Origin of the sequence: Phytohabitans houttuyneae (assembly GCF_011764425.1) — a bacterium.
In the GTDB taxonomy this organism is placed as follows: Bacteria; Actinomycetota; Actinomycetes; order Mycobacteriales; family Micromonosporaceae; genus Phytohabitans; species Phytohabitans houttuyneae.
Map to the genome: position 1 here is coordinate 228058 of NZ_BLPF01000004.1, position 57530 is coordinate 285587.

Annotated in this window: 56 protein-coding genes and 3 pseudogenes (2 of these 59 only partly in view); 40 read left to right on the forward strand and 19 right to left on the reverse strand. The window is 68.0% G+C overall.

Annotated features, from left to right (window positions below):
- The 14 genes from folE to Phou_RS43685 form a co-directional block, all read left to right on the forward strand.
- Nucleotides 1-309, forward strand: partial view of a GTP cyclohydrolase I gene (gene folE / locus Phou_RS43625; protein WP_173069695.1) — the 3' portion only. The gene continues 300 nt to the left of window position 1, outside the view; only the last 309 of its 609 coding nucleotides appear in the window; its start codon lies off the left edge, out of view; the stop codon is at nt 307-309.
- 5 nt (nt 310-314) lie between these two features.
- Nucleotides 315-1034 carry a 7-cyano-7-deazaguanine synthase QueC gene (gene queC, locus Phou_RS43630; protein WP_173069697.1) on the forward strand — a complete coding sequence of 240 codons (720 nt, stop codon included), beginning with the start codon at nt 315-317 and terminating at the stop codon, nt 1032-1034.
- Nucleotides 1035-1412, forward strand: a complete 378-nt coding sequence (locus Phou_RS43635; protein ID WP_173069699.1) for a 6-pyruvoyl trahydropterin synthase family protein — start codon at nt 1035-1037, stop codon at nt 1410-1412.
- A 26-nt stretch (nt 1413-1438) separates the two neighbouring features.
- On the forward strand, nt 1439-2125 hold the full coding sequence (locus Phou_RS43640; RefSeq protein WP_246274523.1) for a 7-carboxy-7-deazaguanine synthase QueE: 687 nt from the start codon (nt 1439-1441) through the stop codon (nt 2123-2125).
- Nucleotides 2126-2285: 160 nt separating this feature from the next.
- Nucleotides 2286-3074, forward strand: coding sequence for a reverse transcriptase family protein (locus tag Phou_RS43645; RefSeq protein ID WP_173069702.1), 789 nt, complete (start codon nt 2286-2288; stop codon nt 3072-3074).
- 16 nt (nt 3075-3090) lie between these two features.
- Nucleotides 3091-3663, forward strand: coding sequence for a formylglycine-generating enzyme family protein (locus Phou_RS43650; RefSeq protein ID WP_173069704.1), 573 nt, complete (start codon nt 3091-3093; stop codon nt 3661-3663).
- Nucleotides 3660-4157, forward strand: a complete 498-nt coding sequence (locus Phou_RS43655; RefSeq protein ID WP_173069706.1) for a DUF6884 domain-containing protein — start codon at nt 3660-3662, stop codon at nt 4155-4157. The genes Phou_RS43650 and Phou_RS43655 overlap by 4 nt, the downstream gene beginning before the upstream one ends.
- A gap of 3 nt (nt 4158-4160) precedes the next feature.
- Nucleotides 4161-5192, forward strand: coding sequence for a glycosyltransferase family 2 protein (locus Phou_RS43660; protein WP_173069708.1), 1032 nt, complete (start codon nt 4161-4163; stop codon nt 5190-5192).
- Between the two features lie 190 nt (nt 5193-5382).
- A complete protein-coding gene (locus Phou_RS43665; RefSeq protein ID WP_218579580.1) occupies nt 5383-6120 on the forward strand; it encodes a radical SAM protein in 738 nt (245 codons plus the stop codon).
- Entirely contained in the window at nt 6117-6692 is a 576-nt protein-coding gene (locus tag Phou_RS43670) for a phosphoribosyltransferase (protein WP_173069710.1), read from the forward strand. Before Phou_RS43665 ends, Phou_RS43670 begins: the two co-directional genes overlap by 4 nt.
- Nucleotides 6689-7099, forward strand: a complete 411-nt coding sequence (locus tag Phou_RS51755) for a hypothetical protein (RefSeq protein WP_218579581.1) — start codon at nt 6689-6691, stop codon at nt 7097-7099. Before Phou_RS43670 ends, Phou_RS51755 begins: the two co-directional genes overlap by 4 nt.
- Nucleotides 7066-7788: a glycosyltransferase gene (locus Phou_RS43675; protein ID WP_246274524.1), complete on the forward strand. Its 723-nt coding sequence runs from the start codon at nt 7066-7068 to the stop codon at nt 7786-7788. The genes Phou_RS51755 and Phou_RS43675 overlap by 34 nt, the downstream gene beginning before the upstream one ends.
- Nucleotides 7788-8660 (forward strand): 5'-3' exonuclease, encoded by an 873-nt coding sequence (locus Phou_RS43680; RefSeq protein ID WP_173069712.1) that lies wholly within the window; start codon nt 7788-7790, stop codon nt 8658-8660. Before Phou_RS43675 ends, Phou_RS43680 begins: the two co-directional genes overlap by 1 nt.
- A gap of 23 nt (nt 8661-8683) precedes the next feature.
- Nucleotides 8684-9271 carry a PIG-L deacetylase family protein gene (locus tag Phou_RS43685; protein WP_246274787.1) on the forward strand — a complete coding sequence of 196 codons (588 nt, stop codon included), beginning with the start codon at nt 8684-8686 and terminating at the stop codon, nt 9269-9271.
- A 589-nt stretch (nt 9272-9860) separates the two neighbouring features.
- Here Phou_RS43685 and Phou_RS43690 read toward each other — a convergent pair.
- From Phou_RS43690 to Phou_RS43700, 3 genes are all read right to left on the reverse strand, one after another.
- Nucleotides 9861-10196, reverse strand: a complete 336-nt coding sequence (locus Phou_RS43690; protein WP_173069716.1) for a DUF8817 family protein — start codon at nt 10194-10196, stop codon at nt 9861-9863.
- A gap of 239 nt (nt 10197-10435) precedes the next feature.
- Nucleotides 10436-10759 carry a hypothetical protein gene (locus Phou_RS43695; protein ID WP_246274526.1) on the reverse strand — a complete coding sequence of 108 codons (324 nt, stop codon included), beginning with the start codon at nt 10757-10759 and terminating at the stop codon, nt 10436-10438.
- A gap of 178 nt (nt 10760-10937) precedes the next feature.
- Complete coding sequence (locus tag Phou_RS43700; protein WP_173069718.1) at nt 10938-11825, reverse strand: ClpX C4-type zinc finger protein; 888 nt, start codon at nt 11823-11825, stop codon at nt 10938-10940.
- Nucleotides 11826-11910: 85 nt separating this feature from the next.
- On the opposite strand from Phou_RS43700, the gene Phou_RS43705 reads away from it, so the two are divergent.
- Entirely contained in the window at nt 11911-12318 is a 408-nt protein-coding gene (locus Phou_RS43705) for a hypothetical protein (protein ID WP_173069720.1), read from the forward strand.
- A 55-nt stretch (nt 12319-12373) separates the two neighbouring features.
- On the opposite strand, the gene Phou_RS43710 is transcribed toward Phou_RS43705, so the two are convergent.
- On the reverse strand, nt 12374-12928 hold the full coding sequence (locus tag Phou_RS43710) for a hypothetical protein (protein WP_173069722.1): 555 nt from the start codon (nt 12926-12928) through the stop codon (nt 12374-12376).
- Between the two features lie 753 nt (nt 12929-13681).
- Here Phou_RS43710 and Phou_RS43715 point away from each other — a divergent pair.
- Nucleotides 13682-14044, forward strand: a complete 363-nt coding sequence (locus Phou_RS43715) for a type II toxin-antitoxin system Phd/YefM family antitoxin (protein WP_173069724.1) — start codon at nt 13682-13684, stop codon at nt 14042-14044.
- On the forward strand, nt 14041-14301 hold the full coding sequence (locus Phou_RS43720) for a Txe/YoeB family addiction module toxin (RefSeq protein ID WP_173069726.1): 261 nt from the start codon (nt 14041-14043) through the stop codon (nt 14299-14301). Before Phou_RS43715 ends, Phou_RS43720 begins: the two co-directional genes overlap by 4 nt.
- A gap of 223 nt (nt 14302-14524) precedes the next feature.
- Here the strand turns inward: Phou_RS43720 and Phou_RS43725 are convergent, their stop codons facing one another.
- From Phou_RS43725 to Phou_RS43740, 4 genes are all read right to left on the reverse strand, one after another.
- Nucleotides 14525-14986, reverse strand: a complete 462-nt coding sequence (locus Phou_RS43725) for a hypothetical protein (protein ID WP_173069728.1) — start codon at nt 14984-14986, stop codon at nt 14525-14527.
- A gap of 495 nt (nt 14987-15481) precedes the next feature.
- Nucleotides 15482-16033 (reverse strand): hypothetical protein, encoded by a 552-nt coding sequence (locus Phou_RS43730; RefSeq protein ID WP_173069730.1) that lies wholly within the window; start codon nt 16031-16033, stop codon nt 15482-15484.
- A 794-nt stretch (nt 16034-16827) separates the two neighbouring features.
- Nucleotides 16828-17202 (reverse strand): hypothetical protein, encoded by a 375-nt coding sequence (locus Phou_RS43735; RefSeq protein ID WP_173069733.1) that lies wholly within the window; start codon nt 17200-17202, stop codon nt 16828-16830.
- A gap of 105 nt (nt 17203-17307) precedes the next feature.
- On the reverse strand, nt 17308-20040 hold the full coding sequence (locus tag Phou_RS43740) for a cadherin-like domain-containing protein (RefSeq protein ID WP_173069735.1): 2733 nt from the start codon (nt 20038-20040) through the stop codon (nt 17308-17310).
- 866 nt (nt 20041-20906) lie between these two features.
- On the opposite strand from Phou_RS43740, the gene Phou_RS43745 reads away from it, so the two are divergent.
- The 3 genes from Phou_RS43745 (at nt 20907) to Phou_RS43755 (ending at nt 24780) form a co-directional block, all read left to right on the forward strand.
- A complete protein-coding gene (locus Phou_RS43745) occupies nt 20907-21590 on the forward strand; it encodes a hypothetical protein (RefSeq protein ID WP_173069737.1) in 684 nt (227 codons plus the stop codon).
- Nucleotides 21591-22212: 622 nt separating this feature from the next.
- A complete protein-coding gene (locus tag Phou_RS43750; protein WP_173069739.1) occupies nt 22213-22986 on the forward strand; it encodes a hypothetical protein in 774 nt (257 codons plus the stop codon).
- Between the two features lie 1203 nt (nt 22987-24189).
- Nucleotides 24190-24780, forward strand: a complete 591-nt coding sequence (locus tag Phou_RS43755) for a hypothetical protein (protein ID WP_173069741.1) — start codon at nt 24190-24192, stop codon at nt 24778-24780.
- A 137-nt stretch (nt 24781-24917) separates the two neighbouring features.
- Here Phou_RS43755 and Phou_RS43760 read toward each other — a convergent pair whose 3' ends face one another.
- From Phou_RS43760 to Phou_RS43770, 3 genes are all read right to left on the reverse strand, one after another.
- The gene (locus Phou_RS43760) at nt 24918-26147 is read right to left on the reverse strand and encodes a reverse transcriptase family protein (RefSeq protein WP_173069743.1); all 1230 of its coding nucleotides are present in this window, start codon (nt 26145-26147) and stop codon (nt 24918-24920) included.
- Nucleotides 26148-26304: 157 nt separating this feature from the next.
- Nucleotides 26305-27525, reverse strand: a complete 1221-nt coding sequence (locus Phou_RS43765; protein WP_173069745.1) for a phosphoribosyltransferase-like protein — start codon at nt 27523-27525, stop codon at nt 26305-26307.
- Nucleotides 27526-28594: 1069 nt separating this feature from the next.
- Complete coding sequence (locus Phou_RS43770) at nt 28595-32653, reverse strand: WD40 repeat domain-containing protein (RefSeq protein ID WP_173069747.1); 4059 nt, start codon at nt 32651-32653, stop codon at nt 28595-28597.
- Between the two features lie 292 nt (nt 32654-32945).
- Here Phou_RS43770 and Phou_RS43775 point away from each other — a divergent pair, with 292 nt between their 5' ends.
- The gene (locus Phou_RS43775; protein WP_218579583.1) at nt 32946-33140 is read left to right on the forward strand and encodes a hypothetical protein; all 195 of its coding nucleotides are present in this window, start codon (nt 32946-32948) and stop codon (nt 33138-33140) included.
- 435 nt (nt 33141-33575) lie between these two features.
- The gene (locus Phou_RS43780; RefSeq protein WP_173069751.1) at nt 33576-34919 is read left to right on the forward strand and encodes a hypothetical protein; all 1344 of its coding nucleotides are present in this window, start codon (nt 33576-33578) and stop codon (nt 34917-34919) included.
- 662 nt (nt 34920-35581) lie between these two features.
- Here Phou_RS43780 and Phou_RS43785 read toward each other — a convergent pair.
- Nucleotides 35582-36784: a hypothetical protein gene (locus Phou_RS43785; RefSeq protein WP_173069753.1), complete on the reverse strand. Its 1203-nt coding sequence runs from the start codon at nt 36782-36784 to the stop codon at nt 35582-35584.
- 173 nt (nt 36785-36957) lie between these two features.
- On the opposite strand from Phou_RS43785, the gene Phou_RS43790 reads away from it, so the two are divergent.
- On the forward strand, nt 36958-37731 hold the full coding sequence (locus tag Phou_RS43790) for a hypothetical protein (protein WP_173069755.1): 774 nt from the start codon (nt 36958-36960) through the stop codon (nt 37729-37731).
- A gap of 660 nt (nt 37732-38391) precedes the next feature.
- Here Phou_RS43790 and Phou_RS53970 read toward each other — a convergent pair.
- The 6 genes and pseudogenes from Phou_RS53970 to Phou_RS43810 form a co-directional block, all read right to left on the reverse strand.
- Nucleotides 38392-38625, reverse strand: a complete 234-nt coding sequence (locus tag Phou_RS53970; RefSeq protein ID WP_246274789.1) for a tyrosine-type recombinase/integrase — start codon at nt 38623-38625, stop codon at nt 38392-38394.
- On the reverse strand, nt 38553-39377 hold the full coding sequence (locus tag Phou_RS53975; RefSeq protein WP_246274530.1) for a tyrosine-type recombinase/integrase: 825 nt from the start codon (nt 39375-39377) through the stop codon (nt 38553-38555). Before Phou_RS53975 ends, Phou_RS53970 begins: the two co-directional genes overlap by 73 nt.
- Nucleotides 39368-39868 (reverse strand): hypothetical protein, encoded by a 501-nt coding sequence (locus Phou_RS53980; protein WP_246274532.1) that lies wholly within the window; start codon nt 39866-39868, stop codon nt 39368-39370. Before Phou_RS53980 ends, Phou_RS53975 begins: the two co-directional genes overlap by 10 nt.
- A 177-nt stretch (nt 39869-40045) precedes the next feature.
- Nucleotides 40046-40258 (reverse strand): helix-turn-helix transcriptional regulator, encoded by a 213-nt coding sequence (locus Phou_RS43800; protein ID WP_173069756.1) that lies wholly within the window; start codon nt 40256-40258, stop codon nt 40046-40048.
- Nucleotides 40258-41175 (reverse strand): annotated as a pseudogene (locus tag Phou_RS43805) (TRM11 family SAM-dependent methyltransferase). The gene Phou_RS43800 and the pseudogene Phou_RS43805 overlap by 1 nt, the downstream one beginning before the upstream one ends.
- A gap of 52 nt (nt 41176-41227) precedes the next feature.
- On the reverse strand, nt 41228-41983 hold the full coding sequence (locus Phou_RS43810; RefSeq protein WP_371872279.1) for a hypothetical protein: 756 nt from the start codon (nt 41981-41983) through the stop codon (nt 41228-41230).
- A 219-nt stretch (nt 41984-42202) separates the two neighbouring features.
- Here Phou_RS43810 and Phou_RS43815 point away from each other — a divergent pair, with 219 nt between their 5' ends.
- The 9 genes from Phou_RS43815 to Phou_RS54000 all read left to right on the forward strand — a co-directional run bounded on the left by Phou_RS43815 (nt 42203) and on the right by Phou_RS54000 (nt 51720).
- Complete coding sequence (locus tag Phou_RS43815) at nt 42203-42553, forward strand: hypothetical protein (RefSeq protein ID WP_173069758.1); 351 nt, start codon at nt 42203-42205, stop codon at nt 42551-42553.
- Entirely contained in the window at nt 42550-43509 is a 960-nt protein-coding gene (locus tag Phou_RS43820) for a hypothetical protein (RefSeq protein WP_246274538.1), read from the forward strand. The genes Phou_RS43815 and Phou_RS43820 overlap by 4 nt, the downstream gene beginning before the upstream one ends.
- Nucleotides 43510-44022: 513 nt before the next feature.
- Entirely contained in the window at nt 44023-44244 is a 222-nt protein-coding gene (locus tag Phou_RS53985; RefSeq protein WP_246274539.1) for a hypothetical protein, read from the forward strand.
- Between the two features lie 365 nt (nt 44245-44609).
- Nucleotides 44610-46367, forward strand: coding sequence for a TrbL/VirB6 family protein (locus tag Phou_RS54810; RefSeq protein WP_281365180.1), 1758 nt, complete (start codon nt 44610-44612; stop codon nt 46365-46367).
- Nucleotides 46368-46373: 6 nt separating this feature from the next.
- Nucleotides 46374-47303 carry a PrgI family protein gene (locus Phou_RS43835; RefSeq protein WP_173069761.1) on the forward strand — a complete coding sequence of 310 codons (930 nt, stop codon included), beginning with the start codon at nt 46374-46376 and terminating at the stop codon, nt 47301-47303.
- The gene (locus Phou_RS43840; RefSeq protein WP_173069763.1) at nt 47300-49087 is read left to right on the forward strand and encodes a VirB4 family type IV secretion system protein; all 1788 of its coding nucleotides are present in this window, start codon (nt 47300-47302) and stop codon (nt 49085-49087) included. Before Phou_RS43835 ends, Phou_RS43840 begins: the two co-directional genes overlap by 4 nt.
- Before the next feature lie 60 nt (nt 49088-49147).
- A complete protein-coding gene (locus tag Phou_RS43845; RefSeq protein WP_173069765.1) occupies nt 49148-50032 on the forward strand; it encodes a hypothetical protein in 885 nt (294 codons plus the stop codon).
- Between the two features lie 80 nt (nt 50033-50112).
- Nucleotides 50113-50508, forward strand: a complete 396-nt coding sequence (locus Phou_RS43850; RefSeq protein WP_173069767.1) for a hypothetical protein — start codon at nt 50113-50115, stop codon at nt 50506-50508.
- Nucleotides 50509-51006: 498 nt separating this feature from the next.
- The gene (locus tag Phou_RS54000; protein WP_308785021.1) at nt 51007-51720 is read left to right on the forward strand and encodes a hypothetical protein; all 714 of its coding nucleotides are present in this window, start codon (nt 51007-51009) and stop codon (nt 51718-51720) included.
- 13 nt (nt 51721-51733) lie between these two features.
- On the opposite strand, the gene Phou_RS54005 is transcribed toward Phou_RS54000, so the two are convergent.
- Nucleotides 51734-51976: a hypothetical protein gene (locus Phou_RS54005; RefSeq protein ID WP_246274833.1), complete on the reverse strand. Its 243-nt coding sequence runs from the start codon at nt 51974-51976 to the stop codon at nt 51734-51736.
- A 39-nt stretch (nt 51977-52015) separates the two neighbouring features.
- Here Phou_RS54005 and Phou_RS54010 point away from each other — a divergent pair, with 39 nt between their 5' ends.
- The 8 genes and pseudogenes from Phou_RS54010 to Phou_RS43890 form a co-directional block, all read left to right on the forward strand.
- On the forward strand, nt 52016-52156 hold the full coding sequence (locus Phou_RS54010; RefSeq protein WP_246274547.1) for a hypothetical protein: 141 nt from the start codon (nt 52016-52018) through the stop codon (nt 52154-52156).
- Between the two features lie 52 nt (nt 52157-52208).
- Nucleotides 52209-53041: pseudogene (locus Phou_RS43860) on the forward strand (replication-relaxation family protein).
- Nucleotides 53029-54068 (forward strand): annotated as a pseudogene (locus Phou_RS43865) (M23 family metallopeptidase). Before Phou_RS43860 ends, Phou_RS43865 begins: the two co-directional pseudogenes overlap by 13 nt.
- 96 nt (nt 54069-54164) lie before the next feature.
- Entirely contained in the window at nt 54165-54569 is a 405-nt protein-coding gene (locus Phou_RS43870; RefSeq protein ID WP_173069769.1) for a hypothetical protein, read from the forward strand.
- A 403-nt stretch (nt 54570-54972) separates the two neighbouring features.
- Nucleotides 54973-56055, forward strand: a complete 1083-nt coding sequence (locus tag Phou_RS43875; protein ID WP_173069771.1) for a MarR family transcriptional regulator — start codon at nt 54973-54975, stop codon at nt 56053-56055.
- A 427-nt stretch (nt 56056-56482) separates the two neighbouring features.
- Nucleotides 56483-56689, forward strand: coding sequence for a hypothetical protein (locus Phou_RS43880; RefSeq protein ID WP_246274549.1), 207 nt, complete (start codon nt 56483-56485; stop codon nt 56687-56689).
- Complete coding sequence (locus Phou_RS54015; protein WP_246274551.1) at nt 56686-57246, forward strand: hypothetical protein; 561 nt, start codon at nt 56686-56688, stop codon at nt 57244-57246. The genes Phou_RS43880 and Phou_RS54015 overlap by 4 nt, the downstream gene beginning before the upstream one ends.
- Before the next feature lie 183 nt (nt 57247-57429).
- Nucleotides 57430-57530: the beginning of a DUF932 domain-containing protein gene (locus Phou_RS43890; RefSeq protein WP_173069775.1), read on the forward strand. Its footprint extends 886 nt past the window's final position; the window shows 101 of its 987 coding nt (coding positions 1-101); the start codon lies at nt 57430-57432; the stop codon falls past the right edge of the window.

Below are 57530 nucleotides of genomic sequence, written 5' to 3' on the forward strand. Positions count from 1 at the left end.
ACCGCGACAGTCGGCTACCGGCCCGGGACGCGGCTGCTGGGCTTGTCGAAGCTGGCCCGGGTGGTGGAGATGTTCGCGTGTCGCCTGCAGGTTCAGGAGGACATGACCCAGCAGATCGCCGGCTGGCTGGACGAAACGGTGCCCGACCACGGCGGCGCCGGTGTCGTCATCACCGCCGAGCATCTCTGTATGACCATCCGGGGCGCGGAAGCTCGCGGCGCGTCAACGGTCACCACCGCCTGGCGCGGTGAACTCGCCCGCGACGCCGCGCTGCGAGCGGAATTCCTCAGCCTGGCAACGGACCGGTGACGACGATGACGAACCTCCAGCACCTCGTGAACCCGAAGGTCACCCACGCCGTAACGATCATTTCCGGCGGTCTGGACAGCACAGTCCTAGCCCACCTCCTACACCGCGGCGGGGCCAAACTGACGCTGCTGTCCTTCGACTACGGCCAGCGACACCGCACGGAGCTGGCCTACGCCCGCCGTACCGCCGAGGCTCTGGACGCGGAGCACCATGTGGTCGACCTGACTGGGCTGCTCGCTCTGCTGACCGGCTCGGCGTTGACCGACAGCAGTGTGGACGTCCCGGATGGGCACTACACCGATGCGGCGATGCGGGTAACAGTCGTGCCGAACCGCAACGCCATCATGCTCGACGTAGCGGTGGCCCGAGCTGTCTCTGTCGGCGCCGACGCGGTGGTGTTCGGTGCGCACGCCGGTGACCATCCGATCTACCCCGACTGCCGGCCCGTGTTCCTGCGCGCGTTCGAGCAGATGGCGGTGACGGCGAACGAAGGCTTTGCCCATCCGCGGTTTCGGGTGTTGGCCCCGTTCATCGACCTGGCCAAGTCCGACATCGCCGCGATCGGTGCGCAGCTCGGGGTGCCGTTCGCGGATACCTGGTCCTGCTACAAGGGCGGCGCGGTGCATTGCGGCACCTGCGGGACGTGCGTGGAACGCCGGGAGGCGTTCGAGGTGGCTGGGGTCGCCGACCCGACCATATACAGCCCGGCTGCGGAGGTGAGGTAGATGTACCGGATCGGTAAGCGGTTCCGGTTCGAGGCCGCGCATTCGCTGCCCGGCCTGCCGGACGGCCATAAGTGCGCCCGATCGCACGGGCACAGCTACAGCGTCGAGATTACCCTCACGACGGAGGACCTGCACGGCCCGGGGTTCGTGGTCGACTTCGCCGATCTGGCCGGCCTTGGCGCGTATCTGGACGGTTCCTTCGATCACCGTGACCTGGACACGGTGCTCGACGTCCCGGCGACCAGCGAGAACCTGGCCCGGCACCTGTACTGCTGGTGCGTGGAACATCTTGACCTGCCCGCCGGCGTCCGTATCGAGACGGTGCGCGTCTCGGAGACAGCGTCCACGTTCGCCGAGTACGCGCCGGCCATGCCATGACTGCGGCGACCGCCTCGGGTCCGCCGTTGCTGGTCGCGGAGGTGTTTGGCCCAACGTTGCAGGGCGAGGGGCCGAGCTGCGGCCAGCAGGCGTTGTTTGTGCGGTTGTCGCGCTGCAACCTGTCCTGCCCCAGCTGCGACACCCCCTACACCTGGGATCGGTCGCGGTTCGACCTTCGCCAGCACACCGAGCGGCGTACGGCGGCATCGCTGATCTCCTGGGCGCTGGCCTACCCGACCCCGCTGGTGGTGATCAGCGGCGGCGAGCCCCTACTCCAGCAGGACCGCATCCTGCCAATCGTGGCCGCGTGGACGGCGGCGGGACGACGCGTCGAGATCGAAACGAACGGCACCGTCAGCCCATCGCCGGAGCTTGTGGACCAGGTCGCGGCGTTCAACGTCTCCCCGAAACTGGCGGCCTTCGCCGCCGACCGTGACGTCGACCGTCGGATCAACCCGGCCGCCCTGGCGGCGCTGGCCGCGTCCGGGAAATCGGTGTTCAAGTTCGTGGCCGGCAGCATCGGCGATCTCGACGAGATCGGCGACCTCGTCACGCGGTTCGGGCTGGCCCCGGTGTGGGTGATGCCCGAAGGCATCACCAGCGAGGTCATCGTGGCCCGGATGCGGGACCTGGCCGATGCGGTGGTGGCCCGGGGCTGGAACCTGACCACGCGCCTGCATGTGCTGCTGTGGGAGGACACCCGTGGCCGCTGACACCGGATCGCCAGGTGGGCTTGGACGGGGCCGTCGTTCCCGCCGTACCGAGCCGCGCGTGTCGGGAAGCGGCCCTACGGGCGTGATGCGTAGCGGGATCGTTCCTGCCGTCCAAGCAACCTCGACGATAGTGCATCCGCCGCCGGCCGCGCACTCCCTGATGCCGTACCTCGTGGACGTCCGGCATCTGATGGCCGCCGCGCGGCTGTGCATGCGTCGCGCGTCGGCGCCCGGCGTGGACGGGCTCACCTGGGCCGGCTACCGCCAGGGCCTACGCGACCGCCTCGCCGTCCTCGCCGGACAGCTCCGGTCAGGCGAATGGACACCGGATCCGCTGCGGGAGGTTGCCATCACTGCGTTCACCGGGAAGGTGTTCACGGCGGCGATACCCACGGTGCAGGACCGCATCGTGCACCGCGCGATGCGGCTGGCTCTTGATCCGATCCTCGAACAGCGGGTGTTGCGCGACTGGGTGTCGGCGTACCGGCCCGGCCGCAACCGGATCACCGCACTACGCCAAGCCGACGTCCACATCGGTGCCGGACGAGCGTGGCTCGCGGACATCGACGTCGCCGGAGCATCGGCCGGCGGCAACGTCGGGCAGTTCGTGGACTGGCTCGCCGCCTACGTCACGGACGGGACGTTCCTGGCGGTGTTCCGCCGTGCCCTGCTCGGGTTGCCCACACCGCTGGTGCCCGGCAGTGGACTGTGGCCGGTGCTGTTCCACCTGCGACTGTCGCAGGCCGACGCGGTCCTCGACGGCCGACCGCTGGTGCGGTTCGCCGACAACTACATCGCCTTTACCACCAGCCGAGCCGAAGCCGTCGAAGCGTTCGACGCGATCACCGCCGCGCTCGCACTTGTGGACCTGGAACCGAATGCACGCAAGAGCAGCATCCGGCCACCGCACCTGGCCAACCCGGAAGACCTCTTCCTCATCGACGGCTGAAAGGAGGCGTTGCCCCATGCCCGACTCCACGGCCGAGACGGTCCACTGGGTGTTGGTTCCCGGCGGCATCTGCCGCTACGGCGACGCCGCCAAGCCCCGCGTCGTGGCTGACCTGCTCGTCGCACGGACTCCGCTGACGGCGCGTCAAACCAGTCACGACGATCGCGCCGCCCTCCCGGTCACCGGCGTCGACCATGCCGAGGCCGTCCGTCTGGCGGCCGAGGTCGGCGGCCGGCTGCCCACGTCGGTGGAGTGGGAATGGATCGCCGCCGGGTCAGAACGCCGCCCGTACCCGTGGGGCGAGGCGCCTTGGACACCCGAGCGGGCCGTACTGACCGCTGAGGGCAGCACGCTGTACGGACCGCAACCGGTCGGCCAGCATCCCGCCGGAGCCACCCCGGACGGGGTGCTCGACCTCGCCGGCAACGTCTGGGAATGGACTGCCAGCCAGGTCATGGGAGGCGGATACATCATCCGCGGCGGCTCCTACGCCTCCAAGCCGCTGTACGCCCGGACCACGTTCCTCAACGCCGCACCCGCGCAGCGGCGCAGCCCCGGCATCTCCGTACGACCGGTGAGAACAGCATGAGCAGACAACACATCGAACCGGTCACCCCAGCGAATCCGACTCAGACCGATCCCGCCCGGCAGCTGGTCATCGTCGGCTGCTCGGCCGAGAAGACCGCCACCCGCGAACCCCTGCCGGCGCTCGAACTCTACGACGGTGGATGTGTCCCGCCGCTGCGCGCACGCCTAGGCCGCCTACCCCGGCTCCGCGCCCGCGTACGGTTCCTGTCCGCCCAACACGGCCTGATCACCGCCGACACCCCACTGCACACCTATGACCGGCCCCTCGATGCGGCCCGCGCCGCCGAGCTGCGCCCACCGGTGTGGGCTCGGCTACGGGCGCAGCTGCGGGAGACCGGCATGCCCACCGACATCCTCGTCATCGCCGAACCGCTGTACCTCGTCCTCATCGCCGATCTACTCGCGGCGCCCGAACGGCCCCGCGTGCACTGGATCCCCGACCACGCCCACGGCTGGCCACACGCAGCCGCCGTCCTCGACCGTTGGAAGTGGTAGCCCATGGCCAACACCCTGGCGCAGGCCATCGCCGCGCAAGACAACGACCACACCACCATCACCCGCGACTTCCACAAGCGCACCGGGCTGGACTGGCACGCGCCCACCCCCGCACGTCTCGCGGACGGCAGCCGGCTCAGCGTCGTCATCCCCACCCACAACAACGCCCACAGCCTGCCAGCGGTCCTCGACGCCCTCGCCGCACAGACCGCCGCCGACGTCGAGGTGATCGTCATCGACGACGCGTCCACCGACACCACACCACAGATCATCCAGGAGCACCCGGCCGTCGATCTGGCGCTCCGACTTGCCCACAATGTTGGTGGTCCAGCCGCCCGCAACGTCGGCGCGCACCTTGCCGGAGCAGACACCCTCGTTCACATGGACGCGGACATGGTCCTGCCAAACCACGTCCTGGCCGACATCGCCGCCCGAGCCCGGCCCGACGTCGTCCTGGTCGGCTTCCGACACAACCTCGCGCACCAGCTCGGCGACGACAACCGTCCGGTCATCCCCGCCGAAGAACCGGACCTGGAAGCCGACCACCGGGTGCGGTGGAACGCGCCAGCCGGCGTGCCGATGTTCTACTCAGGCCAGGTCTACGACCACGCCTTCGTCGGCCGCCCGCTCGATGACACCCAAGATTTCATCGACCTGGGCAACGGGCGCACCTACCACGACTGGGACCTGCCGCGCATGGTCGTGACCGCGCTCGTCGCCGTGCCCCACGCCGCGTTCACGGCCGTCGGTGGCTTCCACCCCGGTTTCAGCGCCGACGGGTGGGGCTGCGATGACACCTACCTTGGGGCCGCGCTCATCGGCCACGGCTGCAAAGTCGTCCCGCTCCGGCAGGCCGGAGGCTGGCACCTCGACCCGCCCGACGCTGACGCCGCGTGGAAAGCCAAGTTCGCGACCCTGCCAACCCGGGTCACGCTGTTGCGGCACCTGCTGACCCAACCCGCGCCCACAGCCGAGCAGGAAGACCTCACCCGGCGGGCCATGGCCCTGATCGAAGAGGCGGCCACGCTGACATGAGACGCACCTTCGCCTCCCACCGCTACCTGGTCCACGACCCAGCCACCGGGATGACCCACCGCGCCCCCGACCCGCAGCCCACCGGCCGCATCATCCTGGACGACACGATCGTCGCGTCCTGGCCCGTCCCGGCGGCGGCCGACCTTGACCGGCACACGCCGGCGAGTGTCTGCTGGTCGCCGATCGTGCGATGCAACCTGCACTGCCCCAGTGCCTCGATGACACCACCGTGCCCGAACTCTCCGCCATGGAACGGCACCGGATCGCCGGCGTACTCGCCGAAGTTGAGCTGCTCGGCGTCGACATTTCCGGCGGCGAGCCGCTGCTGCTACGCGACCTGACCACCCTCGCATCGACCATCCGCGACGGTGGGCGCAGCGTCGTCTCGGTGACCACCAACGGCTGGCACCTCGCCCGCCGCGCACCAGAGCTGGCCCGGTGCCTCGACGCGATCCGGATCAGTCTCGACGGCCCCGACCCGGCACGCCATGACGCCATCCGAGGCGCGGGCAGTTTCGCCCGAGCCACCGACGGTATCCGCGCCGCGGTCGCCGAGGGCATCCCCGTGCAGATCCAAACCGTGCTCATGCACCGCACCGCCGAGACCCTGCAAGACCTGGTCGACCTGGCACACGGCATCGGCGCGAATGGTTTCACCGCCCTGCAGATGCTGCCCATCGGAGCCAGCGCCGCCCTCTCCACCGAAATGCTCACCGATGAGCAAGCCAGGCGAGTGTTCGCCGCGCTGCGGGTGCCGCCCGGCCTGCGGGTCAGACTGCGCACCCGCGACGCCGCCGGCAACTTCACCGTCATCCGCGCCGACGGCCGAGTGTGGCGCAACACCATCAGCGCACTGAGCATCGGCGGCCTCCATCCACTGCGCGGCGCCACCGATCTCATCCTGACCAGCAGGGACGGCACCGCATGACCGACGCCCCCGGCATCGCATCGAGGCGGTTCCGTCACGAGCGGCTCCTGGTCATGACCCTGCCCGCCTACGAGCACGCCGTCCGCCTGCTCGCCGCTGCCGCCGAGGCCCGGTTCGCGCCGGTCAGCGCGGTCGTCGCCATCGCTAACGGCGGTCTGGTCCCGGCCGGCGGTATCAGCGGTGTTCTCGACGTCCCGAACTATCGGCTCACCGCCCAACACAACCCGACCGACGCGATCTACACCGAAGCCACCGGCCACGTCACCTGCGACCTGAGTCCCCTGGCCGCAGCGCTGGGCGGCCAGCAACTCGGCGGCACCGTGCTCCTCGTCGACGACATCTGCGGCAGCGGCGCAACCTTCACCGCCGTGCAGTCGGCGCTGCATCCCCACCTGCAACTGGAGACGGTCGTGCGCACCGTCGCGCTGTGCCGCAACGCCGGCACCAGCCTCGACCCGGACCTGTGGGTGTGGACGGTGGACGACTGGGTGTGCTTTCCCTGGGAGCCACCGTCGCGTACCGAAGCCGCGGTCGAGGAGTTGCCCATCCTCGAGCGGGTGGAACCAGCATGAGCACCGTCGCGTTCGTCCTGGTGTCCTGGCGCCCGGACGTCCCCGCCGGCATGGAGCGCGCCGTCGCCGCGCACGCCGCAGCTCTGACCAAGGCCGGGCACAAGGCCGTCATCGTGACCGCCGACCCTGCGGCGCCGCGCACCTACCGGGCCGCGACCGTCACCACGATCACCGCGCTGTGCGGCACGTTCCCCTGCGACGACACCACCCTGCGTACCGCAATCCACCACGGCACGGACGCACTGCGGCGGGAGCTGGTCACCGTCTTCGCCCGCGAACGAGTCGACGTCGCCGTCTACGTCGACGCGCTCTGGGGCTGGGCAGCATCATGCCCCACCGCCCGCAGACACGAAACGTCCTCGCGGCCCACGTCATGGGCCACGACACCGATCTCCGCGCCGCACTAGCCCTTGAACCAGCGGCGGTCATCGTTCCGTCCGCGACGGTCCTGGCGCAGGCCACCGAACGCGGCTACGACAGCTCCACCTGGAAGATCGTCCCCAACACGCTGCTCACCGAGCCCGAACCGCAGCCGCAACGCGTCCGCGACCACCTGCACCAGCACGGCCCCATCCGCGTCCTCGCCAGGCTCGGCCCGGAGAAGGGTGTGGCCGCGCTGCTCGCACCCCGCAACCGGCTCGACCGGCCCATCGAGGTCGCCCTGGCCAAGGCCCCGTTCGAGGCCACTGCCGGCAGCCAAGACGAACTGCTCCGCAAATGTCAGGCGCTTGCCGCCGACACGCCCGGCGTCGCCATCCAACCGGGCCTGAACTGGGACGACGTCCTGGCCTGGCTCGGCGGCGCGAGCCTGGTCATCGTGCCTTCCCACGCCGAGACCTTCGGCCTCGTCGCGCTGGAAGCCATGGCCGCGGGCACGCCGGTCGTCGCGCACGACGTCGGGAACCTGCCCGCCCTCATCGGCGATGGCGGGATACTCGTGCCACACCACCACGGCGCGACGGGGCTGTGGCGCGCCTCCCGAGAACTGCTCAGCGACGCGGTAACCTACCGGCGAACCTCACGGGCCGCGTACTACCGCTCGCGGGACTATTGGCCCGCCCTTGTCGCTAACCAACTGTTAAAGGTGGTGAGCTGATGGGCGGATCTGTCCTGCCCTCCGCACCCAACACACCCGCGCTGCTGCTCGTGGACGGCCACAACCTGCTCTGGGGCGCCACGTTCGGCTTTCCTGCCGAAATCCGCTCCCGGGACAAGACCCGCCTCCTGACCGGCCTGTTCGGGTTCTTCGCCCTCCTCCGCGTCGCCATCCGCGAAGACCTACCCGAACCGCCCGAAGTCATCGTGGTCTTCGACGGCCAATACGGCGGCAGCGACCGCCAAACCATCGACCCGTCCTACAAGGCCCAACGCCCCACCGACGCCGCCGCGCTCGCCCCCATCCAGTTCCTACCCGACGTCAAACGCGGCCTCACCCACTGCGGCATCACCTGGACCGAACTCGACCACGCCGAAGCCGACGACGTCATCGCCGCCCTCGTCCACACCACCCCGCCACCGCGGCCAATCCTGCTCATGTCCCGAGACCGCGACTACTACCAACTCGTCACCGACCGCGTCAGCGTCCTCAACACCAAAATGCGCTCCGGCCACCGCCACATCGGCCCCGCCGACGTCTACGCCCGCTACCAAGTCACCCCAACCCAATGGGCCGACTACCGCGCCCTGACCGGAGACCCCGCCGACAACATCCCCGGCGTACGAGGCATCGGCGCCAAAACCGCCGCCACCCTCCTCGCCGACGGACTCACCCTCGACCACCTCGACAAATCAGGCCGACTCGATACCGGCCGAGGCCAAGCCGTCCGCGAACAGTTCGAGCTCGCACTCAAATGGCGCGACATGATCCGCCTCGACCACACCATCGCCGTACCCGTAACCCCCACGGGACAAGTCAGCCCGCTGCTGCCGCGCCCAGCCGACGTCATCGAAGCCCTCGACCTATGGTGACCTCATCCATCCTGTTGACCGTGATGGCCCACCCCGACGACGCGGAACTCTGGGCCGGCGGCGCCATCGCACGCCACGTCCAAACCGGCGGGTCGGCGACAGTCGCCGTCACGAAACACGACCCGATCCGGGCCAGCGAGGCCACCAACGGCGCACAGATCCTCGGCGCTGACATTTACCTCGACGACGAACTCACGCCTGCCACCATCAGCACGCTGCTGACCGAAGTCCGACCGGACATCGTCATCACCCACTCGACCGACGACATCCACCCCGAACACCGGCAATGCGCCGAACGCGTCCTCGCCGCGCTACCCGACATCGTCATCACCACCGGACACCCAAGTCGGGTCTACCACTGCGACAGCTACAACAACCTCGACCAACACGGCAAACCGCTGCACCTGCCCACCATCATCGACATCACCGATCAATGGCCAACCAAGACCGCCGCTCTGAAAGCCCACACATCACAACCGATCGTCAACCACTTCGGGCCAATGTCCGAAACCCTGTCGCGACTCCACGGCATGCGAATCGGCACCACGCACGCCGAAGCCTTTCGCCCCCTGCCCGTCCTCGGCCGCCTGCCGGCCACCGAAAGTCTCTGACGACCCGGCGGACCCGAACCTGCCTCACCGGACGCCAGGCCGAAGCCCCACTCCTCGACGCGGGCATCGTCACCAACCGCAACGCGATGCCCGTGACTCCAACGGCGCCTGCGTCTCGCGCCAACGGGGATGCTGAGCGCCAGAAGCCTTCCGGCTACTTACTGGGAGGTGTGGCTCATGGTGCGTTGGAGAGGCCCGCTCCTGCAACGGGCGAGCGGACTGCCGACGCTGTTGAACCGGCGGCCGCATCCGACCCCAGAGGGCATTGGGGGAGGTCATGGCCGCTCGTTGCGTGGTGGTGCCAACGGATAGGTCGCTTCGATGATCAGCGTCCCCGCTGGCACTGCACAGTTCTGTGACGTGCCGCCTCAACGACTTACTTGACCTGGGTCTTTCTGGTCGTTGACCTCGACTTCCGCGCCTTCGGTACTGCGCAGGTTGGTGCCCTGGCCGGCGTGGGTTCCCGAGTTCATCAGCGGTCGCCTACGTCCTGCAGCCCCAGCGACACCACTCATTCGATCATCGCGGACGAGGAATGAAAGTCATACCGAGGTGGCGTACATGGGCTGAGGACTGGACTTCGTTTGGGTCATTCGCTGGGAATCGGGCTGCCGATCCGGACTTGATTGTCGTCCGGATCGACGAGGGTGAAGTCTCGCAGGCCGTACGCTCGGTCGGCGACGTCCCCGACGCCGGTGACGGCGTGCTCGTGTAGCCGCTTCCAGAGTGCGAGCGCGTCCACGACGAGGACAAGGCACTGACCCGCGGTCGCGGTGTCCTGCAGGGCGAAGTGGAGTTCAGCATCGCCGCTACCGAGCACGAGATAGTGCTCAGACCGTTCTTCCTCCTTGAATCCGACCGTGGCGAAAAACGCAGCGGTGCGGTCCAGGTCGGTGCTGGGCAGGATTGGGATAGTGCCGTGCACGGCCGCCTGGCCGGTTGTCCGTGGTCGGCGCAGAAGTGAGCGGAATCGGCGAAGCGCAGCGGGGATCTGCGATAGTGCTGACAAGGGGCCGGCGCGGCGGGCCGCCCAGAGGGCGCACGGCGCGCAGATGAAGACGCCGGGTGTCTGACCGAGTTCAGCGAGTCGGTCGGCTGTTCGCTGTCGGCCGCAGCATCCGCAACGGCGAAGACCGGTGTGCTGGGACGTCTCGGCGACCTGTGTCATCGCCCGGTCCTCTCCGTGAGTCTGGCGACCAGGGCGGCGAGCGTAGGCACACCGGAAAGTCCGTTTTCGGTCGGGTAGATGCGGCAGGTCAACGAGCCGGTGGATGCTGGCGGGCCGAACAAGTCCACGTCGTCGACCATGAACGTTGGTGATCCGCCGAAGCCCACCTCGGCGGCCTCCTCCGCAGTTTCGACGGCATGGAAGTGGACCGTGACATCGTCGCGTCCGATCGTATCGAGCGCCATCCGCATGCGGCGTCCAGCGTCGGCCCAGTTCGGGCAGTCGGCGAAGTACAAGACCGAGACCTGCATGGCGCTCATACTCCACCTCATCGGCGACGACGAACAGGTCGTACACGCTGACCGGTGTCGCGGCGACGGACATGCGTGGATTGGTGCCTCCGTCTGGTCATTGGTCCTTGATCGACATGCGGGTGTTGCCGTCGATCGCGTCGAGGCCAGCGATGCGACCGGTGCTGGCCAGCGGCAGTCGATCGGTTCAGAGTGCGGGTTGCCGGCTTTCGAGGATCTCGCGCGCCAACGCGACGCATGCGCCGCAGATGGCGACACCGGGGCCGTTGACGAGTTGGTCGACGTCAGAAGTGGTTCGGCCGCAGAAGGAACAACCTTGCCTCGCCGGTGGGCGGCGTTTCCACCACCGGGCCGGTCGGGTTGGGTTGACGGTGATGTGGCACTGCAACTCGCCTTTGATGGCCGCGATGTCGACGCGGAGGTCATTGAGGACGCGCCGGGCGCGGCTTCCTGGGTCGAGTGCGAGCATCGCGAGGAGGTGTTCCGTGCGCACCTCGGGTGGCGCGTTGTCGGATGCGTTGGCTGCTGCGTTGTGCGCGGCGGCATCGAGCGCGCAGGTTGCCTCGGTCGACATCGGCGGTATTTGGTCGCCCGGCGTGTCGGCGGGTGGGCCGAAGAGCCGGTGTGACGAGTCTCGGATCGCGTCGGCGTGCACGCCGAGGCGTTCGAGGATGGCTGCGGCGACGCCTTCGGCCAGTAAGCCGGCCAGCAGGTGCTGGGTGCCGATCTCTGCGGAGCCGTCGGTGCGGGCTTCGTGGCCGGCTTGGTCGAGGCAGGTCTGTAGACGGGGTGCGAGTCGGGCGGAGAAGGGCAGCACACTGGTCGGGGCGGGAGCGGCGAAACGCTGCCGGGCGGCCTGCTTGGACACGCCGAGCCGGGCGCCGATGTCGGTCCATGACATGCCGGTGCCGCGAGCGTGGGTGACGAAGTGATCCAGCAACCGGTCGGCGTCCGCAGCTTGATCGGCGCTGATCGCGGCGGCGGCGTCCAGCAGCCCGGCCGCGTCGGCGCTGGCGGTGCGGTGGTGGACCTGTGCGACTAGCTGGTCGAAGCCCATCGGCGACTCGCTGGCCATATGACAACGTTACGTTGTCTCACAGCCGGAAGACAACGTTATGTTGTCGACGCATCCTGCTCGCGCCAGCCTTAGGGTGTGCGATATGGATGGCGACACCGATGTGATGGTCCTCGACACCGAGGAGCCGCTGGCAGTCGGATCCGGAGCGGATCGGTGGCGATGGCGCAAGATCGACGAGAACGTGCGGCCACTGCCTCAAGGCGGCGCTGGGAGACATCGGGCGGGGCATGGCGGGTGGAGATCGAGAAAAGGCACCGACTCGTACCGGCTGACGCACGGCGAGAACGTCGTCTGCGCGGTGGACTTGGATCGCGGGTCCGACACCGCCTGGGCTAGGTTCATCTTCGAGTTCGCCGTCGCCCTGGCCATCATCCGATACATCCGACTGATGTGGGTCTTCGACGGCATCCTGGCGATCGCGGATAAGGATCTCAGCGACCCGGGCCGCCCAGCTCCATCGCCGCTTACGGACCGGTGGAGCAAGAACTAGGAATCAAGAAGGGGCGCTGCGGCGCCGTCGGCGCACCCCAGGCAGAGGCCCAGCGTCAGCACGACGGCGCCGCCGTGGGCAGGTCGAGGTAGAGCGCCGGGATCCACGCGGTGGCCTCGCCCAAGGCCCGGCCTGGCATCCGAACTTGGGCCCACGAGGACGCAGCAACATGCAGCGTGCTGTCGGTGTATGGCCGCCCGGCGGGCTCTATGCAGGAGACGCTCACTTGGTCGCCCTCTAGGTATCCGATGATCGGTTGGTCGCCGCGAGCGTCCGGATTGGGGTAGCCGTAGACGCCGTTGTGCCGCTGCGTTGCGGCGTCGAATGTGTTGATCACGGTGCCGTTGCCTGAGGGGGAGGTGCTGTATCGGCCTGATGGGTTCTCTCCCTGTAGGGCCGGGCCGGGCGTATCGCTGGTGATGTATACGCCAGCTGCGAGGCAGGCGGCCATCAGGGTCGTGATTGAGGTCAGTCGCGCTGCCCGCTGGACGCCGCGGGCCTCGATCTTGGCTGCTGCTACAGTCGCTTGAGCCTGGATCTGTGCCGCGCGGATTGTTGCCTCAGCGGCCAGCAGCGCATCGCCGGCGGGGGTGGTCTGATCATCGGCCACATATGAAGAGTAGACGACGGAACAGTTTTGCATCTGCCGCCGCGTAAGCGTTTGAGCCTGGAAGTAGAGGTTCCGCGATTCGTCACGCGGGAACCTCGGCTGGTCACCGAGGGCTGGCGCATACCACCTCGCACCGGGCCCGGAGTGCTCCCTGGAGGCGCGCAGGTCCGAATCCCCGCTGTTCGACTCTGCTGGGTCGCTGGAGTGCTTCAGGCTGGCGAAGAAATCCCTGGTCAGTACCCAGACGCGGGGCAGGCGCGCAGGTGTGGAGTGGAGGCGGGTCCCGTCCAACATGGGAACGCGCCGCAGCCAGCAACGATCCGAACGTTCGTGGTGCTAGACGGCACCTGGCCGCTGCCGCCACACAGTACCTGACTTGCTGTTGTCTAGTTCGCGGGCTGTCTTCCCGCCTGTCGACCAGGGTGACAGGCGGAAGACAGCGCCGTCCTCGCCCCGCCCCAGCGTCGGCTGACGCGCTCGGCAGCGATGGGAACGGGTACCCGGACATGGGTCGACAGTGCACGACCGATCTTGCTCCGTGACTGCCGTCCCCGCAGCGACACGCGTGGGTTTCTGTTGCTATTGCACGACAAAGCGGTCGATTGCACACAAGGTGGGCGTCGCCTCGATCGATGAGCGGTTTGTATCCGTTCGCCAGACTTTAAGCCTCTTTCGGACGACAGGTCATACCTGCGGGGCACTGCTGTCGATCTTGCGCTAGGAGCCGTCTTCGTTGTTCGCTAGGATGGTTTCATGGAGGGTGCGGCAACCTGGGCGCTTGCGGGGTCGACCGCGCTCCTTGCGGTCTCGCTCATCGCGATTAGTTGGCAGATCTTTTTCTCGTTCAAAACGCTTGACGGATCCCGTACGGAAACCCGGGCAGAGGTATTGCTCGCACTTAGGACGCTCGCACGCGCGCGTGTAGGGGCGACAATAACCGGCAAGGCCGACGACGGCGATTCTGGGGCAGTGCTGCTAGTCCTTGAAGAGGATTATGCCGGCTTGGAAGAAACGGCCTACTTGCTTAGCGACACAGCCAACGCCGCGCACCTGTTGCGTTCGATTGAGCAGTTGGAGCTGGGCGAGGGCAAGGTCCGGGACTTGATCGAAGAATGAGCTACATCTGGAGCGATGACGCTTGGAGCGACTATGTCGATTGGCAGAAGCTCGATGCCGCAAAGGTTGCGAAGATCAACGATCTTCTCAAGGACATCCGCCGGAACCCGCATAGTGGTATTGGCAAGCCGGAGCCCCTTAAACACAGCCTAAAAGGCTACTGGTCCCGCCGCATCGACCGCGAGCATCGATTGGTTTACAAAGTGGCGGACGGGGACATTCACATCGCATCGTGCCGGTTTCACTATAAGGACTAGTCTTGCATCGCTTGCGCGGTCCGGCAAGGAGATCCGACGGTTTCCGGCCTCGACAAGAAGTGGGGCTTCAGGGCGAGCCGGATCGGGCAACCACATGTCCGTGTCGAAGGACATCGAGGTTGGGAAGATGCGTTCACCGATTCCGACTAAGCGAGGTCCTCAACCCGGGCGGTGAGGGTTTCGGCCTCACTGCGGTCGGACAACTCCTCCAGCGCCAAGAGCATTATTGTGAGTTCTCTACAGGCATCCCGAGCCCGGAGCACGCCAAAGCGATACGGGCCAACCCGATGACGGGAGCGCCATCCTCGATTGCCACGGCGAGTGCGTAGGTCGCGGGAACGCGTCCGTCGCGAGCCGCTCGCTGCTGGATGCGACCCTGCCCGGTCGCGTAGTCGTCAAAGTGCTCCAACACGTCGCGCGCGTTTACGACGTCCGGCAACCGATGCCGAAAGTCGGCCACGGCCTGCCGCCTTGCCACCTCTTGCGGCGATCCCTGGACCGTGTTCGCAACCCAGTCGGCGGCCCGGACAAGGTTGCGCAGGCTCAGCATCAGCAGGAGAGCATCCGCGGATCGCTGAGGCCTCGTTTGGTGATCGGCAAGGAGCCGCTGGGTACACGTCAGGGCTGCCATCGACCAGGCAAGCAAACCCGAAACAGGCGACTCCAGCGGGTCCAGGATCCTCACGAAGCCCGAGCGTAGTGCGGTCATCGCGGCAGGGGAACCCGGTAACGGATGGTACAAACATCTCCGGGTCGCAGGCCCGCTGCCTGCGACCTGACGCCCATGGCTGGGGTTATCGTTGGCGGTTAGCAAATCGCGCGCCAGAACGGTACTCAGACCGGCATCCAGCGGTCCCGCAATCGGCAATCCTGACTGGCCGCCTCGAACGTGTCGCATCCCGTGCGCATGGGTACATGATCAGCGGCACCGAAACCGCAGCGACGCGCGGAGGTGCTGTGGTGAATGCGGTGCCTGGGCGTCGAAGCAAGGTCAGCCGCAGGTCGGTGGCTGCCTCCTTTGCCCGAACGTCGGCCGCCGCTACTGGCGGAACAACCGGGCAGACGGGTTGCCGTACGAGCCCGTGAAACCGCTCAACTAGCGCGGCTGACGATGCCCGGTTGGTTGCGGAGGCTGGGTGCTGCGCTCCTTTCGGAGCGCCGCGTACGAGGATGCTCTGAGTCACGGGGAGGCGTGCCGCGGTCGCTTGGTGTCGAACAGGTCCGTGTTCACCAACGTCTGGTCCCAGCCTGACCACGCTGCAAGAACAATCCGCTCGACGAGCCGGCCGCAGAAGACAGGCACGCTTACGAGCGCGACCCGATCGTGAGAGGTGTCGATGGCGAACGTGAAACGATCGTCCGTCAGGAGAACCTTTCGGTTGCCGGTGTTGCTCCCTGGCTTCGGCGGTCCGTAGCCGTGCAGCAACGAGCAGCGCAGCGCGTAGATCAGTCTTGCGTCTGCCGGGTCGATGCGGTGGCTCGTTAGGAGGCTCTCCCAGCGTTGGCCCACTAGCTCGTTGCGGTTGGTGAGCGTGTCGAGGACGGTCATTGCGATGCTGAGCCCGATCCAAGACTCGTTTCCGGGACCCGCGCCGGTGGTCTCGTCTCGGCGATTGGCGGTACGCATGTCGCGGAGCGCCAGGACCAGCGTCGGATAGACGTTCGTCTCGTTCAGGTCGCAGCGGAGCATTTCCGGCGGGTCGTTGCGCCCGTCGTCAAGGGCTGTCGTCACGGTCCGTGACCGTACACGATTTGCAGATGCTTCGAAGACACCTGGCCCGCGGCCTGCAGATCCCGCCCCTTGGCCCTCTGCGGCGGGGGGCCGGTCCAGGACGCTCGTCCGGGCCACGAGCACGATTCGTGACGTCGGTCGGCGGTCGCACGTAGCCGCCGGACCAGCGAGGACCGATGCCAGCACTGGACGCGGCCCGCTGGGGCCGCCGTTTGGATGCTGAGCCTTCATGCATGTCTGAGCCGGTCATCGTAAAAATCTTGGGCTGGTTGTAGACGCTCGTCCGCTCCAGCCCCTCTATGTATATGCACGGTCGCACGTCGCAGCCCGTCTCCATCGCACTCTCGCGAGGGGAGGCGGGCTTCTCTGCTGGTTGAAGGCTTACAACCAACAGAGAGGGAGGCCTCACCGATGCCAGACGGCAGCTTGAGCCCGAGCGCGCCACGCTCAAAGGACGGAGCTGCGCCGCCGACCTGGCGCGGCAGCACCGCAGCGACGATGATGATGATCGTGCTCTATTGGGCTACTGAGGCAGGTGTCCAGCACCGAAGGGTCGCCGTTTGCCATGCGTCGCGGCAACGCCCATTCTGAGTTCATGGAGTCGTGGCAACAACTCCACTATAGAATATTTCTACCACGGGAGCGTTGCCCCGTTTCGTTTTCGAAAAGGACTTTCTGCCGGTGTTGCATCCATCCGCTTCATCCGACATGAGCCGGCGTCATCGGCGTCCTTGCGAGCCTCACACAGGCCCTTTGAGATGTTTCGGAGCTCTGCGGCCATTGGCCGGGTGCTCTTACCCGCGGCGGAAGGCGCACACGATTGTGGTGATTAGGCCGGTTAGCGTGGCTGGCACGGACAGCATCGCCGTCCCGAACGGCAGGATGTTCGCCGGCAGCAGCAGCGCCGGGAGGATCCCGGCCACGATCGGTATGGGGATCAGTGTCACCGCCCACCACGGCGCCCGAGCCACGCCTGCTGCGGTCGCGGCGAGGGTAAGCAGGCCGGCGGCGGCGAGCAACCACAGCCCGCCCCTGGCTTCGTCAGCGATTGCTTCGTCGGTGTTCTCGATGTGAAACCGAAGAATCAGCCCGTATCCGACGGCGACCAGGCCGGCGATCCCGACCGACACCGCGACCGCGGCGCCTGTCTGCGGGACGGTCCGCGACATTCCAGGCCGGTTCTGGTGACCCATACGACTCCTATAACTCTCGGCCGGTCCCGGTGAGGGCCGGGAACCCGAGTACCCCGAGTTCCCGGCCCTCACCAGGCGGAGCTACCTCGTCTTGATCACGAATCCGAAACCGGTTCGCTTGGACCCGAATTGGCCGATCGTGACTTTGCCGTTGTCGTAGATGGTTCCCTTTCCACGGTAGGTGTGTACGTGCCGTCCGTCCTTGGCGGTGATCGTCGCGGTGTACGACCGGCCGTCCCGGACGACGTTGAAGACCAGTTCGACGTTCCGGCCGGGGCGCGCCTTCACGGTGACGGTCCCGGTTATCGACTGGACGGTGTTGCGGGCGCGGGTGACGGTCACCTTCCCTACGGTGACGTCGCCGCTGACCACGAGGCAGTCCCGGCCACCGGCGACGAACACGATCCGCTGGTTGGTCGGCTGGGGAGCGACGGTGAGGGTGACCGTCGCCGGTGCCGATGTCGCTGCGGCGCTGTCGGTGACCGTGTAGGTGAACGTGTCGGTGCCGGTGTAGCCCTTCCTCGGGGTGTATGTGAACGATCCGTCCGAGGCGAGGGTCAGCGTCCCGTTCCGGGGTGCGGTGGCGGTATTCGCGGTGAGGGTGTCGCCGGTGTCGGCGTCGGTGTCGTTGGCGAGGACACCGGGCGCGGGCACGGTCAGCGCGGTGCCGGTTTCGGTGGTGAACGCGTCCGCGACCGCGGCGGGTGTGCTGTTGGCGGTCTCGGCGACGAACACGCCCTCCTGGTCGGTGGTGGGGATCCCGGAGGTGGTGTCGCACAGGTCGCCGGTGCCGTCGGTGTCCCGGTCCTCTTGGCCTGGGTTCGCGGCGGCCGGGCAGTTGTCGACCTGGTCTTGGACACCGTCGCCGTCCTGGTCGACCAGGATCGGCGCGGTCGCGGTCGCGGTCTTCCCACTGGTCGAGGTGACGTCGACGGTGACCAGTCCCTCGTACCCGGCCGAGTACGTGTGCGTGAACTCGGGGGTGGTGGTGGTGGCGTCAGTGGTTCCGTCGCTGTCGACGTCCCATTTGTAGGTGAGGGTACCGCCGGCGGGGTCGTACGAGCCGGCGGCGGTGAACCTGACCGGCTTCCCGATCGCGGCGTTGTAGCTGTCCCCGATTGTGGCGAACGGGACCGCCAGCGAGGTTTCGACGATGTCGTCGATCGCGGCGGAGACGTCCTCACCGTCGACAGCCGCGACGACCTTACCGCCCGTGCCGGCAGCGACTTCGGCGAGCGCGGCGTCGGTGTTGCCGACGACGTTGACGACGGCCGGGTCAACGGCGAGAGCGGCGGCGACGATGTCGGCAGCTCTCAGGTTCGACACCGGCTCCGGGTTGTGGGCCGGCGCGTCGGTGAACACGATGATCTGCTTCTTGACGCCGGACCGCCACGGCTGCTTGATCGCGGTGTCGAGGCCGGAGTACGCCGATTCGGGGTAGTCGCCGCCACCGGCGGCTTCGAGGTTCCCGACGGCGGTCTTAACCGCGGCGGCGTCGCTGGTGAACGCCTGGTCGAGGCGGGACGGGTAGTCCTCTGGGTCGCCGGTGTATCCGGGCTGGTCCCGATAGGAGACGACCGCGAGCCGGTACGCGGACGTGCCGGCCGCGAGCCGGTCGACGACCGCGTTGATCCGGTTCTTGACCGCGGTGATCGTGCCTCCCATCGACCCGGTGGTGTCGATGACGAAGATCAGGTCGAGGGCCTGCGCCGTCGCGACCGGGGTTCCTGCTGCGGTACCGAATCCGTCGGCCAGGATGTTCGCGTACTGCTGGTGCCCCTGCGGGTTCGGGTGGTACCACGTGTCGGTGCTGATCGTCTGGAATGGCTCAACGAACCACGAGTCCGGGTTCGCGTGACCTGCGCGGGGGTCCGGCTGGTGGCTGTCGAACAGTCCCAGCGCCTGCGGCAGGTGGGTGACGAAGTCAGCACCTACCTCGGCCTCGGCGGCGGCGACCGCCGCGGCCTGAACCTCAGCGCCTTTCGCCCCGAGGAGGCGGACCTTGCTGGCCGCGTCGTAGGTGTCGGTGACGGTCCCGAAAAGGTTCTTGTACTTGAGGACGAACGGGACGTCGCCGACCAGCTGCGGGTAGCCGAGCAGGACGACTTTGGCGTCGGGCCGTAGTCGTTCCCGGCGTAGGTCGACGAGGATCTTCTTGAGGCGTTCCCGGACTCCGTCAGCGCCGGTGTCGTCCATCAGGGCGTTGGCATAGTTGACCCTGCTGCGGCAGTCGCCGGGGTTACGGTCGCCGACGATGAAGCATTCCTGGACGATGTTGCTGAAGCGGACATCATTTCCACCGAAGGTGAACAGGACAAGGTCGGTGCTGGCGGTCACCGAATCCCGCTGCGGCCGCAGTTTCGTGTTGCAGATGGACGTCGTCCCGTTGGTGATGACGGTCTTCACGATCTCGTCGGCGGTGGCGGTGTGGCAGCGGGCGAACTCGGGGCGGTTGCCGAGGTCGCGCTCGCTCCAGTAGTTCGCGGTGACGCCGCCGGAGCAAGCCCGGTCGGTCACGTCGGCGGATAGGCCCTGGGCTTGCAGCCAGGCGACGTACCGTTCGCTCCAGTTGCTGCTGCTGCGGTAGCAGGCCGTCGGCCCGTAGTAGTTGCCGGCACCGTTGCCTGCGGAGAAGCTGTCGCCAATCACGACGACGTTGACGTGGCTGTCCGGAGCCGCCGCAGCAGCTGCTGCTGACGCGTCCGGCTGGCCGGAGGGTGCGATGGACAGCGTGGCGGCGAGGACCGCCGTCAGGATGGAAGCGGTGAATGCCCCCAGCCGCCTGGTGCGGCCTTTCGGTGGGCGGATGAGCACAGGCGCACTCCTTCGGCGTGGATATTTGGCGTTTCTTCGTACTGTCCGCCTCATCCGGCCCCGTGGGAATGTTGAGGGCGGCATTCTGCCTGCGCGGCTGTTCGTTTCGCTAAACGGCTTAACCAATTCGGTGACCGACTGTCCGCTATTTGACTCATGCGTCAAGGCCGCTTCGGTCGCCTTTCGGGGTAACTCATACTCTTCTGGGACGCAACTCACCGAAAAAAGCATTGAGCGCATTCACCGGGCGCTCTCAGGCTTCGATCTTTGACGCCCGGGCTCGTTGACATTTATGCTTTCGCGGTCGTTCGTTCGATCTTGTCGACGTTTGTGACCCTGGTGCCAAGGCGCTCACAAACGACGAGGTCGAAAGCGTCAACATCTACTGATCGCGTGCACACACTTTCGGCAGGTCTGTGCGCGTGGCACCGGCTCGGCGCGACGTCCGGCCACCGCCGCGCTCGGGATCACTGCCAAGGCCGCGGTGAGGTTGTCGCCGTAGTCGGCAACGCAGCGGGCGGTGTGAAATCCGGGCATCGGCCCCGGCGTCCCCGTCGCAATGGCGGTGATCCCGGGCCGCACGTGGTGGGTCTGGTGGTGTGACGCCCGAGGTGCCCGACCTTACGGACAAACTCGGCGCACCGTGTGTCCGCCACCCAGCCGAGCGTGCCAGCCGATCATCCGTCGCCGCGTCAGATGATCGGTCCGTAAGATGCGCTGATCCCTTCAGAGCATCGGTCGAGGTCGGCGAAGTTTGGATATAACCCTCGACACGGCACGTCCATGATCTGACACTATTGGCCGTCCATCGCAACGTGAGAGCGGATACCGTACATCTTCGAGTTCGGACTGTCCTCGGTGCGGCGATGAAAGGGGGCGTGGTGGGAGACCTCACGGTCCCGGTAGTACTAATTATCCTAGGCGGCGTCTGCCTATTGATCGCACTTTCAGGCGGCGGCTTTGGGGGCACGATCTCTATACCGACGTTGGGTACGGCTCCGCGCGTGGTTGCTGGCGTGTTGGCCTCAGTGTTGCTCGGCGGGGGGATCCTTCTTTATGTCTGGGAGAAGCGCAAGGACGATCCGCGGCCGGACCCGACGCCCACGCAGTCGATCGCACCCTCGGTACACCCCACACCATCGAAATCCCCATCCGTTTCGGAAACGCCTAGCCACGAACCAGTAAGATACGACAAAGACTTCGTCGTCCAATACATCGACAACACCGGGCACATCGACCTTGACGAGCCACGCTCATGGAATGGCGACATGGACGAAAATCAAGGCGTGGTCGACATAGCCGTAACGCCGGGCAAGGTTGCTTCGGAAAACTTCGCCAAAATCGCCCTGTCCGAAGCGGGTGGCAAGGCGGCATGCCTGGACGCTATCAGCCAGGAAGCACCGAAAGAGATCAGTATGGGCCAGGTGCAGGATGACGAAGGGTTCTGCGCGATTTCAGATCACGGGCTCGTAGCGTACGTAAAATTCCTCGATCTCGTGGCCGGCAACGGTGACCACGCAATAAGGATTCGTGTAACGGCGTACGGCTAACGTCTGCGCGAACTGGTGCGATGGCTAGGCGCAACCATGCAAGATCAGCCGTGCGGCGGCACCCCCGATTGGGCCGAGGTCGGGCAGGCAGTCGAATCGGTGTTGAATGTCGTACGCCAAGGGGCCACCAGTGACGATCACGAGCGACGCATTGTGACTTGAACTTGACCGCTACGTTGAGGTCGGACGACAGGAGGCAGCTCGCTGGCAAATGATCAGCAACCTGTTGAGCCCAAGGGAGGAGAAGACAACGATGGTCCCTGGCACCGTGCTCCACTCGTGCGCGGGACTACGCACGGGTATCGCTTGCCGAGGTCTCCTCTTGTCGGCATTCGTGTTGATCTTCATCGCGGCATGCGGTTCGGATAAGCCGAACACCAGCCCGGCGCCGGGGAGTTCGGGCGTCGTGCAAGCGCCTAGCTCTGGCCAGAGCCCTCCACCATCCGGCGAGCCGACTGGCCCAACCCCCACGGGATCCGCTTCGACGCCACCTACTACTGCAACCCCTCCGAGCGCCGCGTTTTCTGGCGCGATCTTCTACCCCCAGGGCGGATCGTTCCGCAATCAACACCTGCGGATAAACGGTAATGTCTCCCTGCCGCTCAAGAGTGGCCAGTCTCTTGTGCTGCGCATCGAGCCCGCGAACGCCAAGGCGGTAGAGGCGAGGCTGGCACCTAACCCGGATTTGGCTTGGTCCTTCACGTACAAGGGTGGCACCGGCGGGAGACACACCGTCAAGCTGATCCTGAACAGCGGAAGCCGCCGCACGCTCGACACGACCAGCTACACGATGGCGGCGCCGCCACCCCCGCCGACGATGCGGGGAAACATCTTCTACCCCGACGGCCAGACACTGCCTAACCAGCACGTCGGCATCAACGGCAACATCACCCTGCCGCTCAAGAGTGGCCAGTCACTTCTGCTGCGCATCGAGCCCGCGAACGCCAAGGCGGTAGAGGCGAGGCTGGCACCTAACCCGGATTTGGCTTGGTCCTTCACGTACAAGGGTGGCACCGGCGGGAGACACACCGTCAAGCTGATCCTGAACAGCGGAAGCCGCCGCACGCTCGACACGACCAGCTACACGATGGCGGCGCCGCCACCCCCGCCGACGATGCGGGGAAACATCTTCTACCCCGACGGCCAGACACTGCCTAACCAGCACGTCGGCATCAACGGCAACATCACCCTGCCGCTCAAGAGTGGCCAGTCACTTCTGCTGCGCATCGAAGCAGCCACCACCACACCCATCGAAAACACAATCACCGCCGGCGCCGACCTCACCTGGTCATGGACCTACACCGGCGGCACCAGCGGGGATCACCTCATCGCCCTGATACTGGTCGAAGGCGGCAAGCGCATCACTCTAGACACGACCCACTTTACGACGGGCTAGCGGAGCATGACTAAATCTGAGGATAGCCAAGGGTCCAAGTCTTCCCGGAGACGGCTTTGGCATCCTGGCCAAAGAGCTGCCATCTGGGCAGCGATCGTCGGTGCGATTGCTGCGGTTCTGGCGCTGCCACCTGCTTTCGGACTGCCGCCGTTTCGGAAATCCGACCCACCGACAACGAGCGCGCCCACCACACCTCATTTGACGCCAGTCCCTCCAGCCACCACAGGCGCCCCCGCTGCGGCTGGGGAGATTTCGTGTACGCTTGACCTCTCTCTTGAGAAGCTCAGCGGGGAACATGACTGCGCCAACGGCAATATGACTGTTCTCGCCAAGCCGGACAACGACCAGCCGCGGGCAAACGGATCGGATTCATTCTGGGCCGGAATGACATCCGGCTGGGAGATCCCGCCTATGTGGCGGATGATCGTTAGGTTCGCAGACGGAACAAGCGAGTCCCTCACAACGTCGGGCGGGTTCGGCCCAACTCATCCAAAGAATGACAAAGTAAACTCCATCACAATAGCCGTCCCAAACGCGGCAGTTGATCCGACGAAGCACCTCATCTTGAAGAGCTGCTACGCAACCTGCGACGGTGACCCGATGGAGAAAACGGAATCCATTGACATATCAGTTCGGCCGGCACGCGGCTGATTTACCATAAATGGCCGGGCTCAGCCTCGCCGGCCTCACGGTGCGCTGACGAGCGTCGACGTACGTACGTGGTCGACGAGCGCCGCGAACGTGTTGACCGTCCCGACGGGCGGGTACGGTTTCTACTCGTGTGACATGGCGGCAAACAACGACTACCGACGAACCACGATAGGGCCAAGGTCGGGCGCCATAGCCTGGCCGGGACAGTTGAATCGGATGTTCCGGTTCGTAAAGGGAGCGCGGGCCCAACACATTCGTCGCGTCTGCCGGTCAAGCCAAGCCCTCGGCCAAGGTGTAAGCGCGCGCTTTTGCACCAGGGCGGATGTTTGCCGGACCCATCACACCTGTCGCCAGGCCAACCCATGGGCGTCAGTGATCCATAAGAAGATCAACGCCGACGACTTCTTCGTAGCCCGTTTCTCCGCCGCGTACTTCGCCCGAACCAGGACGCTCATGCTGGGACCACGACCCTTCGGAACACCACCTGACTGCGCAAGAGATCTAACCGATGAGAGGACCGTGGAAGATAACTACCCCCAATAGGGTGATTGCATGAAGCCTCAATCCGCAGATACGGGGAAGCGTGCGCGGAAATTCTCGAACTTCCTGGGCAGTCGAGTATGGCAAGGTATCGGCGTCCTCGTGGCGATGCTCGGAATCATGATCACTTTGACGTGGTCCTCGATCACGCAGTGGATACGCGAATGGCGCGACCCGATTTCCCGAGTCGCGGCGTCTATCGATAGCCCGAATGTGGACGGCATGGAGGTGCCTCACTGCTCCTCAGTATCGGGCACGGTCAGCGGGTTGTCCGCAGGCCACCTGCTATGGTTCGTCATCCAACAACCGAATCCGGAGCAGCAGCCGGGAGAGTTCTACCTGATCACACCGGTGCCTACAAAAGGCGATGGCCGATGGACTGTGACCAACGTGACCACCGGGGATGAGCCAGAAACAGGCCGACCCTTCTGGTTTCAGCTCTATGTCACCGACGAGAAGATCACCTCGCTGTTGAAGATGCAAGACTACTACGACGCGAACATGCCTGTGTTGCCGCGCGGGTTCCTCCGGCGCCTCGACGAACGCCAGGTACGCCGCGGGCAATATACCCAGGAAGACTGCGGGGTGCCACGAGTCAGCTGACGACCGAGGCCCGACGGCTGAGGTTGACCGACGGTGGTCGCGTTCGCGCTGGCGACGCCACAGGGGTTCAAGGTCGTGGCATTCGTCGTGCACGTGATCTTGTTTGTCCGGACGCCGGTAGTGTGAGCTGGCAGCTCCTACAGAGCGTCCCACGGTGTTGCGGCGACCGTGTAGGCGGCAGTGGTTCCGTCGTCTCGCTGTCGGTATACGTCGGAGATCTCGAACGCTCCGAGCGCGGAGGCATCGCGTAGGAGGGTACGGCGCCATCGCGTGCGCAAGTCGTCCGTCCAGGCGGGGTCAACGTCCGAAGCGAACGCGAGTAGGCCGTCGACATGGCGGGCCAGTCCCAACACCGATGTGAAGCCTCTCGAAAGTTGGTGCTCTCGCAAGCCGAACTTCTCCGCCGCGTGTACGTGTGTGGCGATTCTGGATCTCATTTCGCTCGGCAGTCTCACCTTGTCGCCGTCAACGAGAAGGCCGAGGACGATGCGTCGCGCGCCGGGTGGCGTCAGACGGGTCTTCTTGTCGTGGGCCGCGAATCCGCAGGCAGCGATCTCGTGTCTGGCCTTGTGCATCAGCGATGCCGCCGCGCGGCGGTCGAAGGCTCCAGCGCTGGAGAAAACGATGTCGTCGGCGTACCGCGTGTAGACCAGCCGATGCGCTGAGCCGAGCGCGGCGAGCGCTTCGTCCAGCGGCCGGACTGCGAGGTTCGCTATAGCGCCGCTGGTCGGAGCACCCTGGGGAACGAACCCGATCGCGTCCGCGGAGTAGGTAGGGATGACCGAGTGCCGGTGATTCCGGACCTGGAAACGCGTGGGATGCGGAAATCCGTCCCATGCTCGGCGGGTGCACAGCCGGGCTAGCTCGAGAGCCAGCAGGGGTGCGTAGCCGAGGTCGGCGAAGACCTTGAAGACCTGGCGCTCGTCGATCGTGTGGAAGAAGTTGTGCAGGTCCATCTTGACCAGCCAGCGCGCCCCGAGATGCTGCTCAGCGCACATCCGGATCGATACGCCGCGCCGGTAGGCGTAGCTGGCCGGATGCGGCGTCACGTGGTCCAGAATCCTCGCGAGGATCCATCGCTGCACGTCCATAAGCAACGGGCTGGGCGAGGAGATGAGCCGCGGGTTCTTGCCGGCGCGCCGGTTGATCGCAAAGGCGTGGTAGGGGTCGATAGACCTTTCGACGACCTTCCGGAGGTACGGGTACGGCGCGCCGCTTCGCCATGCGAGGTGGCCCAGCGTCAACACCACAGCGACGCCATGAGCGAGCAGCCGCGCGGAGGCCATCTCGACCCTGTCGATGACCTCGTTGGACAGGCCGCGCCGCCGTCCTTCCCGACGGTAAAGGTGAGGGGAGTCGGTGCGCATCTACCTTCGATTCTCCGCCCGGCAGGGCCGAGTGGCGTGACGCCGAGGCCCCGAGGGACCAGGCACGCCACTCGTTCCAGGCGCTTGCGCGGGCTTGACCAACGCCGGCGCCAACGGCGCCGGCTAGCTGTGTCGGGGCCAACGGCCCCGACGGTATCTAGATCGCACCGACTCCCCTCAATGATGAAGGGTAGTAGGGATCATCGTTGGGGCTCAAGCGCGAGCGAACCCGCCGGACCTTCGACTTCCCTGCGCGAAGCGCCTCGTGTCCCTCGTCGGTGAGCCGGCGGCGATCATCGATCATGTGGAGGCGCCGGGCGGTCGCCAGCAAGAACTGGAGCTCGAAGATCTTCAGCTGCAGCACAGCCATCAGCCAGTCGTCCGTACGCGGTGGGCGGCTCAGCGCCGCCAAGACAAGAAGCAAGCGCTGCGCGTTGCGCCAGTCCTTGAAGCGCCCCGAACCCAGTTCAGGGTGCCTCAGAGCCTCCGCGATTCCGTCGAGGTCCGGGGGCGTTCGGTGCCCGGCTAGCGTTTCTTGTTGTTCCGGAGTCAACCGGCGATGCCCTCGGGCGAAGAAGCCCACCCATGGTCGTCCCAAGGGCTCGCCTGCCCACAAGATGTGGGGCAGGGTGTTCGGCAGCGTATGGCCGATGATCAGCAGTGATTCGCTGCGCTTGTAGCCGAGCTCGAGGGACCTCTTGACGGCGTACCGGCTGGCGAACCGAAGGCAGAGGTCACGGACTTCGTCGCGTTGTGCGCGAGTCCAGTGCGCGGTGCCGAAGTCCTCGCCGACCTCGACGTATCGGAGGTCGTCCGCAAGCCGGTGGCGACGGACCGCGAATGCCCCTGGCCGTGAGCAGGCGTAGGTGACGATCACGAACCGGATCAGCCCGTAGGATCGCCAGCTTCGGATGGACGGGTTCTGCCACCATTTGTCGAGATAGGCCGTGATGGTGCTGGAGGAGGCGATGTTGTCGTCGACCAGCACGATCGTGCGTACCCGCCGCTCCCGCAGTTCCTCCAGCGTCGGCGAGGCGATCACCGATCCCAGATACCGCAGGGTCTTGGACACCTCGCTGACGATGTTCGCGGCGATGTACTCACTGCCGTCCAGCCGACCGTAGGGCCGGTCCGGGAACGGCTCGGTGTAGGTCAGCTTCTCGTCCACGGGGCGCACCGGATAGAACGCGACCGGGCCCGCCTCAAAGGTTTCCTTCGCTACGTCGCGCATCAGCTGCTTCACGCCGGCGCGGTACTCGTCAGACGAGACGAACCGCAGAGCATCGAGGAGCCGGATAGCTGCAGGTCGATAACTGGGCGGGAAGTTTTCCAGCCAATGCCGTCCCTCTCGTGTTTCGCTGAGGCGAACGGCCGTCACGCGGCCAGGCTACCTTCGTCACTGGGCCAAGTCACTGAGCCATTCCGCGCAACGTACAACGAGATGTCCGCGGGTTCGGGGTTCGAGTCCCTGGCGGCGCACCATCTGCGAGCAGGTCGTATAGACGCTTGATTATGCGGTTTTGATCTTGGCGGGGTCGGTGTGGGGCCACCGTTAGAGGGCACGCGGCACGGCATTGACCAGCGGCGCGACATAGCCAGGCATGCACGGCAGCGGATTCACCCGGGATGTTCGTCGCCAGGCTGTGTGCAGACGTGCAGCTCAGCACACCTTCAACCGCCCCGGTACTGGCCGGCTTGGCGGATCCCGCAAGGCGCGAAGGTGTCCATGTCGGGTGAATCAGGCCCCGCCTTCATGAATCACCGGCGTGGCCTGGGTCCCGGAGGTGACCGGCCCAAGTCGCCTCGGGTCGCTGTAACTCAAGGAGGTCTGCCATGACCACCGCCGTGATCGCCGGTGCCAGCGACGTCAACGTCAACGTGTTCGCCCGCTGCGGCTGCGTCGCCCCGATACCCGGTGTCCGGCTGGGCCGGCGCTGCCCGCAAGTGGGCCGGCCTGGTCGCGCAGCTGATACTTTCGCCGTCCAGTTGACCCTGCCAGGGTCGCGGCGCCGTGGCGCAGGTCATGCGTGCCGCACTGCGGGAGGCTGGACGCGACGACCGGGCGGCGAAACCGGCGGATGATCCAGTCCCGGGTGCAGTGGTATGCCCGTGGGCGGTGGTGAGCACGTAGCCGGACTCGCGCCTCGCCTCGTCTTCGCATCCCGTTCGACACGCCGGCGGTGCGGGGGCGTGCAGCAACCGGACGGTGGTGCGGTCCAGGGGATGCTGCGGCGGCTCGCCGGGGTCTGGGCGGTCGACGGTTACGGCGGGGCCGAGCGCGAGGCGCTGCTGATCGATCACGATGCTTCGTTGCTCCAGATAGACGCCGCACCAGCACAGCCCGGCCGCTTCACCATGGCGCGGGCCGCACTACCTGGCCAGCCGCGCCTCAAGCCGCACAACCCCGTGTCCAAGGTCAGGAGGCGAGTCCGGTCTGCTTGCCGGGCCTACGCACGGCAGGCGGGTTGGTAAGGCTCGTTTCCAAGGAATTCTGTCCACTCGGCTGTGGTCAATGAGCGGCCGGCGGCTTGGCAGAGGCGGGTGGAGATCGATGTGGGGTCGAGGTCCCAGAGCTGTACGTCGTAGTTGCCTTTCACGGCCAGGGCTTTGCCGTCCGGGCTGTAGATGACATCTGAGACGGAGTCCGCAAACGGGAGTATTTGTGTGACTGAACGGCGGCCGACATCCGCGAATGCGACAGCGCCCTTGTAGTCGGTTTCACTGATGCCAAGTACGAGGGTCGAGCCGTCCGGGCTGAAGGCGAGCGAGTCGACGATGCCCGGGTTTTGGGTGTCTATCTCTCCCGGCATTGCCCCGTTCTTGACGGATGTCAGGCTCGCCCGGCCGGCGGTGTGGCCTGCGGCGAGCAGTGCGCTGTCGGGGCTGAACGTGATGGTGTTGGTACCTATGCCTTCCAGAGTTGTCGGCTCGGACTGCCCGGCTGGGTTCCACAGTAGAACTTTCCCGGTGTCGGCCGTTGGGGTGGCGATCGATGTGCCGTCGGGGGTGAAGGCGAGTTCTCCGGCGAGTAGTTCGTCGCTGGTGCGGTGCGTGGCCTGCTTGCGGGTAGCCACGTTCCAGGTGATGAGGCCTTTGCCGTGGGCGGCGGCGAGCCTCTGGCCGTCTGGGCCGTACACGAGTTTGCTGATGGCCGGCGTGGGGCTGATCAGCGTGTCGACGAGCCGGTGTTGGTGGACGTCCCAGAGTCGTACTTGGTTGGTTCCGTGGGCCGAGGCCAGGGTGCGGCCGTCCGGGCTGAACGCGAGGTGGTCGGCATTCTCGTTGTTGGGAACGTGGAGTGTGGCGAGGGTGGTGCGGGTGCTGGTGTTCCAGAGCGTGATGGTTCCGTCGTAGCTGCCGGTGGCGAGGATCGTGCTGTCGGGACTGTAGGCCAGAGCGGTGATCGTCGGGCTGGAGTGGTTGAGGGCGATCCGGCCGAGGTCCCAGTGGATTGCCGTTCCGTCCTCCGATAGTGAAACGAGGGTGCTGCTGTCGGGCGTGACGGCCAGATGTGACACCTGGGTGGTGTGGCCGGGCATGGTTGCCTGGAGCCGCCGCTGCTGCCGTACCCGGCTCAACGCCCATACGGAGACGAGGTTGCTGCTGTCGGCCGTCACCAGAGTGCGCCCGTCCGCGCTGAACGCGACCGCGGTGATCGGGTTTGTCCCGCGGGCCATCGTGAATGCGGTCTTGCCGCTGGCGGTGTCGAGGACCGCGACCTGCCACTCGGTCCGCCGGTCAACCTTGATGGGGGTGGTGACAGCGGCGAAGGCGCCGTCAGGGCTTAAGGCGACCGCGGCTGCCGGTGTCGGAATGACGCGGGGCGTGCCGGTCTTTACCGTCCACAACACCGTGGCTGCCGACGTTCCGGCGGCGAGTGTGCGGCCGTCTGCGCTGAAGGCGAGGTCCTGGACGCTGACCGGTGGGCCGTCGGCCGGGCTGGTGGGGTCGTCCAGCACTCTGTGCGGCCTCTGCGACGCAACGTCCCAGACAATGATCCGCCCGCCCTGGCCGGCTACCGCCAGGAGCTTCCCGTCCGGGCTGAACGCTATGTCTGACAAGAGATTATGCGGATCGTCGCCATCCTGGCTCTCGTCCGGGTCGACCAGGGTGGCCGCAGGCGTCTCATCGGGCAGGCGGTAGAGGACGGTCTCGGCGTCGAGGGCGACCGCCAAAGTCTTCCCGTCCGGGCTCAGCGCAACAGCAAAGATATCGTGCTCGATCCCGTTTCCGTCCGGGTCCGCTGGGACGTAGTGCACGCGGTGACGCCGGGCCAGGTCCCACACCGCGACGCGGGAGTCGTCCAAGACCGCCAGCGTGCGCCGATCCCGGCTGAACGCCGCCACCTCGCCGAAATTGCCAAGGCCGGGCGCGAAGGCGGTGAGGCCGGGCCGCCGCGCGGCCTGTCCAATCAGCTCCCGGCGTGCCTCGTCGGTCGCGGCGGCCCGGTAAGCCTCGACGCTGAGCAGCATCGACTGCAAAGGACGACGGTCGAACGTGTCCGCTGCGGCTTTCGCCAGCTTTCTCGACAGGCTCGCCCGGGCCGCCTGCGCTTCGGCCCGCTCGGCGGCGTCCTGGCCCCGTTTCGCGTTGAAGAAAGACATGGTCAGGACCAAGACGACAGCCATCATGCCGGCCGCGCCGCCGGTTGCCAGCCGCCGGCGTCGCCTTTGTGTAGATGCCGATGCGTTCAGAAACTCTTGTTCAAGCCGGTTCAGGGACGCGTCGTATCTTGTGGCCCAGTCGAGGGCCTGGCGCAGTCGCTGCCCGCGGTAGAGATCGGATGATCGTTGGCCGTGTTGACGCCATACCTTGGACGCGTCTGTGAGTTGGCGGTGCAGCAGGCGGCTGGGACGGTCCTCTGCCAGCCATTCTCGAAGACGTGGCCATCCAGAGACCAACACGTCGTGGGCGATGGTGGCCGCGCCGTCCGAGAGCGTGACAAGCCTCGACCGTGCCAGGTGTTGCAGCATGTTCTCGATGACGGGACCGTCGTGCGGGTGATCGGTCAATTCCTCGATGGCGACGCGACGTCGTGTATCGGGGGTGCGCTCGTCGCCGACCTCCTCGCCGAGGGTGGTGAGCCGGATGAGCACCTCCTTCGCGGCACGCCGTTCGTCTTTTCCCATTCGGTTGTAGGCACTGTCCGCAGCCGTCTCAATGGCTCCTTTGATCGTGCCGGCCGCTCGGTATCCATCGAGGGTGAGCAGGCTATCGCGACGGTACCGCCACATCTCGAACAGCACGGCTGACAGCAGCGGCAGCGATCCTGGGTCGCGGCCGGCGTCGCGCAGCAGCAGCTCCGTCAGTCCGGGTTCCAGCGTTACGCCGGCTTGTTGCGCTGGGAGTTCGATGGCCTGGCGTAGCTCCGGTTCGGTCATGGCCCCGACGACGATCTGGCAATCCTTTAGCCAACGCACCAGCGGCGGATAGCGCAGGCAGTGCGTGTAGAAGTCGGCGCGCATAGCCAGCACGATCGCGACGTGACCGGCCACGTCGGCGAGTGCGGCGAGGATCGCGACGAACTGATCTCGTTCCTGCTCGTCGCGGCAGTGCGTGAACAGCTCCTCGAACTGGTCCACGACGATGGGCAGGACACCGGCCTCCCCACCAGTAGCGTGTCGGAGACGATCAACACGAGGTGGGGTCGCGGCCAAGTCCGCGCCAACCGCCTCGGATAAGAGGCCGCACGTGTGTGCCAGATGATTCACGAGTTCCTGCACCGGATGGTGCCCAGGTGTCAGCAGAACCGCGCGGCGGGCATACCTGGTATCCGCGGCAAGAGAGGGCAGAAGCCCGGCCCGCACCGCTGATGACTTGCCCGCCCCGGAGGCCCCGACAACCAGCAGCAGCCCGTCCGTGTCCAGGCGAACCTTCATCTCTTTCCGCAGCTGCTGGCGTCCGAAGAACCGCGCGTGATCATCCGCCTCGAACGGTTCCAGGCCCTGGTACGGGCACGGTCTGGATACCGGCTTCGAAACCACCTCGATCTCGAACCTGTTCTGGAGCTGCGCGAGTTGGCGCTCTATGTTCGTGAGCAGGTCGCGAAGTGAAGCCGACTGAGAAGGCGGGCCAGGTACGAAGGTGTGGCTGACCTTCTTGCCCGTCTCCTTCTCGAACCACCAGACGCCGAGATCGAAGCACGCCTCAACAGCAGCCATCGCCTTGCGACGGTCACCAGAGTGGCCATGCACGGCCTCATTGCCAGCCTTCCGGATCGTGTGGAAGAGCTGCCGTACGTGCTCGGATACCAAACCCGCCCGCGTCAACGCCTCGATCCGTCCGAACTGATCTCGACCTTCCCGCGGGCTGATTCCTGCCTCTTTGACGAGCATCCTCGCCAAAGTTTCACTGAACCGGCGAGTTTTTGCCAACGCCGCGTCCGGATCCGATTCGACGTACTGTTCTGCCATCGCCGCATCGCCCGCGAGTAGGAGCGCAGGCTCGGCCAGGAATCGAAAGTTGATCGAGGAGTCCACCAGCAGCGCCAACTGGTCGGTCATCATTCCCCTAATTGATCGACATGTAGCGAACAGGACAGCATAGCGAGGGTCGGGAATGAGTCAACCCGAGTCACCGTCAGCTACAACGCGTGCGCAACTTGTCATTCGTCCGGCCGACTCGCCGTGGTGTATGGCCCTTTACGCGGCCCGGCCCACGCGCTGGTCGACGGCCCAGGCTCCCCGGCGAGCCCGGGGAGATGACTGTGCCCAAGACGGTGGCGCGGTACGGTGGTCACCCATGACCGGTCCGCATAGTCCTATGCCGTCCCCGCCATTTCCCGATCCAGACTCGCAGGTGCTGAAGCTGATCATCGAGAATGCGATCAAGGCGATGCGATCAGGCGAGGCGACTGCGGAAGCGGCGATCCTTCACGCTGCCGTCCACGGCTGGTACGAAGGTCATATCCAGGGCGAAGACGCCTGCCCTGGATGCGATTTCAGAGGCGGCCTGCCGAAGCAGCAGGGACCGGGACACCCGAGGCGGGCCTGAGCTGAGACGACGACCGCGACGCGCGGTCTGCTCACGGTATCGCCAACCCGACCGAGGAGGAGCGGCGATTCCCAGGCCTGTACAGCTCCCATAGCGCGGCCTTCAGTTGCTGCTCTGGACGGCCGCCATCCCACCAACGTCAGCCCGGGCAAGCCCAGCCGGAATGCCGCGCCTGGCGGCATCGGTGGCCCCAGACGATGAACCCGGCCGAAGCGGCAGGCACGGCCGGTCCGGACACGGGTTACCCGCTCCGATCCACCGAGCGGGCGATGCGCCGGACGCCTCAAGGTTGCGGATATGGAAGCGCGTCGTTGCTCGGTAGTCTCACCCCGTGACGTACGTCGTTGTTGTCGACCGCGCCGTCCCCCAGGAAGGGGGTACATCACCAAGACGGTGCCCATCTCAATGCCGTCCACGGGACCAGCCCATCTCGCCGTGATCTTCTACGCAGCATCAACCAACTCCGGTGCCACCGTCACCAAGCTCACCCACATCGGCGCCGTCGTGCGTCCGTCGGGCCAGAAGGCCAGCACCTACGACCGGCTACTGAAGATAGAGGAACTCTTCCCGGTCACCCCGACGCCGATCGAAACCACAGACCTCCGCGAGTTCTTGCCCGCCGGCGAAATCGATCGCCTGCTGGCGGCTCGAAACGACGTTCAGCTCGTTTCCGAAGAAGTCACTACCGCGCTTGTGACGGCCATCAGTCAGTTACGGCCCACCATGTCGCCGGTGATCGATTGGCTCCGAGCGCTCGAAGGCTTCAGTGGGTTGGGATTCAGCGAGACGGAGCTGCTGTGGCGCGAACAGCGGGACGCGGCGAACGTTGGGTTGCGCATCGGCGGCTTCTCGCCGACACCGCTGCGAGCCTGGAGACGCCCGGCCGAGGGCGAACCCTTCATCGCTGGTGTCGTCCCCTACCCCAGGCCGAACGGCGAAGCCGGCCGGCAAACACCGACCGAAGCGCCGTCACAGCCGGCTGCGCGGATCCGCGAAGATGAGCGATCGCCCGCGCCGGACGAGGGGAACGACCAGTCCCACGACAGGAACGACCGCCCGCAGGACGAGGAAAGTCAGCCGGTGCTGAGTGGACTGGTACCCAAAGCGACCGAGGCCAGGCTCATCGAGCACGACGCCCGCACCTTCCCGGGTTGGCGGCATATGCCGAACCGACAGGTGCACATCCACACCTTCACCGACGGTGACCGCCGCATGGAGATCGTCAACGTTGACGCAAGCGGCGTGGAAGCCAAAACCGGCGCCGACTTGATCTACTACCACGTCAACACCAAGAGTTTCGTGCTCGTCCAGTACAAACGCCTACACCGCCGTACCCTATCCATCGACGATCGGCTACGCGATCAACTCGCCCGCATGGACGACCTGGCTAAGCTCAACCAACAGCCAAGCCAGCCTGACGACTGGCGCATCGGGCCAGACTTCGGCTTCCTCAAACTCGCCGACACGATGGCGCACGAGACGCCAGCCGACCGTCTCATCCGCGGCCTTTACCTGCCGTCGTCGTACGTGGGGATCCTGCTGGCACAAAACCGCACCCGGCTCGGCTACGACACCGTCGACCGGCACCTGAGCAACAAACAATTCATCGAGTTCGTCGCACACGGACTGGTCGGCACCGTCGGCATCACCGTGGAACAGCTCCAAGAGATCGTCAACGGCCTCGCCGACGCCGGCGACAGCGTCGTGGTCGCCGAAGACCACAGCGACGAGAGCACCGCCGAGCGACAAAGACGCCTCCGATCCCGCAGTGCCCGCTGACCACAGAACCCGGCCCCACCCGATCCCTACGCGAAGCTCCCATCACCGCCGGCCGGGCCGCGCGACCCGCGGGCCACCGCAGTTGATGCCTGGCGCAATCTTGCCGATGCTGATCCTGTCCCGGATGGGTGATCCATGGGTGATCGATGGTTCCGGCGCGGCACGACATCGTATGGTGGGAACCGACAAGGCTCGGACTATTTATTGGGGGGCTAAGTGGCACATTCTGGGACTGATTGATACAACGAAATACCGGATGACACGGTCTGATTTAGCCTCTTAATCCGCGGGTTCGGGGTTCGAGTCCCTGGCGGCGCACAATTGATCAAGGCTCTGACCTGATATTTCGTCCCAGATCAGAGCCTTTCTCATGTCCATCGTGGACTTTTGGGTGATCGATGGGTGATCTGTAGCTTTCGGTCGTCCCTGGTACCAGCTGACACCGCTGGTCACCCAGCGGCATGGGCGTTCTCTGGTCCCCTTCATCCACGCCCGTTTATCGGACCACCCAAGACAGGTCAGCCGAGGCCGCGGCCGAGCCATTGCGGCGCTGGCCATGCTCGCCGACCAGTGCAGCCGTGACCAGATCACTACGGGCCGGAGTCGTCAAGCAGGGCGAGTCGAGCGACGGGGTCGGCGCAACGACGTGTCGCTGCGGGCTATTAGCAGTCATCGGCGGGCGAGGCGTGCTTGGGGTTATTGGTCACCCACCCGTGCCTGCCGCTGCGTAGCGTCGTGCGGTCGCGGTTCTGAACGCCCGCGTCGGGGTCTACCCAGTACCGGGTGTCTCGCGTCCATTTGGTCCACGTCTCGTCTCCGTTGGCGGCGACAAAGACGCGCACGTCGTCAGCGGTCACCTTCATGCATTTGCCGCCGACCAGGTCGACCGCAGGCTCGGTGCCGACTCGTCCCGTGGCCGAGGATGAGTCCCTTCTGTAGGCCGCTACTCCGAGCAAAGTGGATGCAATGGCCAGAATTAGGACGAACACCCCAATCGTAAGAATGCCTCTCCGTCTCAGCCGTAACCGCCATGAACGCGACCGTCGTCGTGGATGCCTGGCATGCCCACGGGAGCCGTCGGGCTGGCCGTCGTTTGTTGGTGGTCCTGTCCGAGGGGGCGGCGAGGTCGCACCGCCACTTGCTGGCTGGCTGGCCAGCGACGATGCGCCCTCTTGGTCATCACCTGCGGGCCGCTGATCATCGACAACCGCGCTACCTTTTGCCCCGCGCTCCTCCCGCCGCTCTGTAGCCATGGCTCTGGAGCCCTCCGAAGCGCTGGATCGAGGCGCCGACGGCGGGGCATCCAGGAAGGCCGTCGGGGCGATGCCCGCGCCCATGCCGGCGGGCGGCTGGCCGGCGGTCCCACCGGAACCCTCGGTGCCGGCAGTTGCCAGCGGCGGCGTTTCTTCGGACGGGTCGTCCAGGGATGCGTCGTTTGAGCCAGCCGCGCGGGCGCGCTGTTTGCGGGCTCCCTGTCCGCCCTGGGCCTCCCGCCACAGGCTGCGCCAAACCTCCTTTTCCTCAGCGGACAGTGTGAAACTGGCTAGTTGCCCATCCTGCGTACGGCGGTGGCTCTTCCAGCGCAAGACGGTGATGACGGCGAAAAGCTCGTTCTCTCCTCGCGGCAAGAATTTGCGGCTGATCCACCCCCGGATCGTCTGCTCCGGCACGTCCGGCAGCTTCTCAACGAGGTTGGGGGACCGGTTTGCGGTGGGCGAGCGACCCTCCGGAGTGGAGGCGCCTGCGCGGCACAGTTCGCGGATCAGCCGTTGTATTTGGTATCCCGATGGCGCACCCGCCTCCTGTCGGGCGGCCTCGAGAGCGTCATAGAACTTGATCTCTGTGGGCGAGATGTTCTCGGGCACGGCAGCGATCCTGGCTCATTGGAGTGCTCGGTTGGTGTGACGCCACGCCGCAATTTCCGCGAGTTGTCGCGAGTCGCCGCGACTCGCTTCGTTCGCGCTGGTCACAGCCGTGATGCTCGCGGGGCAGCCGAGCGCGAATAGGCGCGCCCGGCCCTACCCTGATGGAGACATCCATGAAGAAAAGAGCACTTTTCGCGTTGGTTGGGGCGGTGACTGCCGGCCTGATTGCCGTCGTTGTCCCCACCGCGCACGCCAGTTCGGCCCTCCCCAGCGTGACGCGCGTCAGCTCCGCCGCAGCTGCGGGGCAAGGCACCATACAGGCCCAAGATCTGCCGACCGAACTCGTGGCCGCAGCGGCAGCCGACACGGCAGTTCTCCGGCCTGGTCAGCACCGCATTTACTTCCACTTCCGCAAGAACCACAAGGACCCAACGAAGTCGAGCCTCACCCTCTACCGGGTGACGGCCCGAGGAGAAGGGCTACCGCCCACGTACACCAAGCTGGGCGCATGGCGTGCTGGGTCAGGCATCGGCGGCACCGGCATCGGGCAGAACGCCTGCGCGCTTGGCCAGGGCTGGCTGCCCAACGGCTGGTACAACGCCCACCGTGACGGCCCAGCCCACGACACCAACTTCAACACCAACGTCAACGGGGGACTGATCTTCGGGATCGTGTGGCGCCTGCAGGACACCGCACGCGGCTGCGACGGGATCAAGCGCACGGAGTTGTTCATCCACAGCGAGATGACCCCCGGCCGCAAGCAGGCATGCCGCCCGGCCAACTACCGCGAGAACCAGTGCTGGGACGGTCCTGCGGACTACGCCTCCAACGGCTGTATCAAGCTCAAGCCGGCCGACATCAAGCAGGCCGCCCGGCTGGCCCGGGCCTGGGGCGGTCCCCGGCCGGACCAGAAACACTACCCTCGGCTCCTGCTGGTCACCGGCTAACGGGGCCAGCTCTCAGGCACCACGCTCGGCCCCACCGCGCGTCACGTGCGGTGGGGCCGACCCCTTCGAGGTGCGCGAAGAGGTCAACCTCCCCTAACCGACCGGCATATCGCCGAACATCGAATATGTTATTGAGGGCGGCGATCTCCAGCTCGATCTGCCAACTTCCTGGTCGGCTCCTTGTTCCAACGGCCGCGAGCACCTCGTAAACGGCGGTCGGACGCCTGTGAGCGCGCGGCGTAAGGAGTGGCTGCGGCAGCTGGCGCAGATGCAGCCCGCTTCGCGAATCTGCGGTACAAGCTCTACACGTCGCTACCAGCGACATCAGCCTGCAAACCAAACTGGCGGCTGTCGGCCTGCCCTACGTCGAGCTGCGCTGAACGTGGGGCTGACCGGCGTTCGCCCCGGCAGCTGTCTATGTGCCGGTAAATAGTTTCGCGCCGAAGCCGACAGTCGGCATGAGCAGTTGACCCGGAACGGCCAGCGTCTGCATCTGCGCCAACAGACCCGACCGACAGGCGGCCAGGAGCAAGGCTGATCGAGCCTGCCCACTGCGCGCGGCGCCGACCGGATCGAGGCCAGCGTGAACGGTGTCTGGACGCGGCGGGCGAGAAACGTTGTAACGTTCCTCGCCCGGAGCTGGTGCCGGTGGAGTCGTGGTTATCCGGCGGCTCGTTGGTCGATCTGTGTGACGGTGGCGCGGCGGGGCACGATCGCTGCGGCCTGTTCGGCGGCGTTGCGGGCGAGGTCGGGTAGGACGCTGGTGTAGGTGTCGGCGGTGACGGTGATGGATGAGTGGCGCAGCATCGCTTGGACGACTTTCATGTCGACGCCGGCGGCGAGGGCGAGGGTCGCCGCGCCGTGCCGCAGGTCGTGCAGCCGCACGGGTGGCAGCCCGGCTTGGCGGGCGAGGCGCTGGAAGTGGTCGGTGACATCGGCCGGGTGCAAAGCCTCGCCGGTGGGGTGGTGAAGACCAGCCCGGTCTGCACCCATTTCGGTCCGGCGGCGAGGCGTTGGTGGCGTTGCCGGGCCTGGTGGGCGCTGAGCGCGGCGACGGTGTTGGTGTCGAGGGCGACGACGGCTTCGCTGTCGTCGGTTTTGGGTGGTTCGAGGCTGGTGGCCCAGCCGTGTTGGGTGATCTGCCAGCGGATGGTGATCTGTTTGCCGGGTAGGTCGACGTCGGCCCAGTGCAGGCCGCAGGCTTCGCCTCGGCGCAGGCCGCGGTAGGCGATGAGTTGGTACAGGGCGTAGAGCGGGTCGTCGGCGTTGTGGGCGTGGTCGAGGAACGCGCCGGTCTGCGCGGGGGTCCAGACCATGACCGGCCTGAGCAGCGCGCCACTCTGCTGCCACTGTTCGACGCGTTCGTCGGTCCACACCAGCGGCTTGGGTCGGGTGGCCGGCGGCAGCTCGACGTGCTTGGCGGGGTTGATGTCGATGAAGCCTTGCCGGATGGCGGCGTTGAGCGCGGCGCGCAGGGTGGCCCGGATGCGGTGCATAGTGGCCGGGCCGACCAGCCGCATGCCCTTGACCTTGTCCCGGCTGTCCGCGTTCCGGCTAGCCCGCATGGTCGCGATCTGCTCGTTGCGTTCGTCGATCGCGTCGAACATCGCGTCGAGGTGACTGACCCGCAGTCTGTCTAGCCGCACGGCGCCGATGTGGGGGACGAGGTGGTTAGTGATGTGCCCGGTGTGTAGGAGCGGCGGGTGCCGGCCCTTAGCTTCTTGCGCCCGGCTAGCCACGTAGCGAGCCACACCTCGATGGTGGGGATCTCGACGGTATCGCCGAGGTGTAGCAGCCGGCGTACCTCCGCCGTGGTGGGCAGCGGCCGTTTGCGCTTTAGCGCGAGCTCGATTAGGTCGCCGACCTTGGTCAGGTCGGCCGGCTCGCCGGTCTTGGCGACGGCGAGGGCGTCGCGGATCTTGCCGAGGATGGCTTCGGCTTCGGTCTGGCTCGCGTAGGTGCCGCGTCGCAGTGGGCGGCGGCGTCCGTCGGCGGCAGGTGGGAGGTCGATCTGGTACTGCCACACGCCGTGGTTGGGGTTCCAGCCGGCGCCCCGGCGCAGTTTCGGGCACCGCTGTCCCTGCCGCTTACCGGTCGCGTCCCGGCAGCCGCAGCGCTTGTACGTGGTTCCGTTCATCAGTATTTGGTCCCTTCCCGGGTGTCGGGGGCGGACCAGCGGACCCGCCGGATCGAACAGTCCGCTGGTGCCGTGGTCGACGTGTATCCATGCCGGGGACGCACGGGCGGTCAAGCCTGCCCCCGGGCGCCCGCTTGAGGCGGGCCGCCTCGGGGAATCGGCCGGTCGTGCGGTGGTTCAGGTGTCGATGCCGACGGCTTGCAACAGGTGCGCGACCGCGACGAGGTACCTGCCGCCGACCTTGCGGACGGGGACCGGGAACTGGCCCTCGCGGGCGAGTCGGTAGGCGGTGGTGCGCCCGAAGCCGAGCACGGATGCGGCGGTGACGACGTCGGTGGTGACGCCGAGCGCGCGGACCTGCTCTGCGGACCACGCCCGCGCCGCGGCCATCACCGACCTCCGCGAGCGCTGCTGCGGCTGCTCGCGGCGAGGACAAGCACGTCCTCGTGCTGCACGAGCCATTGCGGGTCGCCGTCGGCGATGGCGTTGCGGACGTTTTTCTGTTGGAAGAACGACGCTCGGGGATGATCACGCCGTCGCGGACGGCGCAGATGAGCGCGATACATTCCTCGACCAGTTCCATGCCGGCGGTGACGCCGGCCGCGACGACCATGCCGGGGATATCGATCAGCTCGCCGTGCCGCCGGTACGGCCGGGCGGTGATCACCACGTGCCCGCCCGGCCGGAGCAGGGGAGGCAGCCGGCGAGGATCTCGGCGAACCCGTCGGCCAGTTCGGCGTGGCTGCGGTAGGCGAGATTGTCGGCCCGGCCGTACTTGTGGTTGATCTTGCGGACCTTCCCGCGTCTGGGGCCGGGGTGCGGGCGTGGCCGTGGGTGGACGGCCCGTATGGCGGTGAGGTGACGATGAGCGCGACTTTGCCGTGCATGTTGGATGGCAGCAGGTTTGGCAGGGTGCGGGAGTCGCCGGTGTAGATGTGGCTGGTGCCGGTCGCGCCGTCGGCTTGGGCGAGTCGGATGTTGTCGGCCGCCAGGCTGGCCCAGCGGGGTTCGTATTCCACGCCGATGCCGCGCCGGCCCAGCCGCATGGCTTCCACGATGGTGGTGCCGATGCCGGCCATCGGGTCCAGCACCAGCTCGCCGGGGGCGGTGTAGGTGCGGATGGCGCGGCGGGCGATGGTGGGCAGCATCTTGCCCGGATGCTGCATCGACTCCGGGGTGTACCGGCCGCGTCGCAGGTCCCGCGAGATGGTCTGCCCGGTCAGCCACACCGAGCCGGGCGTGCCTTCGGCGACCAGCGCCGCCAGCTCGATGCCGGCTTCGATGCCGGCGGCCTCGCCTGCGCCGATGAGATCGCTACCGTCCGGGTCGGTCGCGGATGGGTTGCGCACGGTTGGCGTGTCAGCCACGGGTGGCCTCCTCGGTGGTGCTGGTGGTGCCGGCGAACGCGAGCAGGTCGCGGAAGGCCGGCCGGTGCCGGCCGTGGTGCGGCCGGTCGGGCTCGTTGGCCGGGTTCGGGTCGGTGCGTGGGTCGTGCTCGGGTAGCGGGATGAGCAGGACCGGGATGTGCTGGTGGTAGACCAGCCCGGCGGCCCGCGCGGCGGCGATGACCGTGGAGCGGTGACCGACCGTCCCGGGCTCAGGACCGGGCTCAGGGACTCGGGCGGTCAGCGCCGCGATCAGGTGACCGCCGGGGCGCAGCAGCCGCCGCCACCCGGTCACGGCGCGAGTAAGGCCGTGCAGGTCGAGGCTGTCCACTCCGACCCGGGGCAGCGTGACCATGATCAGGTCGGCGCCCGGCCCGGGGCGGGAGGCCACCCGACGCGGCCGGTCCACGCGAGCCGGCGGGGCTACCACCTGGAGCCGGGTGGTCCGGCCGCGGGTGACGAGTGTGGCTGGGGCGCGGCGTAGGTAGCGGGCCGCCGCGGCGACGGTGGGGTGCTCATCGAGGTCGAGTACGACGGCGCCGGCGCGGGTGTAGCGGCGGATCAGGTAGGCCAGGTCCGCCGGCGACAGGCCGTGCCAGTCCGGCAGTCCCGGCCGGGCGAACCCGGCGGGGCGCGGGCCGGACCTGGCGGCCAGGAACAGGCCGACTGGCACCGGCTCCAGTTGGGTGACGGGCCGGGCGGCGCGGTTGGTGGAGGGGTTGTTCGGCATGGGCGTGTGGGCCACGTCCGCCGACAAGCGCTGACACTAAGGGATTACAAATTCGGCCCCCGAATTGGAAACCGGCCCGCCCCCGCCACCCCGGCCGCCTCACCGGCGACCCCTTGAACAAGATCAAGTCGGGGTTGAACACGCAGGTCAGGACGCATCGCGTCGGACGGCCGACTCGTGCGGCAGGCTGTCAAACCCGCTCGCCCACCACGGGCCGCCTTGAACAAGATCCACACCGGGTTGAACAAGACCACGGTCCAGGTTGGACAAGATCGCTGGCACGTTAAACAAGATCTACGAGCCTTGAACAAGATCGATATCAGCCGCCGTGAGGTTGAACAAGATCGCGCCGGGTGGGCCGCAAGTCCGGTGAAGCGGCGTTCCGGCGCGGCGTGTGTTCAAGGTGCCGAAGTCCTCGTGCTCGATGCCCGGGAGTGGCCGGCGGCGGTCCCCTTGAACACCCTGCTTGACGGCGGTGCGGCCGGTGACCTCGGCCGCCTCGCCGGCCGGGCCTGCGCATCGACGCTGATGGGTGGCGTTCGGGGTCGAATGCGTGGTGTCGAGGCTTGAACAAGATCACGGTGTTCAAGTTCTGTTCAAGGCACCTGGTGGCGTGGTGGCACACCGCCGAACCGGCGCTTCGCCGGACGGCAGATGCCATCACGAGGGGAATCGTCATGGACCACCACACCGACCTCCACATGCCCGCCGCCACCGGACCTGCTGGTGGGGCCGCTGCGGCGGGCAGGGAGACGCTGCTGGGCGACATCGAGTACCGGTTCCGGCTGGCCGGGCAGGGGCCGAAGCCGCTGTCGGTCAACGGCCGCGCCCTCGGTCACGGCCTGCCCCGCCGCCGTATCCCGTTGCCGGAGTTGTCGGCGATCCTGATGCACCCGGCCTACGGCTACGAGGCCCGCGACACGGTGTGGCGGTTGCTGGTCGAGCGTGCCCGCACCGGTGATCCGGCGTGGCGGGCCGGTGCGGTCGGGGTCGCCATGCCGGGGCTGCGGTTCAAGGCGTACCTGCTAGCCAAGCTGTTCCCGACCGCCGATGTGCAGGCGTCCATCGTGGAGCATTTTCTGCGCGCGTTGAACCGGGTCGAGTTGGCCAGGCCGGGCGTGGTCGGCAACCTGCTTTCGGCGGCGTTCTCCAAGGCGCGCAGCGAGCTGCGTGAGCAGGAACCGGCCAGCTGCGGTACGCCGAACTTCACCCCTGGCTCGGTGCTGCCCCCGGCGCCGTACGGCCACCCGGACCTGGTTCTGGCCCGCGCCGTCACGGCCGGGATCCTGACCGCCGAGGACGCGGAGCTGATCGCCGTGACGTACCTGGAGGAGGTTTCCCTGACCGCGTACGCCGAATGGCTGGCCAGGCCGCGGTGGAACCTGTACAAGCGCCGCACCGCCGCTGTGGCGCGGCTGAAGGCGGCGATCGAGGCCGGTGAGTTGTCCGATCCGTACGCCGACGTGATCAACGAGGCGACCATGACGCTCGTGCTGGACGTGCCCACCGCCCGCAAACGCCCGTGAACACCCCGGGCCGGTGAGCTGCGGGTTTCCAATTCGGCCCGCACATTTGTAATCCCTTAGTGCGGGACAACTCCCGCGCTGGTGACCACCGACCGGACCCGCTGACGGCGCTGACATCCCGCACGGTCCCGGCCCACCGCCCCCTTTTTTGGTGAGGAGGACGGGCTGCGCCGGTCGGCACCAGGTCACCACGAGCACACACGTCCCGGTCCTGCCTTCGCCACACCACACGCGCACCCAGCACCGGCCCTGCCCTGCGTAGGGCGGCCGTGGTGCGCACCGGAGGTGCTCCTTCCCATGACCCGCAAAGTTTTCTCGCGCCACTTCCGGCGCGAATCGACGCGGGGACAGCCCCACCGGCTGCCCCTGCGTTCAGGATTGCTGGATCGGGCCACCCGCCTGACTCCGGTCCTGCTCCTGGCCGCCGCCGTTCCCGCCCTCGTGGCGTGGCCGGGCACCGCGTACGCCGCACCGGATCCGTCGTCCCCGCCGGCTCCGCCGACCGAGCCGACGGTGACCTCGCTCGATGCGGTCATTAACAACATTCGGCTGTGGCTGCTAAGCATCCTTGCCGCCTACGCCACTTTTTGCCTGGTCGTCGCGTTCTTCCGGTACACCAGCGGTGAGGCCGACGAGGTGGCCAAGGCCAAGGTCGGGTTCCGGTCGGCCGCGATCGGCTATGCCGGCGCGATCCTGGCGCCGCTCATCGTGACGATCATCGGCGGGTGGCTGTGATGGGCCGCCCCCGCGCCTTGTCCAGCCGGACCGTTCGGCGCCTTACGCTCGCCCTGCTGGGTGTCGTCCTCGCCGCTACCGTAGCCCGTCCGGCGCTGGCCGAGCCCTCGCCGTCCCCGCCACCCGGGGCGGGTGTGCCGGACCCAGGGGTGCGGCCGTCCCCGAACCCCGCCCCGCCGGGCGGCTCGTCGCCCGCCCCGTCCCCGAATCCGACGCCGTCCCCGATCGGGCCGCCTCCCACCGATCAGCCGTCCCCGGCACCGCCTGGGACGCCGTCCCCGGCACCCGGCCCAACGCCGCCGAGCTGGAGTCCGCCGTCCAACGAGGACTACGGCGACACAGGCCTGTTCGACATCCCCGGCCAGGTGCGCAAGGCCATCGGCGAGTTCTTCGCCTGGGCGGTCGAAAGCGCGCTGAACCCGGTGCTGTCCGCGCTCGGCGAGACCGTGCTCAGCACGCCGGACCTGACCGGCGACGAGCGGGTCCGCACGATGTGGACCACCAGCCTCGTCGTGGCCAACGCGCTGCTGGTGCTGTTCGTGCTGGCCGGGGCATTCCTGGTCACCAGCCGGGAAACCCTGCAAACCCGGTACGGGCTCAAAGAGGTCCTGCCCCGGCTGGCCCTGGCCGGCGTGCTGGTCAACACCAACCTCATCGTGCTGGACAAGGCGATCGAGGCGACCAACGCGGTCACCACCGCGATCGCCGGCCAAGGCGTCGACGGCACCGCGGCCGCCGCCGCCCTCGGCCAAGCCTTGGGTGAAGCCCGCGGAGGGAACACTTTCCTGCTCACCCTGCTGATTCTGGGCGTGCTGGTCATGGCCATCGTCGTCGTGTTCATGTTCGTGTTCCGGGTCGCCGCCTTCGCGATCCTGATCGGCCTGGCCCCCTTCGCGTTGCTTTGCCACGCCTCCCCGTTGACCGAGCAGATCGCCTTCACCTGGTGGCGGGCCGTCGGCGCCTGCGTGGGCATCCAGATCGCACAGGCCGTCGTACTGCTGGGCACACTGCGCATGTTCCTCACCCCGGCCGGGGACACCATCACCGGTCCCGGCTCCCTGATCGGGATCCCGACGCCGAGCCGGCTGATCAGCATCCTCGTGGTCGCTGCCATGCTGTGGCTGCTGATCAAGATTCCCGGCTGGAGCCGGCAGTTCGTCCTCGGCCCCCTCGGGCAGGGCGGAGGCCGGGGCCTGATCCGGACGCTCATCCACGCCTACCTGATGGTCAAGACCCTCGGCGCGGCGGCCGGCGTCGCGCGTGCGGGGACGGCCGCCCGAGCCGCCGGGTCGGCTGCGGGACGGCCGGGCGCGACGCCCCGTCCCGGTGGTCGCCCGTCCCCGACCGGCGGTCCCCGTCCCCGCCCGGGTCCGTCCCGGCCGTCCCCGGCGGGGCCGGCAGGGTTCAGCCACGCCCCGGTCACCCACACGCCGCTGTCGTTCCCGGCTGGGACGAACGCCGCTCCGGCATTGAGCCATGCGCCGTCCCCGTCCCCGGCGGGACCGTCCCCGTCTGGTGGTGTCCCGGCGGCGCAGTTCTCCCACCCGTCCCCGGCCCAGACGCCTCGCCCGGCGCCGGCTACACCGGCGGCGCGGGTGGCGTTCAGTGACGCCGCACCGGCCACGCCCAGACGCGCCGCCGCTGGCCCGGCGCCGGGGGTGACGTTCTCGGCCGCACCGGCGCCGCACAGCGCGCCGCGACGGCCACCAGCCCCGGTCACACCGGTGTTCTCGGCCGCGCCCGCCACACCGGCTGGTGGGCCGCGTCGTGGCGCGTCTGCGGCAAGCCGGCCCACGGCCGCCCGAAGGGCCACCCCTGCGGCCGGCACGAGCAGCGCCACCGGGTCACGCACGCCGAGCGCCGGAGCCCCTTTGGCGACCCCACCTGCCCGGCAGGCGGCGGCGCCGTCCCCGCCGTCCCCGCCGGGACGGGCACCGGCCGTCCCGTCCCCACGGCCGTCCCCGGCGGCGGGACGGGCGGCCTCGTCGTCTCCGCGTCCCGTCCCGGGTTCGTCCCCGACACCGGGTCCGTCCCCGGCGGTCCGAGCGGCTCGTCCCGCGTCGTCCCAGCCACCCGTCCCGCCGTCCCCTACCGGCGCGGCGCCGTCCCCAAGATCGAGGTGAGCGCCAATGAACCGCCCAGCCGACGAGGCCCCGCTGCGGGCGCGGGTGCCCGGAGACATCGAAAGAGCCGACAAACTAGCCTTCGGTCTGACCGGGCGGCAGCTGGTCATCTTGACCGTGACCGGGCTGCTGCTGTACACGGCGTGGACGGCCGTGGCGACGATCGTGCATCCCTTGGTGTTCCTCGCCGGTGCGATGCCGGTCGCGGCAGCGGCGTTCGGGCTCGCGGTCGGCCGCCGGGACGGGATCAGCCTTGACGCCTGGGTCCTGGCAGCATTGCGGCACCGGCGCAGCCCGGCCCGGCTCGTCCCGGCGGACGGGCCAATCACCTCGCCCCCGGCGTGGGTTGCCACGACGGCGGGGCCGGGTGACCGGCTCCCGCTGCCCGCGCCGTTGCACCTGCCCGCGAAGGGCATCACCCCGGAGGGCCTCGTTGATCTCGGCGCAGACGGCAGCGTCGGGTTGGTTGCCGCCTCGACGGTGGCGTTCGGCCTGCGCACGGCGGCCGAGCAGAACGGCCTGGTCGCCGGGTTCGCCCGCTGGCTTCACTCGTTGGACGGGCCGGCGCAGATCGTGGTCCGGGCACAACGGGTCGACCTGACCCACCTCGCCGACCGGTACCTGGCCGCCGCGCCAGGACTGCCGCACCCAGCCCTGGAGCAGGCCGCCCGCGCCCACGCCACATTCCTGGACGACCTCGCCGCGCGGCGGGAGCTGGTGCACCGGCAGGTCACCGTCGCCGTGCGCAGCCGGCGCGGCCCGCACCACACCGCCCAGCAAGCGGCCGAGGCGGTACGAGCCCTCAGCGCGTGTGAGGTCCCGGCCGGGGTGCTCGACGGCCCGGACGCCGCGACACGGCTGGCGGCCAGCCTCGACCCCACCGCCCCCGCGATGGCGGCACCCTACGCCGACTCGGATGGCGATGACCCGTGGTGAATCTGCTGTCCGCTCTGCCTCGCCGCCGCCGGACCGAACCGGACGCAATGACGGTCCTGCCCGGTTCGCCGGACGCGGTCGAGGTCGCCGGCCGTTACCTGCGCGTCGGCGACACCTACACCACCACCCTCGCCGTGACCGGCTACCCGGCCGAGGTGGGCGCCGGGTGGGCCGAGCCGATCCTGGCCTACCCCGGCCTGGTCGACATCTGCTTCCATATCGAACCCATCGCGCCGGCGGTGGCCGCGCAGCGGCTGCGCAAGCAGCGCGGCCGGTTCGAGTCCTCCCGCCGCCAGGACGCGGCCAAAGGCCGCCTTGATGACCCGGAGCTGGACATCGCCGCAGCTGATGCCGCCGAGCTGGCCGCCCGGCTGGCCCGCGGCGAGGCTCGCCTGTTCCGCGTCGGCACCTATCTGACCGTGCGCGCCGCCACCGAGGCTGAGCTCGCGGACCGGGTGGCCGAGGTGCGGTCCCTGGCCGCGTCGCTGCTACTGGACACCGCGCCGATGACGTGGCGGCAGCTGCAGGCATGGGTCACCAGCCTGCCCCTGGCCTATGACGCGGTCGGGTTGAAGCGGGTCTTCGACACCGACGCCCTCGCCGCAGCTTTTCCGTTCACCAGCCCCGACCTGCCCGACACCGCCGCCGACAGCGGCATGGGTGTGCTGTTCGGCCTGAACTTGTACTCGCCGGGCGTGGTGGTGTGGGACCGGTGGGCGCAGTCCAACTTCAACGCCGTCATCCTGGCCCGCTCCGGGGAAGGCAAGTCCTATCTGGCCAAGCTGGACCTGCTACGCAACCTCTGTTTGGGGGTGGAGGCGTTCGTCATCGACCCCGAAGACGAGTACCTGCGCCTGGCCGAGGCGGTCGACGCCACCGTGATTCGCCCTGGCGCGGCCGGGGTGCGGATCAACCCCCTCGACCTGCCGCCCGGCGACAACGACGCGTTGGGTGACCGGGCACGGTTCATGCAGACCCTCCTCGCGGTGATGGGCAGCGGCGACACCGCCGTCAGCGCACCGCTGCCCGGCGACAAGGCCCGCTCCCTGGACATCGCCGTGTTGGCCGCCTATCGGGCCAAAGGCATCACCACCGACCCGCGCACCTGGCGCCGCCCGGCGCCGCTGCTGGCCGATGTGGTGGCCGAGCTGGACAACCTCGACGACGCCGGTCGGCGGGTCGCCGCCCGGCTGCACCCCTACGTGGCCGGCAGCACGCGCGGCTTGTTCGACGGCCCCACCACCACCGTTCCGCACGGGCACCTGGTGGTGTATGCGCTCAAGGACCTGCCCGAGCAGCTGCACCCGGTCGGCACGCTGCTCACCTTGGACACGATCTGGCGGACCGTGCGCGGCGCCACCGCCTCCGGCAACCGCCCGGGCACCTTGCGGATGGTGTTGGTGGACGAGGCGTGGAAGCTGCTGTCCGGCGGCCGAGGTGGGGTGTTCTTGGAAACCCTGGCCAAGTCGGCCCGCAAGTACGGCGTCGGCCTGACCGTGGTGACCCAGGACGCCGCCGATGTCCTCGCGACCAAGACCGGCCGCGCTGTGGTCAGTAACGCGGCCACGCAGGTTCTGCTGCGGCAGGCGCCCCAGGCCATCGATGCGGTAGCCGAGGCGTTCGGGCTCACCGACGGCGAACGGAGCTTTCTGCTGTCCTGCCAACGCGGCGACGCCCTCCTGAGCGCGGGGTCGGCGCGGGTGGCCTTTCACGCCCAGGCGTCGGACTTCGACCACGAACTGATCACCACCGGCCCAGAGTTCGGCGCGGGCCGGCGCCGCTGACACGACCGAACCTTCTCGACTGGACTGTCCCGACTGGAGTTGTCGATGTTTCGTGCGTTGTTGCCTGCCTTCATACTGGCCGTGCCGCAGCCATCGGCGAGCCCGACTCCGCCCGCACCGCCGCCGGACCCGACCACCGGTGGGTGTACGCCGGGCCAGGGCGGGGTGCCGGACTCGATCGTGGGCGAGGTGCTATGCGGCACCTGGGCCGGTGACGTCACCGGCGCGGCGTGGCAGCTGGTGCGGGATCGGTGGCCGCTGCTACTCGGTGCCGTCGCGGCGCTGATCGTGCTGCGGGTCGGCTGGTCGCGGTGGCGACGCGTGGTCTGGCGTACCCACGCCGCGCAAGGCCGGTGGCTGGCGATTACCCCGCCGGTCACCGCCACCCCGGCCGCCACCGTTGGCCTGTGGCGGCTGCTGGCCACGGCACTGCCCGCGCCGCGCTGGTGGTCGCTGCGCCCGGCCCGCCTTGTCTGGGAGGTCGCCGCCGACCCGGGCGGGCTACGCGCCGGGCTGTGGCTGCCACCTGGGGTGAACCCGACCGCCGTGCTGCGGCTGCTGCAACGTGGCTGGCCCGGCGTCCGCGCCGAGCAAACTAGGCCGCCGCGTGTGCCGACCACCGGTGCGGTCGCCGCGCTCGCGGTGTGGCCCACCCAGCCGGAATGGCTGCCCCTCGTAGACGCCGCCGCCCCACCACCGGTGCGGCGAGGCGTGGATGCCGGCGCCCCGCAGGACGACCGGTTGCGGGCGGTGTACGACGGACTGGCCTCGGCCGGCCGGACCGGCGGCGGGCTGCTACAGGTCCACATCAGCCGGGCACCAGCCCACCGGCTACGGGTGCTGCGCCAAGCGATGACCAACCCCGACCGCGCCCGCCACCGTCCCGAGGCGCCGCAGCCCGCGCCGCCGGCCTACTCGCGCAGGCACTGCGCGTCGGGACTCTGACCGTTCTGGATCTCATCACGCCCGGTCCGGCCACACGCAAGTCCCCGTCCGGAACGACGACCGACCCGTACACCGCCGAGTTGGCCCGGCAGGCGCGGGCAAAGTTCGCCGACGCGCCGCACCTACTCGTCGCCATCCAGGCCATCGCCACCGGCCCGACGAAAGCCGCCGCACGGGCGGCAGCCGCCGACGTCACCTCCGGGTTCGGGCTGCTGTCAGCACACTTCACCCGCCGCCGCATGCGCCGCGGCGCGGTCACGGCAGCCGAACGGTGGGTACCCGCGAAACGGATGAGTCTCGCCTCCGTCAGCGAAGCCGCCGCCCTGGCCGGGCTACCCGCCGAACCGGCCGCCTACGGCCTACCCGGGCAGCATCTCGCCGCCGCGTTCCCACCCGTGACACCTTCCGCGCCTCCGGCGGGCAGGTCGACAGCCGCCGTCGAACGTCAGCTCCGTCCGAAGTGGACGGCCACATAAGGCGTGGTGGGGCACCGATCGCGCGGAGCACCCCATGAACGACATCAACCACAGGGCTGCTCGGGCCGGCTCCCGCCCGGCGGGCAGGTTGAATCTGGTGCCGCTCGATGAGCGGTATGGCCTGGGCGGCAAGGTGATCGGCGTCGCCAACGCCGGCCCGCAGGTTCGGGTCGGGATCTCCCTCGCGGACTGCCGCTACCACCTGCACGTCCTCGGCCCGACCGGCACCGGCAAGACCACCCTGCTGATGCGGATGGTCCTCGACGATGTCGACGCCGGCCGGGGAGTGGCCGCGTTCGACCCCGCCAAGGGTGACCTGATCCGCGATCTGCTCGCCCGGCTGCCGAAGTCGTGTGGCGACCGGCTGGTGCTCATCGATCCGGACGAGCGCAAGGCGCCGCCGGCGATCAACCTGCTCGACCCGGCCGTGCACGGCGGCAGCGCCCACGACGTGGCCGCCAACCTCACCGCGGTGATGGCGAAGGTGTGGCACCGCTGGTGGGGCACCGCACCGCCGACATCTGCTACCACGGCCTGCTCACCCTCGCCCACCTCGAAGGCGCCACCCTCGCCCAACTACCCCGGCTGCTGTCCGACGCGGCATGGCGGACCGCCCGCGTCGACGCCGTCACCAGCGCGCTGAACGCGTGGGAAGGCAACACCCTCGGCGAGTTCTGGGAAGGGTTCAACGACCTGCCCGCCGCACAACGCTCCGGGCTGGTCGCACCGCTGCTGTCCAGGCTGCGGCTGGTCTTGGCCCATCCGATGGCCAACAGCCTGTTCGGGGTGCCGGCGACCACGTTCTCCTTCGCCGACATCCTCGACGGCGGCGTCCTACTCGCGCGCCTGCCCAAGGGCGTCATCGGCGAAGACGGCACCCGCCTGGTCGGGTCGCTGCTGCTGGCCGGGCTGTGGCAAGCCACCACCGCTCGCGCCCGCATCCCGAAGACGACCGCCCCGATGCATCCGTCATTCTCGATGAATGTCATAACTTCCTGCACCTGCCGATCGGGATTGATGACGCCCTCGCCGAAGCCCGCGGCCTGCACACCAGCTTCGTGCTTGCGCACCAGTACCTCGGGCAGCTGTCCGGGGAGATGGCCGAGGCGATCGACGCCAACGCCCGCAACAAGGTCTACTTCGCCCTCGCCCCGCGCGACGCCACAGCACAGGCCCGGCAACTGCGCCCGTATCTCGATGACGGGGACTTGATCCGGCTCGGTGGCTACGAGGTCGTCCTGCGCCCGGTCGCGGGCGGGCGGATCGTGCCGCCGGTGACCGCCGACACCGAACCGCCGCCCCGCCGATCAAAGGCCGTGCCGGCGAGCTGCGGCGGGCGGCCCGGGAGCACACCGGCCTGCCGCTGGCCGAGCGGCGGCGGCTGCTCGGCGAATCCGCCACCGGCGTGGTCACCGACGACGAGGCCTTGTCCGGCGACGAGCTGACGCAGCCCGCGGTCGAGCCGCACAACTTCCCACCCAAGGGTGCTCAACCCGAGCGTTCACCAGTGACCCCTCAAGTGACCACTCACGAGGCGGCTCGCGAGGTGGCTCAGGGCCACGAACACGCCGGTGAGAACGCCCCCATGAACACGGCGTACGCGCACGTCGACGACGACGAGGAGGACTGGTGGACCGGAACCGACTGATAAGAGATATCACTCCTACCGGTAGTCAACCTGCTGGCACAACCAGCCCCGCCTGACGGCGTCCGTCGTAGCCGGCGAACTCGCCCGGCTCACCCCCGCGACCGGCTCCTGCTCGAGCTACTCGACCAGCACCAGACCTTCACCACCGACCAGCTCCACACCCTGGCCTTCTCCTCCCTGGGCCGTGCCCGCAACCGGCTGTCCACCCTGTACTACCGGGACATCCTCGACCGGTTCCGGCACTACCAGCGCCCCGGATCGCAAGCCTGGCGGTGGACCCTCGGCCCGGTCGGCGCGGCCCTCGTCGCGGCCGGACGCGGTGAGGCCATGCCGCGCCCGGCGGCCGTGCGGGACGCCACGATGCGCCTGGCCATGTCCGCCACACTGGCGCATTTGCTCACGGTGAACGGGTTCTTCGTCGCGCTGACCGGGCACGCCCGCACCACGCCCGGCGCCCGGCTGGCGCGGTGGTGGAACGAAGCCCGATGCCGCGACGCGTGCGGCAAACTCGTCCGCCCGGACGGACACGGCGTGTGGTCCGACGCCGGGTGTGCGGTGCCGTTCTGGGTCGAGGTCGACCTCGGCACCGAACCGCTACGGCGGGTCGCGGGCAAACTCGGCGGCTACGCCGCACTACCGCCCCGCCGCGCCTACCCGGTGCTGTTCTGGCTCACCAGCACCACCCGGGAGGCGAACCTGCACGCGCACCTGTCCCGGGACGGGGTGCCGGACGGGCTGAGCGTGGCGACCGCCGCCGCCGACCACGCCACGGATGCGGGCGGTCCGGCCGGTGCCGTGTGGCGCCTCGTCGGCCGGCCGGAGCGGGTCAGCCTGGCCGACCTCGGCGCACCGGTCACCGATGGTGGCGGGCCGTGGGACGGGTAGCGCTCTGGGTCGCGGTCGGCGCGGCCGTGGCGCTGGTGCTGCTCGCCGGTGCCGCCGCCGGGGTCGTCTCGTCGGTGTTCGGCGGTGGTGGTGGTGCCGGTTGTCTCGGTGTCGTGACCGTGCCGGGTGCCAACCCGGCCGGGTTGTCCGGCGAGCAGGCCGGTAACGCCTCGGTGATCGTGGCCACCGGTGAGCGGATGCGGGTACCGGTGCGCGGGTGGGTGATCGCGGTCGCGACCGCGCTTCAGGAATCCGGGTTGATCAACATTCGTGGTGGGGACCGTGACTCGTTGGGGCTGTTCCAACAGCGGCCGTCGCAAGGGTGGGGCACCCCGGGACAGACTATGAATCCGGACTACGCCGCCAGAAAGTTCTACGAGCGCCTCCTCGCGGTGCCTGGGTGGGAACGGCTACCGCTCACGGAAGCGGCACAAGCGGTGCAACGGTCGGCGTACCCGGACGCCTACCAGAAGCACGAGGCGCGGGCTACCGCCATCGTCGCCGCGTTCACCGGCGGCGCCCTGCCCGGGTGTGACGGTGCGGCGATCAGCGCGTCTGGGTGGACCCGACCGGTGCCGGGCACCGTGAGCTCCGGGTTCCGCACCCCGGATCGGCCCGACCACGACGGGGTCGACATCAAGGCCCCAAGGGAACCCTGATCCGGGCCGCGTCCGGCGGGCTCGTGGTGCGGGTGCGGTGCAACATCGGTGGCAACTCGTGGGAACCGACCGGTGGGCCGATGCCGTGTGACACCGATGGCTATCCGGGGCTCGGCGGGTGTGGCTGGTACGTGGACATCCGGCACGCCGGGCACGTCACGTCCCGGTACTGCCACATGGTCCGCGAACCGGCCGTGAGAATCGGTCAGACCGTAATAGCCGGACAGCCAATAGGCCACGTGGGCTCCTCGGGGAATTCGACCGGCCCACATTTGCACTACGAGATCCATGAAGGCCATCCGGCCACCGGTAACAATGCGGTAAATCCGGTTCCGTTCATGGCTGGTAAAGGCGTCCAACTGTCATAGGGTGAAGTGATTTTTCGCACAATCATGGACTTGACTTGGTGGTCGGATCGAGCGTCCATGGACATGTAACCAGTTCACCGGCGGAAAGGAAAGAACATGGCCAGCACGACCGGCCCGCAATTTCGGATCGAGTCCGTATGCGACGCCGTGAAGTCGGTAGCCGCTGATGGTGACGCCCCGACCCTGGTGACGCTGACCGCTACCGGCGCGACTGTCACCGGACGGGCGGACGTCTGGCCCGGTGGCGCACCCGCCGCCGATGCTATCGGCGCGACGCTGGCGGGCATGGCGAGACTGATTGCCCGGCACCCGGCCATGTTCGACCCCACCGTGGCCGGGTACGGGGTGATCCTGCCCGCCGAACGGGTCGCGTTCGCTGCTGACCGCACCGGCACCACACACCACATTCAGCTCCCCGGAGTGCCGACCGAGCCGCTACGGCCCGACCGGTGGAGCGCCATCTGTGACGGGCTCACCGCAATGATCAACGCTGCCCGGTAGTGGTCCGTCGGACCCCGTGTACCCCCGCGCGCCCGGCCAATCGGCCGGGCGCGCCGGTGTATCCGAGACAACTAGCGCAACCGGCCCGCAATTTCGCCCGTACGCCCACCAAACGTCGAGCGGCTAAGGAAATTACCAGAGACATACGTTCGGCCCGCACCGGCGAATACAGGGCCGTCAAATAGCGTTCGCGCGCACGCTTTCGTCGTAAGAATGGAGACGAAACCGGGCTGCGTGGCAATGACGGAAAGAGTCTTGCGCATCGGGGTTGACAACCACCCGGCATCGAGCGTCCATGGACGTGGGCAACAAAAACCGCCCCGGCGAAACCGCAAACAAATAGCGCACCCGCGCACCCGGAATCGCCATTGCCGACCCCTATTAGTGCGGAGGCTTACTCGCCATGTCCAACAACGACACCACCACCGCGACCACCGCCGCCGAAACCATCGCGCGGACCTTAGCCAACCACCCCGACGGGATCACCGTCCGCGACCTCGCCACCGAGGCCGGCGTGGGCCAGTCCACCGCCGCCAAGACCCTCGCCGCGATGCAAACCGCTGGTACCGCAACCCGCACCCCCGGCCCCGCCAGCGGCAACCGCAAGAGCGCCGACATCTGGCACCCCGTGGCGGACGACACCACCGCGACCCCGGACGAGGCGCCGGTGGCGGACGACGGCACCGGCATGCCGGACGAGGCGCCCGTGGCGCACGACGGCACCACGACCCCGGACGAGGCGCCGGTCGCGGACGACGCCACCGCGACCGCAGAGGAGGCGCCGGTGCCGGCCGCGCCGCGTCAGCCGGACCTGAAGGTTCTGATCATGGCCGGTGTGTTGGGTGACTACCCGGACGGGGTGGAGGCCACCGTGGCTATCGCGGAGAGCGGTCTGGCCCCGGCGACCGGTGACACGATCCTGGCCGCGATGGAGGTTGCTGGCGCGGCGAAGCGGCTTCCGGTGACCGACGAGGGGGTCGAGTTGTGGGTGCGTGGCGACGGTGATCTGTCCACGGTGGATCTCGCGAACGCTCCGACGCACACGACGTGCCCGACGTGCGGGCACACCCGCCGCATCCGCCGCCCCTCGGCCACCGTCCGCCGGGCGGGCGGGACCGGACGGGTCACCGATGAGATCAACACCGACGGGTCGGTGAAGCTGGCCAAGGGTGAACTGGAGCGGCTGGTCGAGGCGTTCATCCGCGACATCGGCCCCGGGCACGAACTGACCCCGGTCACGGTCGGGCGTGAGTTGGGCGGGCGTAGCTCGGGCGCGTGCGGCAACGCGATGGACAAGCTGACCGGACGCGGGGTGCTCGTGCTGACCAGCGAGGCACCGCGCAAATTCACCCTCACCGACAACGCCCCGCCGCCGTCGCCCGAGGTGCTGGCGCACATGACCAGCCACCGCCCCGCGACCACCGACGACGAGGCCATTGCCGACGCCACCGACGAGGCCACCGCTGACGAGGCGCCCGCCGCGTAACGCCACCCCGGGATCGGTCCGGCCCGCGCGGGTCGGACCGATCCGGTGCCTGCCCTCGCTTGCGGACCTCGATGAACGGAGACGAATCGTGAAGATCGTTGCTTTCCGGCGGACGGTGCTGGCGCGGTGCGTGTGCCCGGTGTGCCACGAACCGGCCCGCCCCTACCCGCCATACCGATGGGTACCGGCGAACGGGCCCCGCCCGGGATGGTCGCATGTGGACGGTGAACCGCTGTGCCCCGTCGTCGGGGCGAGCGGCTACCGGCCCGCGCGGCGCGGGTGCGTGCTGACGGCGCTACGCCCCGCCCGCCCGTCCCGGTCGGCCTGCCACCGCTCGCGGTTCGCCCGTGCCCGCCGCGCCGTGGCCCGTCGCACCGTCCGACGCCCGGTCGGTGGACCGCCGCCCGACAACGGCGAGGTGTACCTCGTGGCCGGTGGTGACACCGTGGCCGTGTTCGACAACCCGGACGCGGCCGGCATGATGGCCGTCACGATGACCGGGGCGAACCTCGAACCGGTCACGCTGCGGGTGACCTCGGCGCAATGGGAACAGGCGCGCGCCGTGTTGCGCACCGAGCAACCGCACATCACCGTTACGGATGCCCGGTCCGGCCGTGCGGGCGGTGAACCGTGACCGCCCTCGGCCCGGAACCGCTGGACCTTCCGCCGATGCTGGCCGCGCGTCCCCGCGACGCGCGGCGCGGCCTGCCGATCCCGCCGGTCAACGTCCATCCCGACCCGTCCGGCGGCGGGTCGCATGTGGACTTCACCACGATCAACACCACCGTTGCCACCCAACTCGCACTCGATCGACGGTGCTCACTGTGCGGTGAGCCGATGGACTATTGGGTCGCCTTCGTCGGCACGCCCCGTACGGTCGAGTTGCTGCGGTTCACCGACCCGCCGGGGCACCCCGAGTGCATGACCGCCGCCGCACTCACACTGTGTCCGCACCTGGCGATCGAGCGGCACCGCCGCGCCCACAGCGACCGGCCCGGCGCGGGCGTCATGCCGGCCGGTTCGCACGGCGACAAACCGGCCGGCTGGACGCTCGGGATCACCCGCACCTACCGGACGCTGTTCATTCCGGAACAGGGTTTCACCGTGTACCTACCGGCCCCGTTCAGAACGGTGCGCGCGTACGTGTACGGCCCGGACGGGCGCCTACAACCCGGACCCGGCATCCGGTAGGGCGCGCCCGGCGGCGGGCGTCAGATTCGCCGCTGAAACCTTCATCGACTCAACACAGTCGGCTTGATGGACCAATCGAGGTAGGAAACATTGTTGGTGACGGCGCGGCCGGGGGCGCAAGCCATCCGGCCCGCCGCTCACCAGATCACCCGATCACCGCGACGATCCGAAAGGAACGGCACCGTGGCACACGAACTGGAAACCTTCGCCAACGGCCAGACCGCCTTCGCCTCCGCCCGCCTGTCGGCGTGGCACCAACTCGGCACCGTCACCGACTCGTGCAT

Excerpts from the sequence above, each read along its gene's own strand:
- queC (WP_173069697.1), top strand. The coding sequence starts at position 315 with ATGACGAACCTCCAGCACCTCGTGAACCCGAAGGTCACCCACGCCGTA.
- Phou_RS43635 (WP_173069699.1), top strand. The coding sequence starts at position 1,035 with ATGTACCGGATCGGTAAGCGGTTCCGGTTCGAGGCCGCGCATTCGCTG.
- Phou_RS43645 (WP_173069702.1), top strand. The coding sequence starts at position 2,286 with ATGCCGTACCTCGTGGACGTCCGGCATCTGATGGCCGCCGCGCGGCTG.
- Phou_RS43650 (WP_173069704.1), top strand. The coding sequence starts at position 3,091 with ATGCCCGACTCCACGGCCGAGACGGTCCACTGGGTGTTGGTTCCCGGC.
- Phou_RS43655 (WP_173069706.1), top strand. The coding sequence starts at position 3,660 with ATGAGCAGACAACACATCGAACCGGTCACCCCAGCGAATCCGACTCAG.
- Phou_RS43660 (WP_173069708.1), top strand. The coding sequence starts at position 4,161 with ATGGCCAACACCCTGGCGCAGGCCATCGCCGCGCAAGACAACGACCAC.
- Phou_RS43665 (WP_218579580.1), top strand. The coding sequence starts at position 5,383 with ATGCAACCTGCACTGCCCCAGTGCCTCGATGACACCACCGTGCCCGAA.
- Phou_RS43670 (WP_173069710.1), top strand. The coding sequence starts at position 6,117 with ATGACCGACGCCCCCGGCATCGCATCGAGGCGGTTCCGTCACGAGCGG.
- Phou_RS51755 (WP_218579581.1), top strand. The coding sequence starts at position 6,689 with ATGAGCACCGTCGCGTTCGTCCTGGTGTCCTGGCGCCCGGACGTCCCC.
- Phou_RS43675 (WP_246274524.1), top strand. The coding sequence starts at position 7,066 with ATGGGCCACGACACCGATCTCCGCGCCGCACTAGCCCTTGAACCAGCG.
- Phou_RS43680 (WP_173069712.1), top strand. The coding sequence starts at position 7,788 with ATGGGCGGATCTGTCCTGCCCTCCGCACCCAACACACCCGCGCTGCTG.
- Phou_RS43685 (WP_246274787.1), top strand. The coding sequence starts at position 8,684 with ATGGCCCACCCCGACGACGCGGAACTCTGGGCCGGCGGCGCCATCGCA.
- Phou_RS43695 (WP_246274526.1), bottom strand. The coding sequence starts at position 10,759 with ATGAGCGCCATGCAGGTCTCGGTCTTGTACTTCGCCGACTGCCCGAAC.
- Phou_RS43700 (WP_173069718.1), bottom strand. The coding sequence starts at position 11,825 with ATGGCCAGCGAGTCGCCGATGGGCTTCGACCAGCTAGTCGCACAGGTC.
- Phou_RS43705 (WP_173069720.1), top strand. The coding sequence starts at position 11,911 with ATGGATGGCGACACCGATGTGATGGTCCTCGACACCGAGGAGCCGCTG.
- Phou_RS43715 (WP_173069724.1), top strand. The coding sequence starts at position 13,682 with ATGGAGGGTGCGGCAACCTGGGCGCTTGCGGGGTCGACCGCGCTCCTT.
- Phou_RS43720 (WP_173069726.1), top strand. The coding sequence starts at position 14,041 with ATGAGCTACATCTGGAGCGATGACGCTTGGAGCGACTATGTCGATTGG.
- Phou_RS43735 (WP_173069733.1), bottom strand. The coding sequence starts at position 17,202 with ATGTCGCGGACCGTCCCGCAGACAGGCGCCGCGGTCGCGGTGTCGGTC.
- Phou_RS43745 (WP_173069737.1), top strand. The coding sequence starts at position 20,907 with ATGAAAGGGGGCGTGGTGGGAGACCTCACGGTCCCGGTAGTACTAATT.
- Phou_RS43755 (WP_173069741.1), top strand. The coding sequence starts at position 24,190 with ATGAAGCCTCAATCCGCAGATACGGGGAAGCGTGCGCGGAAATTCTCG.
- Phou_RS43760 (WP_173069743.1), bottom strand. The coding sequence starts at position 26,147 with ATGCGCACCGACTCCCCTCACCTTTACCGTCGGGAAGGACGGCGGCGC.
- Phou_RS43770 (WP_173069747.1), bottom strand. The coding sequence starts at position 32,653 with ATGATGACCGACCAGTTGGCGCTGCTGGTGGACTCCTCGATCAACTTT.
- Phou_RS43790 (WP_173069755.1), top strand. The coding sequence starts at position 36,958 with ATGAAGAAAAGAGCACTTTTCGCGTTGGTTGGGGCGGTGACTGCCGGC.
- Phou_RS53980 (WP_246274532.1), bottom strand. The coding sequence starts at position 39,868 with ATGAACGGAACCACGTACAAGCGCTGCGGCTGCCGGGACGCGACCGGT.
- Phou_RS43800 (WP_173069756.1), bottom strand. The coding sequence starts at position 40,258 with ATGGCCGCGGCGCGGGCGTGGTCCGCAGAGCAGGTCCGCGCGCTCGGC.
- Phou_RS43810 (WP_371872279.1), bottom strand. The coding sequence starts at position 41,983 with ATGCCGAACAACCCCTCCACCAACCGCGCCGCCCGGCCCGTCACCCAA.
- Phou_RS43835 (WP_173069761.1), top strand. The coding sequence starts at position 46,374 with ATGAACCGCCCAGCCGACGAGGCCCCGCTGCGGGCGCGGGTGCCCGGA.
- Phou_RS43870 (WP_173069769.1), top strand. The coding sequence starts at position 54,165 with ATGGCCAGCACGACCGGCCCGCAATTTCGGATCGAGTCCGTATGCGAC.
- Phou_RS43875 (WP_173069771.1), top strand. The coding sequence starts at position 54,973 with ATGTCCAACAACGACACCACCACCGCGACCACCGCCGCCGAAACCATC.